Source organism: Microvirga calopogonii (assembly GCF_003347665.1).
In the GTDB taxonomy this organism is placed as follows: Bacteria; Pseudomonadota; Alphaproteobacteria; order Rhizobiales; family Beijerinckiaceae; genus Microvirga; species Microvirga calopogonii.
The window spans coordinates 56,747-112,355 of record NZ_QDGA01000012.1 but is presented as its reverse complement, the minus strand read 5'-3'; the positions used below and the strand labels follow the sequence as shown (position 1 = coordinate 112,355).

The 55,609-nt window shown below is 64.8% G+C and carries 56 protein-coding genes (1 of these 56 only partly in view); 30 read left to right on the top strand and 26 right to left on the bottom strand.

Features of this window, described 5'->3' with window-relative positions:
- Both DDF70_RS12655 and lpxK read left to right on the top strand, forming a co-directional pair.
- Positions 1-555: the final stretch of a 3-deoxy-D-manno-octulosonic acid transferase gene (locus DDF70_RS12655; protein ID WP_114945216.1), read on the top strand. It extends 735 nt beyond the left edge of the window; 555 of the gene's 1,290 nt are visible here — the last part of the coding sequence; its start codon lies beyond the left edge, outside the window; its stop codon occupies positions 553-555.
- A complete protein-coding gene (gene lpxK / locus DDF70_RS12650; protein ID WP_114945215.1) occupies positions 555-1,571 on the top strand; it encodes a tetraacyldisaccharide 4'-kinase in 1,017 nt (338 codons plus the stop codon). Before DDF70_RS12655 ends, lpxK begins: the two co-directional genes overlap by 1 nt.
- Before the next feature lie 13 nt (positions 1,572-1,584).
- Here lpxK and DDF70_RS12645 read toward each other — a convergent pair whose 3' ends face one another.
- Both DDF70_RS12645 and xseA read right to left on the bottom strand, forming a co-directional pair.
- A complete protein-coding gene (locus DDF70_RS12645; RefSeq protein WP_114945244.1) occupies positions 1,585-1,803 on the bottom strand; it encodes a DUF2093 domain-containing protein in 219 nt (72 codons plus the stop codon).
- A 70-nt stretch (positions 1,804-1,873) separates the two neighbouring features.
- Positions 1,874-3,448: an exodeoxyribonuclease VII large subunit gene (gene xseA, locus DDF70_RS12640; protein WP_114945214.1), complete on the bottom strand. Its 1,575-nt coding sequence runs from the start codon at positions 3,446-3,448 to the stop codon at positions 1,874-1,876.
- 186 nt (positions 3,449-3,634) lie between these two features.
- Between xseA and purD the strand changes: the two genes are divergently transcribed.
- The 5 genes from purD (at position 3,635) to DDF70_RS12615 (ending at position 8,665) form a co-directional block, all read left to right on the top strand.
- A complete protein-coding gene (purD, locus tag DDF70_RS12635; protein ID WP_114945213.1) occupies positions 3,635-4,912 on the top strand; it encodes a phosphoribosylamine--glycine ligase in 1,278 nt (425 codons plus the stop codon).
- A gap of 155 nt (positions 4,913-5,067) precedes the next feature.
- Positions 5,068-5,976, top strand: coding sequence for an alpha/beta fold hydrolase (locus tag DDF70_RS12630; protein WP_170316066.1), 909 nt, complete (start codon positions 5,068-5,070; stop codon positions 5,974-5,976).
- 133 nt (positions 5,977-6,109) lie between these two features.
- Positions 6,110-6,724 carry a hypothetical protein gene (locus DDF70_RS12625; protein ID WP_114945211.1) on the top strand — a complete coding sequence of 205 codons (615 nt, stop codon included), beginning with the start codon at positions 6,110-6,112 and terminating at the stop codon, positions 6,722-6,724.
- 46 nt (positions 6,725-6,770) lie between these two features.
- Entirely contained in the window at positions 6,771-7,775 is a 1,005-nt protein-coding gene (locus DDF70_RS37360) for a calcium-binding protein (RefSeq protein WP_205772421.1), read from the top strand.
- A gap of 197 nt (positions 7,776-7,972) precedes the next feature.
- On the top strand, positions 7,973-8,665 hold the full coding sequence (locus tag DDF70_RS12615; RefSeq protein WP_114945210.1) for a GH25 family lysozyme: 693 nt from the start codon (positions 7,973-7,975) through the stop codon (positions 8,663-8,665).
- Positions 8,666-8,678: 13 nt separating this feature from the next.
- Here DDF70_RS12615 and DDF70_RS12610 read toward each other — a convergent pair whose 3' ends face one another.
- Positions 8,679-9,107, bottom strand: a complete 429-nt coding sequence (locus DDF70_RS12610) for a nucleoside deaminase (RefSeq protein WP_114945242.1) — start codon at positions 9,105-9,107, stop codon at positions 8,679-8,681.
- A gap of 105 nt (positions 9,108-9,212) precedes the next feature.
- On the opposite strand from DDF70_RS12610, the gene DDF70_RS12605 reads away from it, so the two are divergent.
- The 7 genes from DDF70_RS12605 (at position 9,213) to DDF70_RS12575 (ending at position 18,426) form a co-directional block, all read left to right on the top strand.
- The gene (locus tag DDF70_RS12605; protein ID WP_114945209.1) at positions 9,213-11,285 is read left to right on the top strand and encodes a pseudouridine synthase; all 2,073 of its coding nucleotides are present in this window, start codon (positions 9,213-9,215) and stop codon (positions 11,283-11,285) included.
- Positions 11,286-11,515: 230 nt separating this feature from the next.
- The gene (gene rsmD, locus DDF70_RS12600; protein WP_114945208.1) at positions 11,516-12,073 is read left to right on the top strand and encodes a 16S rRNA (guanine(966)-N(2))-methyltransferase RsmD; all 558 of its coding nucleotides are present in this window, start codon (positions 11,516-11,518) and stop codon (positions 12,071-12,073) included.
- Positions 12,074-12,183: 110 nt separating this feature from the next.
- Positions 12,184-14,523 carry a calcium-binding protein gene (locus tag DDF70_RS12595; RefSeq protein ID WP_162820367.1) on the top strand — a complete coding sequence of 780 codons (2,340 nt, stop codon included), beginning with the start codon at positions 12,184-12,186 and terminating at the stop codon, positions 14,521-14,523.
- Positions 14,524-14,613: 90 nt separating this feature from the next.
- Positions 14,614-15,654, top strand: a complete 1,041-nt coding sequence (locus tag DDF70_RS12590; RefSeq protein WP_114945206.1) for a zinc-dependent alcohol dehydrogenase family protein — start codon at positions 14,614-14,616, stop codon at positions 15,652-15,654.
- Positions 15,655-15,757: 103 nt separating this feature from the next.
- Complete coding sequence (locus DDF70_RS12585; RefSeq protein ID WP_114945205.1) at positions 15,758-16,852, top strand: ATP phosphoribosyltransferase regulatory subunit; 1,095 nt, start codon at positions 15,758-15,760, stop codon at positions 16,850-16,852.
- Positions 16,852-17,826, top strand: a complete 975-nt coding sequence (gene hisG / locus DDF70_RS12580; protein WP_114945204.1) for an ATP phosphoribosyltransferase — start codon at positions 16,852-16,854, stop codon at positions 17,824-17,826. Before DDF70_RS12585 ends, hisG begins: the two co-directional genes overlap by 1 nt.
- Positions 17,827-17,946: 120 nt before the next feature.
- On the top strand, positions 17,947-18,426 hold the full coding sequence (locus DDF70_RS12575) for an META domain-containing protein (RefSeq protein WP_114945203.1): 480 nt from the start codon (positions 17,947-17,949) through the stop codon (positions 18,424-18,426).
- A gap of 218 nt (positions 18,427-18,644) precedes the next feature.
- Here the strand turns inward: DDF70_RS12575 and DDF70_RS12570 are convergent, their stop codons facing one another.
- Positions 18,645-20,741, bottom strand: coding sequence for an ABC transporter ATP-binding protein/permease (locus DDF70_RS12570; protein ID WP_114945202.1), 2,097 nt, complete (start codon positions 20,739-20,741; stop codon positions 18,645-18,647).
- A 263-nt stretch (positions 20,742-21,004) separates the two neighbouring features.
- Here DDF70_RS12570 and DDF70_RS12565 point away from each other — a divergent pair, with 263 nt between their 5' ends.
- The 4 genes from DDF70_RS12565 (at position 21,005) to DDF70_RS12550 (ending at position 24,795) form a co-directional block, all read left to right on the top strand.
- A complete protein-coding gene (locus tag DDF70_RS12565) occupies positions 21,005-22,099 on the top strand; it encodes a methionine ABC transporter ATP-binding protein (RefSeq protein ID WP_114945201.1) in 1,095 nt (364 codons plus the stop codon).
- A complete protein-coding gene (locus DDF70_RS12560) occupies positions 22,089-22,754 on the top strand; it encodes a methionine ABC transporter permease (protein WP_114945200.1) in 666 nt (221 codons plus the stop codon). Before DDF70_RS12565 ends, DDF70_RS12560 begins: the two co-directional genes overlap by 11 nt.
- Positions 22,755-22,787: 33 nt before the next feature.
- The gene (locus DDF70_RS12555; protein ID WP_114945199.1) at positions 22,788-23,576 is read left to right on the top strand and encodes a MetQ/NlpA family ABC transporter substrate-binding protein; all 789 of its coding nucleotides are present in this window, start codon (positions 22,788-22,790) and stop codon (positions 23,574-23,576) included.
- Positions 23,577-23,766: 190 nt separating this feature from the next.
- Entirely contained in the window at positions 23,767-24,795 is a 1,029-nt protein-coding gene (locus DDF70_RS12550; RefSeq protein WP_114945198.1) for an ABC transporter substrate-binding protein, read from the top strand.
- Positions 24,796-24,848: 53 nt separating this feature from the next.
- Here the strand turns inward: DDF70_RS12550 and DDF70_RS12545 are convergent, their stop codons facing one another.
- Positions 24,849-25,943, bottom strand: coding sequence for a flavodoxin family protein (locus tag DDF70_RS12545; protein WP_114945197.1), 1,095 nt, complete (start codon positions 25,941-25,943; stop codon positions 24,849-24,851).
- 247 nt (positions 25,944-26,190) lie between these two features.
- On the opposite strand from DDF70_RS12545, the gene DDF70_RS12540 reads away from it, so the two are divergent.
- A complete protein-coding gene (locus DDF70_RS12540; RefSeq protein ID WP_114945196.1) occupies positions 26,191-27,018 on the top strand; it encodes an aldo/keto reductase in 828 nt (275 codons plus the stop codon).
- A gap of 14 nt (positions 27,019-27,032) precedes the next feature.
- On the opposite strand, the gene DDF70_RS12535 is transcribed toward DDF70_RS12540, so the two are convergent.
- The 5 genes from DDF70_RS12535 to DDF70_RS12515 all read right to left on the bottom strand — a co-directional run bounded on the left by DDF70_RS12535 (position 27,033) and on the right by DDF70_RS12515 (position 30,060).
- Positions 27,033-27,842: an anti-sigma factor family protein gene (locus DDF70_RS12535; RefSeq protein ID WP_114945195.1), complete on the bottom strand. Its 810-nt coding sequence runs from the start codon at positions 27,840-27,842 to the stop codon at positions 27,033-27,035.
- A complete protein-coding gene (locus DDF70_RS12530) occupies positions 27,839-28,345 on the bottom strand; it encodes a sigma-70 family RNA polymerase sigma factor (RefSeq protein WP_114945241.1) in 507 nt (168 codons plus the stop codon). The genes DDF70_RS12535 and DDF70_RS12530 overlap by 4 nt, the downstream gene beginning before the upstream one ends.
- Positions 28,346-28,401: 56 nt before the next feature.
- Complete coding sequence (locus DDF70_RS12525; protein WP_114945194.1) at positions 28,402-28,788, bottom strand: COG4315 family predicted lipoprotein; 387 nt, start codon at positions 28,786-28,788, stop codon at positions 28,402-28,404.
- Positions 28,789-28,871: 83 nt separating this feature from the next.
- Entirely contained in the window at positions 28,872-29,420 is a 549-nt protein-coding gene (locus DDF70_RS12520; protein ID WP_162820366.1) for a VOC family protein, read from the bottom strand.
- 181 nt (positions 29,421-29,601) lie between these two features.
- On the bottom strand, positions 29,602-30,060 hold the full coding sequence (locus DDF70_RS12515) for a MarR family winged helix-turn-helix transcriptional regulator (protein ID WP_342633913.1): 459 nt from the start codon (positions 30,058-30,060) through the stop codon (positions 29,602-29,604).
- Positions 30,061-30,155: 95 nt separating this feature from the next.
- On the opposite strand from DDF70_RS12515, the gene DDF70_RS12510 reads away from it, so the two are divergent.
- Together DDF70_RS12510 and gstA are read left to right on the top strand one after the other, a co-directional pair.
- Positions 30,156-30,605, top strand: coding sequence for a DoxX family protein (locus tag DDF70_RS12510; RefSeq protein WP_114945240.1), 450 nt, complete (start codon positions 30,156-30,158; stop codon positions 30,603-30,605).
- 28 nt (positions 30,606-30,633) lie between these two features.
- Complete coding sequence (gene gstA / locus DDF70_RS12505) at positions 30,634-31,248, top strand: glutathione transferase GstA (RefSeq protein WP_114945191.1); 615 nt, start codon at positions 30,634-30,636, stop codon at positions 31,246-31,248.
- Positions 31,249-31,327: 79 nt separating this feature from the next.
- Here gstA and DDF70_RS12500 read toward each other — a convergent pair whose 3' ends face one another.
- From DDF70_RS12500 to DDF70_RS12485, 4 genes are all read right to left on the bottom strand, one after another.
- A complete protein-coding gene (locus DDF70_RS12500; RefSeq protein WP_114945190.1) occupies positions 31,328-31,666 on the bottom strand; it encodes a hypothetical protein in 339 nt (112 codons plus the stop codon).
- Between the two features lie 188 nt (positions 31,667-31,854).
- Positions 31,855-33,501, bottom strand: coding sequence for a chaperonin GroEL (groL, locus tag DDF70_RS12495; protein ID WP_009763840.1), 1,647 nt, complete (start codon positions 33,499-33,501; stop codon positions 31,855-31,857).
- Positions 33,502-33,555: 54 nt separating this feature from the next.
- Positions 33,556-33,843: a co-chaperone GroES gene (gene groES, locus DDF70_RS12490; RefSeq protein WP_114945189.1), complete on the bottom strand. Its 288-nt coding sequence runs from the start codon at positions 33,841-33,843 to the stop codon at positions 33,556-33,558.
- Positions 33,844-34,105: 262 nt separating this feature from the next.
- Positions 34,106-34,951: a DMT family transporter gene (locus DDF70_RS12485; RefSeq protein ID WP_114945188.1), complete on the bottom strand. Its 846-nt coding sequence runs from the start codon at positions 34,949-34,951 to the stop codon at positions 34,106-34,108.
- A gap of 207 nt (positions 34,952-35,158) precedes the next feature.
- On the opposite strand from DDF70_RS12485, the gene DDF70_RS12480 reads away from it, so the two are divergent.
- Together DDF70_RS12480 and DDF70_RS12475 are read left to right on the top strand one after the other, a co-directional pair.
- The gene (locus DDF70_RS12480) at positions 35,159-35,923 is read left to right on the top strand and encodes a L,D-transpeptidase (protein WP_245435464.1); all 765 of its coding nucleotides are present in this window, start codon (positions 35,159-35,161) and stop codon (positions 35,921-35,923) included.
- A 119-nt stretch (positions 35,924-36,042) separates the two neighbouring features.
- Positions 36,043-36,372: a DMT family transporter gene (locus tag DDF70_RS12475; RefSeq protein ID WP_114945186.1), complete on the top strand. Its 330-nt coding sequence runs from the start codon at positions 36,043-36,045 to the stop codon at positions 36,370-36,372.
- 52 nt (positions 36,373-36,424) lie between these two features.
- On the opposite strand, the gene DDF70_RS12470 is transcribed toward DDF70_RS12475, so the two are convergent.
- The 8 genes from DDF70_RS12470 to DDF70_RS12435 all read right to left on the bottom strand — a co-directional run bounded on the left by DDF70_RS12470 (position 36,425) and on the right by DDF70_RS12435 (position 45,152).
- Positions 36,425-37,132, bottom strand: a complete 708-nt coding sequence (locus tag DDF70_RS12470; protein WP_114945185.1) for a DUF2076 domain-containing protein — start codon at positions 37,130-37,132, stop codon at positions 36,425-36,427.
- Positions 37,133-37,188: 56 nt separating this feature from the next.
- On the bottom strand, positions 37,189-37,770 hold the full coding sequence (locus tag DDF70_RS12465) for an NUDIX hydrolase (RefSeq protein WP_205772420.1): 582 nt from the start codon (positions 37,768-37,770) through the stop codon (positions 37,189-37,191).
- 4 nt (positions 37,771-37,774) lie between these two features.
- Positions 37,775-38,626 (bottom strand): SDR family NAD(P)-dependent oxidoreductase, encoded by an 852-nt coding sequence (locus DDF70_RS12460; protein WP_114945184.1) that lies wholly within the window; start codon positions 38,624-38,626, stop codon positions 37,775-37,777.
- Positions 38,627-38,944: 318 nt separating this feature from the next.
- Positions 38,945-40,456 (bottom strand): chromosome partitioning protein ParA, encoded by a 1,512-nt coding sequence (locus DDF70_RS12455; protein ID WP_114945183.1) that lies wholly within the window; start codon positions 40,454-40,456, stop codon positions 38,945-38,947.
- Between the two features lie 100 nt (positions 40,457-40,556).
- Positions 40,557-41,909, bottom strand: a complete 1,353-nt coding sequence (gene glcF / locus DDF70_RS12450) for a glycolate oxidase subunit GlcF (protein ID WP_114945182.1) — start codon at positions 41,907-41,909, stop codon at positions 40,557-40,559.
- A gap of 9 nt (positions 41,910-41,918) precedes the next feature.
- Positions 41,919-42,536 (bottom strand): DUF2585 domain-containing protein, encoded by a 618-nt coding sequence (locus tag DDF70_RS12445; RefSeq protein WP_114945181.1) that lies wholly within the window; start codon positions 42,534-42,536, stop codon positions 41,919-41,921.
- A 1-nt stretch (position 42,537) separates the two neighbouring features.
- Positions 42,538-43,722, bottom strand: coding sequence for a glycolate oxidase subunit GlcE (gene glcE, locus DDF70_RS12440; protein WP_114945180.1), 1,185 nt, complete (start codon positions 43,720-43,722; stop codon positions 42,538-42,540).
- Complete coding sequence (locus DDF70_RS12435) at positions 43,719-45,152, bottom strand: FAD-linked oxidase C-terminal domain-containing protein (protein WP_114945179.1); 1,434 nt, start codon at positions 45,150-45,152, stop codon at positions 43,719-43,721. Before DDF70_RS12435 ends, glcE begins: the two co-directional genes overlap by 4 nt.
- Before the next feature lie 135 nt (positions 45,153-45,287).
- On the opposite strand from DDF70_RS12435, the gene DDF70_RS12430 reads away from it, so the two are divergent.
- The 4 genes from DDF70_RS12430 to DDF70_RS12415 are packed head-to-tail and all read left to right on the top strand — an operon-like array spanning position 45,288 to position 48,585.
- Entirely contained in the window at positions 45,288-45,677 is a 390-nt protein-coding gene (locus tag DDF70_RS12430; protein ID WP_114945178.1) for a c-type cytochrome, read from the top strand.
- Complete coding sequence (locus tag DDF70_RS12425; RefSeq protein ID WP_114945177.1) at positions 45,674-46,471, top strand: (Fe-S)-binding protein; 798 nt, start codon at positions 45,674-45,676, stop codon at positions 46,469-46,471. The genes DDF70_RS12430 and DDF70_RS12425 overlap by 4 nt, the downstream gene beginning before the upstream one ends.
- A 9-nt stretch (positions 46,472-46,480) precedes the next feature.
- The gene (locus tag DDF70_RS12420) at positions 46,481-47,917 is read left to right on the top strand and encodes a LutB/LldF family L-lactate oxidation iron-sulfur protein (protein WP_114945176.1); all 1,437 of its coding nucleotides are present in this window, start codon (positions 46,481-46,483) and stop codon (positions 47,915-47,917) included.
- Positions 47,914-48,585, top strand: coding sequence for a LutC/YkgG family protein (locus DDF70_RS12415; RefSeq protein WP_114945175.1), 672 nt, complete (start codon positions 47,914-47,916; stop codon positions 48,583-48,585). Before DDF70_RS12420 ends, DDF70_RS12415 begins: the two co-directional genes overlap by 4 nt.
- Positions 48,586-48,641: 56 nt before the next feature.
- On the opposite strand, the gene DDF70_RS12410 is transcribed toward DDF70_RS12415, so the two are convergent.
- The 3 genes from DDF70_RS12410 to DDF70_RS12400 form a co-directional block, all read right to left on the bottom strand.
- Positions 48,642-49,931, bottom strand: a complete 1,290-nt coding sequence (locus DDF70_RS12410; RefSeq protein WP_114945238.1) for an NAD(P)-binding domain-containing protein — start codon at positions 49,929-49,931, stop codon at positions 48,642-48,644.
- Positions 49,932-50,067: 136 nt separating this feature from the next.
- Positions 50,068-50,475, bottom strand: coding sequence for an ester cyclase (locus DDF70_RS12405; protein WP_114945174.1), 408 nt, complete (start codon positions 50,473-50,475; stop codon positions 50,068-50,070).
- 34 nt (positions 50,476-50,509) lie between these two features.
- Positions 50,510-50,818, bottom strand: coding sequence for a hypothetical protein (locus DDF70_RS12400; protein WP_114945173.1), 309 nt, complete (start codon positions 50,816-50,818; stop codon positions 50,510-50,512).
- A gap of 154 nt (positions 50,819-50,972) precedes the next feature.
- Between DDF70_RS12400 and DDF70_RS12395 the strand changes: the two genes are divergently transcribed.
- The 3 genes from DDF70_RS12395 (at position 50,973) to bfr (ending at position 52,599) form a co-directional block, all read left to right on the top strand.
- Positions 50,973-51,542 carry a putative glycolipid-binding domain-containing protein gene (locus DDF70_RS12395; RefSeq protein ID WP_114945172.1) on the top strand — a complete coding sequence of 190 codons (570 nt, stop codon included), beginning with the start codon at positions 50,973-50,975 and terminating at the stop codon, positions 51,540-51,542.
- A gap of 118 nt (positions 51,543-51,660) precedes the next feature.
- On the top strand, positions 51,661-51,918 hold the full coding sequence (locus tag DDF70_RS12390) for a (2Fe-2S)-binding protein (protein WP_114945171.1): 258 nt from the start codon (positions 51,661-51,663) through the stop codon (positions 51,916-51,918).
- A gap of 195 nt (positions 51,919-52,113) precedes the next feature.
- A complete protein-coding gene (bfr, locus tag DDF70_RS12385; protein ID WP_114945170.1) occupies positions 52,114-52,599 on the top strand; it encodes a bacterioferritin in 486 nt (161 codons plus the stop codon).
- A 205-nt stretch (positions 52,600-52,804) separates the two neighbouring features.
- On the opposite strand, the gene DDF70_RS12380 is transcribed toward bfr, so the two are convergent.
- Positions 52,805-55,528 (bottom strand): bifunctional acetate--CoA ligase family protein/GNAT family N-acetyltransferase, encoded by a 2,724-nt coding sequence (locus DDF70_RS12380; protein ID WP_114945169.1) that lies wholly within the window; start codon positions 55,526-55,528, stop codon positions 52,805-52,807.
- Between the last annotated feature and the right edge of the window lie 81 nt (positions 55,529-55,609).

Sequence of the window (55,609 nt, the reverse complement as noted above, 5' to 3'; positions counted from 1 at the left end):
AGCGTGATCGTCGCCGTGCATCGCGCCCTGGCGAAGCGCTATCCTCAGCTGCTCACCATCATCGCTCCACGCCATCCCCATCGCGGGCCGGAGGTCGCGGCGCTGGCGGGTCAGGTCAGCCTGCGGGCGGCCCGGCGCTCCGAGGGCATTCACCCGGACCGGGCGACGGACGTCTACGTGGTCGACACGGTGGGCGAGATGGGCCTGTTCTACCGGCTCTCCCCGATCGTCCTCATGGGCGGTACCCTGGTGCCCGTCGGCGGGCACAACCCGATCGAGCCGGCCAAGCTGGGTGCGGCCATCCTGCATGGCCCGCATGTCCATACCGCCACCGAGATCTATGAGGCCCTCGATCAGGCGCGGGGCGCCGTGATGGTGAAGGACAGCGCCACTCTGGCCCGGGCCGTCAACGAATTGCTGAACAACGCGGCGCTCACGCGCGACATGGCCCGCAAGGCCGGAGAGGCCGTGCAGGTGCTCGGCGGCGCCGTGGACCGTACCATGCAATCGGTCGAGCCCTTCATCGTCCAGGCGAAGCTGGGGGCGCGCCGCTGATGCGCGCGCCACGCTTCTGGTGGCACCCCTCCCCCTCACTGGCGGCCAACCTGCTGCGCCCTGCGAGCATCATCTACACTTCCATCGCGACGCGACGGATGAGCCGTCCGGGCGAGAGAGCGGACCTTCCCGTCATCTGCATCGGGAATTTCACCGCAGGCGGCGCCGGCAAGACGCCGACGGCCCTGGCGGTCGCAAGGATTCTGGATGCGGCGGGCGAGAGCCCGGCCTTCCTGTCGCGGGGCTATGGCGGCAGCCTTCCGGGTCCTGTCCAAGTTCGCCCCCCTCAGCATACGGCTTCCGATGTAGGCGACGAGCCCATCCTGCTCTCGAAGGCCGCCCGAGCCATCGTGTCCCGCGACCGCCCGGCCGGGGCACGGCTGGCCCATGAATCCGGCGCGACCGTCGTGATCATGGATGACGGGCTTCAGAATCCGTCACTGATCAAGGATTGCGCCATTGCGGTCGTGGATGGAGCGACCGGGATCGGCAATGGGTTACCATTGCCGGCCGGGCCGCTGCGCGCCCCGATGGACGTGCAATGGCCTGCTATCGATGCGGTGCTGATCATCGGCGATGGCGAACCGGGGAGGAAGATTGCCGAGGAGGCCGCAAGGCGCGACAAGCGCATGTTCGAGGCAAGGCTCGAACCGTCCCCGGAGGTCGCCCAGTCTCTCGAAGGCAGGAAGGTCCTGGCCTTCGCCGGCATCGGGCGGCCCGGCAAGTTCTTCGAAACCCTGCGCGCCTGCGGGGCCATCGTCGAAGCCGTTCATTCGTTCCCCGACCATCATCGCTACACGGCGGCCGACCTCGCAGCTTTGCAACAAGAGGCCGAGGCACGGGGACTTGTGGCCGTGACGACGGAAAAGGATTTCGCGCGGGTCGCGGCGGTGAGGGATACCAAGCCTTGGCCGAACCTGCTGGTCCTGCCCGTGCGGCTCCGGATCGAGAACGAGGCGGGACTGCGCAACCTGCTCCTGCGCTGCATCAACGAGAGGCGTTTGCGCGCCACGTGAACGGCGATGGGCGTTATCGAGGCGCGGGCTGACCCGTGATGCGCATCATGACCGCCTCGGGCGATGCATAGGCCTCCTGCCTTTCGACGCTCCAGTATTTCAGCTCGTCGAGCGGAATTTCGACGCCCGTGACCGCGCAGCGCACATAGGCTCCGGGCTTCACGACCCGAAGGTTGCTGTCGAGATATTGCACGACGGCCTCGCCGCCGCTGCGTTCGATCTTGTTCAACATCGATGACATCGAGAAATGCGTTGCGCCTTTCTTCACATAAGCAGGTGAGCTGAGGAATTCCAATCCTCAATCAGAACAAAGCGCCCTGCTCTTCCGCCACCACGAGCTTCGGCTTGGCCACCCTCGGCCGCGATCCGATCCGCCCGCCGGTCGCATCCGCCTTGCCGTCTGCGAATTCGAGCACAAGGGCTCGGCCGTCCAGCACCGCATCGGCCGAGTTGAGCGGCTGCCCGTCCGCGTCGCGGACCAGGGCAAAGCCGCGCTTGAGCACGGATTTGTAGTTCAGGCTGTCGAAGAGCTTGGACAGAGCCTCCAGCCGGTCGGCCTTGCGGGCGATCTGCCCCTGCAGCGCCGGCACGAGACGCTCGGCCACGCGCTGGGTGAGTTCATGCCCTTGCGCAAGGCGCGTCCGCTCGGCGCGCAGCAGCGCCTCGCGGGACACCACCAGGCGACGGCCGATCTGCTTCAGGCTTTCCTCGCGCAGAAGGACGGAGCGGCAGACCGCATTGTAGGGACGAGGACCGACCGCATCGAGCCGGGCCCGCATGCGGGCGACATTGGCCACCGGCGAGACATGGGCCAACTGGCGCGCGACCTTGAGCAGGCGCTCTTCATGTCCGCGAGCATTGCGGGCGAGCGCCGGATAGAGCTTGGCGGCCGCAAGGTCGAGCCGCTGGCGCTTGGGCGAGAACAGGGCCTCGGGCGTCGGCAGGGCACGGGCCGTGGCGCGCAGATCCGACCGTCGGCGCTCCACGAGACGCAGCGTCGCCTCCATGTGGCGGCGGGAGAGATCGTTGACGGCCGCCATGAGCTCGACCCGCACCGGCACCACCATCTCGGCGGCGCCCGTGGGCGTGGGAGCCCGCCGGTCGGACGCATAGTCGATCAGGGTCGTGTCGGTCTCGTGGCCGACCGCCGAGACGAGCGGGATGGCGCTCTCGGCGGCGGCGCGCACCACGATCTCCTCGTTGAACCCCCACAGATCCTCGATGGACCCGCCGCCGCGGGCGACGATCAGCACATCCGGCCGCGGGATCCGCCCGCCGGGCTCCAGCGCATTGAAGCCGCGAATGGCGGCGGCGACCTCCGCCGCGCAGGTCTCGCCCTGCACGCGCACGGGCCACACCAGCACCCGGCGCGGGAATCGGTCCTCCAGCCGGTGGAGGATGTCGCGGATCACCGCGCCGGTCGGCGAGGTGACGACGCCGATCACCCGCGGCAGGAACGGCAGGGGCCGCTTGCGCTCCTGGGCGAACAGCCCCTCCGCGCTGAGCTTGCGGCGGCGCTCCTCGAGCAGGGCCATGAGCGCACCGATGCCGGCGGGCTCGAGGGTCTCGACGACGATCTGGTACTTGGACGAGCCCGGAAACGTGGTGATGCGCCCGGTGGCGATGACCTCCATCCCCTCCTCGGGCCGGATCTTGAGCCGGGCGAAGGATCCTTTCCAGATCACCGCGTCGATTCGGGCATTCTGGTCCTTCAGGCAGAAATAGGCATGACCCGACGAATGCGGCCCCCGATAGCCCGATACCTCGCCCCGCAGGCGGACATGACCGAACGCATCCTCCAGGGTGCGCTTGAGGGCGCCCGCCAGATCGGAGACCGACCATTCGGGAGCATTCGAGGGAGCTTTTTCTGCGAACATGAGGTGAACCTAATCCGCCCAGCCACAGCCTGCCAAGGGCGGGAACGCAACAGCCGTTCACAATGCGGAACTATCCCCTGTGCATTTCGCCGCGCCCGCGAAACAGGCTTGGTTTCACGCTTTCGAGACTAGGCGCAAAGACCCGTAGGGGCTAAGAGCGCACGCATCTTCAGGGAGAGCTCAGGCATGAACATTCTTCTCATCGGGTCCGGCGGACGGGAGCATGCTCTGGCGCGGAGCCTCTCGGCGAGCGCCCTGTGCGACAACCTTCTCATTGCCCCGGGCAACCCCGGCACGGCGCAGCATGGCACCAACGTGGTCCTCGACGTCACGGACCACAGGGCGGTCATCGATCTTTGCCGCGTGATGAAGGTCGATTTCGTCGTGGTCGGCCCGGAGGCGCCGCTGGTCGCGGGCCTTGTGGACGATCTCCAGGCTGCGGGGATCAAGGCGTTCGGACCGAGCAGGGCCGCCGCCCAGCTCGAAGGCTCGAAGGCCTTCACCAAGGATCTCTGCGCGGAGTTCAACATTCCCACCGCCGCCTACCGGCGCTTCACCGATGCGGAATCTGCGAAAACCTATATCCGCAATTACGGCATGCCGATCGTGGTGAAGGCGGACGGCCTCGCAGCCGGCAAGGGCGTGGTGGTCGCCACCTCGTTCGAAGAGGCCGAGGCCGCCATCGACATGATGATCGGCGGCGGTCTCGGCGCCGCCGGAGCCGAGGTGGTGATCGAGGCTTTCCTCGAAGGCGAAGAGGCGAGCTTCTTCGCCCTCTGCGACGGCACACACGCGGTCGCCTTCGGTACGGCTCAGGACCACAAGCGCGTCTTCGACGGCGACCAGGGCCCGAACACCGGCGGCATGGGGGCCTATTCGCCCGCCGCCGTGATGACGCCGGAGCTTCAGGCCCGCGCCATGCGCGAGATCATCGAGCCGACGCTCGCCGGCATGAAGGCGCGGGGCACACCCTATACGGGCATCCTTTATGCGGGGCTGATGCTGACCAAGGAGGGGCCGCAGCTCATCGAATACAACGCCCGGCTCGGCGACCCCGAAACCCAGGTGCTGCTGCCGCGCCTGAAATCCGATCTCGTGACGGCGCTCCTGGCCGCCTGCGACGGCGTTTTGAACAGCATCTCCCTCCAATGGTCGGATCAGGCGGCGCTCACCGTCGTCATGGCCGCCAAGGGTTATCCGGGGGCCGTCGAGAAAGGCTCGGAGATTCGCGGCATCGACAAGGCAGAAGCGCTGGACGACGTCATTGTCTTCCATGCCGGCACGAAACAGGACGGCGACAAAATCGTTGCCAATGGCGGACGCGTGCTCAACGTCACGGCCCTGGGACGCACGATCTCCGAGGCACAGGCCAAGGCCTATGACGCGGTATCGAAGATCGACTGGCCCGAGGGCTTCTGCCGGAAAGACATCGGCTGGCGCGCCGTGGAGCGCGAGCGGAGCTGAGCTGAGCGTCGCGTACTTCTATCGAGGGATGACGCTACGGTAGAAAACTCTCGTTAGAGTTGCACCACATTTTCCTGAACGGAGACGGTCCCTACTGAGAAGAAATGCCCTACCTTCTCGCAGCGTCCTTACCCCCAACCAGCGAGCGCCCCTCCATGAGCGACGATCTCTTTCCCGATTTCGAAAGCCACTGGATCGACACGGAGGTGGGACGCATCTTTGCGCGTTCGAAGGGCAACGGAAAGCCGCTGGTCCTGCTGCACGGTTTCCCCCAGACTCATGTCATGTGGCACCACCTCGCGCCGACATTGGCCGAGACCTACAAGGTCGTCTGCCTGGACTTGCGCGGCTATGGCTGGTCCGCTGCCCCCAAGGGCGATCCGAAGCACGAGACCTATTCCAAGCGCGCCATGGGCCGGGACGTGATCCGGGTGATGGAAGCGCTGGGGCATGTGCATTTCGCCGTCGTCGGACACGATCGCGGAGCCCGCGTGGGCTACCGGCTCGCCCTCGACCATCCGGGCCGGGTGGAGCGCCTCGCCCTTCTCGACATCCTGCCGACCTATCATGTGTGGGAGGAGATGCGCTCGGGAAAAGTTCCGGAAGCGCACTGGGGCTATCTCTCGCAGGCCTACCCGAAGCCGGAAGAAGAGATCGGGCGCGATCCGATCCCCTATTTCGAGGGCCTGATGCGGCAATGGTCGGCCGCGGGCGATCTCAGCGCCTTCGATCCACGAGCGCTCCAATTCTACTGGCAGAGCTGCAACGAACCGACCCGCATCCACGCCTTCTGCGAGGATTACCGGGCCGGTGCGACTCAGGACATCGAGGCCGACGAAGCGGATCTTGCCGCGGGCAAGACCATCCAGTGCCCGACCTACCTGATCTGGAGCGACTACTATCTCGTCAGCGGCCCCGTCGGCGACAGGAAGCAGCCGCTCGAGATCTGGCACCAGAGCTTCGCCCCGAAAGCAACCGGCACCGGCATCTCCTCAGGGCACTTCGTGGCGGAGGAAAACCCGAGCGCGACGCTGGAGGCGTTGCAGACTTTTTTACAATCTTAAGCATCTATTTGTTCGCCTGACGCAAAGGAATCTGCGAGGGCACATTGCTACGCTTCTTCGTTACAAGCCGAATTGCGGTCGAGAAATAATATGTTATATCAATTCAATAATCTTTTATTGCTGGAGCCTATCGATGGCTGTTTCCTTGCCCCACAAGATCAACTTCCAAACTCCTGTTAAGAAAGGCGATTTCGTTGCCCTCGACGACGGAAACTTCATGGCTATCTGGAGCGATCAGAGTGGCCATCTTTACCGCACGGTCCTCAAGCCGGACGGGACGGTCATCAGGGGGCAGGAACTGATCGCGTCAGGCACGAATGTTTCATACACCGAATTGGACACGGCTCGCCTTTCCGACGGCAGGATTGTGGTTACTTGGAAGAAGGAGAGCGGGAGCCAAAGCGTCATCGAAGCGACCGTCCTGGACAAGGCCCAATATTCTGCAGGAGCCACCCTCCGTGTCAGCGCCGCTGATGCCGTCGACCCGGGATCCATTTCTGTCTTCGCGAACGCGAACAGCGGCGCATCCGTATTTTATACGAGTACAGTTGAATCCGGCGCGGCCGTATACAGCGCTCTGCTCACGCAGCCAAATGGTGGGGCTTGGCAGATTGCCCCGCCGGTCTTTCACCACAGGTATCCCAGCGATACAACATTTGTAATGCCGAACGGGACATATGTCCGGGGCTATGCGGAAAGAACGGACAACGGTACAACCGATTTTTTTTGCCGCTACTTATACAGCTGAAGGCCTGGTCTCAGACTGGGTCACATTTTACACTGCCAGTGGAGCATTGGATATTCATCCCGGCTTCGCACCCGTCGGGAACGACAAGTTCGTGGCCGTGTGGGACGCGCTCGGAGGCGCCAACGGAACAACTCATGTCTTCCGGGTACAGACCTTCAATGCCAATATTCAAGCTCAAGGAGCACCGATCGATTTCGTTGCTCCGGGTGCCGACCTCGTCGGCACTCCTGTCGTCACTCCGCTTGCGAACGGCGGCTTCGCCATCGCGTTCCAGGCTGCGGTCGGCGCGGACGAAAATGTGTATGTGGCGGCAGTTTCTGCAGCCGGTCAGGTCATTCAGGATCTTGTTCCTGTCGGAGGAACAACGGATGGAGATCAGCAAGCTCCATCCATCATTCCGCTCGCAAACGGTTCTTTCGTTGTCAGCTGGATGAGCGCATCCACTTTCGTCACCGAAGTTTACGGAAGTACGGGAACAACAGCCCCGGCAGATCCCAGCACGCCCTCGATGCCCAACACCCCCACTTGGTCCGCGACGCAAGACAACGATCTCTATACTGGCACGACCGGGAATGATCACGTGAACGGTCTCGGCGGCAACGACAGGCTCGATGGCGGGGCCGGGGACGATGAACTCTCGGGCGATGCCGGCGACGACTTCCTTGAAGGCGGTGTGGGCTCGGACATTCTGCACGGCGGACTAGGTCGAGATACCTTGAGCGGAGGAGCCGGCGCGGACTCGTTCTATTTCGATTCCGCCGTGGCCAAGAAGAAGAACACCAACATCGACAAGATCATCGGCTTCAACGTCAAGGACGACACGATCTACCTGGCGAAATCGATCTTCACGAAGCTCAAGGCCGGAAAGCTCAAGAAGGACGCCTTCTTTATCGGCAACAAGGCTCACGACGGCTCGGACCGGATCATCTACGACAACAAGTCCGGCAAGCTCTTCTACGATGCCGACGGCACAGGAAAGCAGCAGCAGATTCAGTTCGCGACGCTCGATAAGAAGCTGAAGATGACGGAAAAGGACCTCTTCGTGGTCTAATGCATCGAACGCAAAAGTGGGAACCGGTTTTGTGTGGAAAGATGCAGGAAAACAAAAGCTTGGAGCATCGGACGCGAGTTCGAATTTGCGTCCGATGCTCTAAAGCCATTCCCGCTTGAATTCTCACGGCTTCCGGCATCGCGCCGGAAGCCTTTTCTTATTGAGCGCGGGTCCAAACACATTACGAGCGGCGTTTCATGCGACTTTTCAACCGCAGCTTTCTCATTCCCGCAATCGTCTGCGCGAGCGCCATAGCCCTCGCCATCCTCTACATCCGGTTTTACGAGCCCGACCGTACCGCCTATCCCATGCGCGGCATCGACGTCTCGCACCACCAGAAAGAGATCGACTGGCGCAAAGTGGCCCGTGACGACGTGAGCTTCGCCTTCATCAAGGCGACCGAGGGCGGCGATCATCGCGACACGCGGTTCGCCGTGAATTGGAAAGAGGCCCAGGCTGCCGGCCTGAAAGTTGGCGCCTATCACTTCTTCACGTTCTGCCGCCCCGGCAGCGACCAAGCCAGGAATTTTCTCGATGCGCTTGGAACGGACGAAGGTTCGCTCCCGGCGGCTTTGGACCTCGAGTTCGGCGGAAACTGCAACGTCACGCCGGCCCCCTCGGCCATCAGGGCCGAGATCGATCGCTTCCTCGAACCTGTCGAGCGTCATACGGGCAAGCCCGTCGTTCTGTATGTCACGCCGGAATTCTGGGATGCCTATCAGCACATCCTGCCGGAAAGACCGCTCTGGATCCGCTCCCTCTTCTGGAAACCGCCCCAGAAGGAGTGGAGTGTCTGGCAATACCGCAATGCCGGCAGAGTTGACGGGATTTCAGGACGTGTCGATCTGAACGTCGTTCGGGATATGGACGCGCTGTCACCTGGGCACTGATTCACACCTGCTCTCAGCGCCGATCCTCGAAAAATCCCTTCAGCAACTCCCCCGCCTCGCTTTCCCGGATCCCGCCATAGACCTCCGGGGCGTGGTGGCAGGTGGGCTGGTCGAAGAAGCGCACACCGTTGTCGACCGCACCGCCCTTCGGATCGTAAGCCGCGTAATAGACGCGCCGGATCCGGGCGAAGGAGATCGCTCCCGCGCACATGGTGCAGGGCTCCAGAGTCACGTAAAGATCGCAGCCGGAGAGCCGCTCGTCGCCCAATGCCTCGCAGGCCCGGCGGATGGCGAGCATTTCCGCATGGGCCGAGGGGTCCCGCAGCTCGCGCGGACGGTTGCCCGCCGAGGCAATTACCTGGCCGTCCTTGACGACGGCGGCGCCCACGGGCACCTCCCCGCGCGCGGCGGCGGCGCGGGCCTCGTCGAAGGCCACGCTCATGGGATCCGGTCGTCCCGGATCAAGAGGTTCGTGATCGGCGTTATCCGTCAATCGGTTCGCTCCTTAACCCTCGCTTCTCTGGAACTCCTCTGCTATCAGGCTCCCATGACCGACAGCAACGACGATAATCGCAGGGGCCGTTCCTCCGGACGCTCCGACCGTGGCCGCCCCTCGGGTGACAGGCCTCCCCGCAAGCCCCGCGAGGGCGGCGAGCGCCCCTTCCGCGCCCGAGGCGACGACGACCGCCCGCGCAAGCCCCGAGAGGCCGGCGACCGGCCCTTCCGCAGCCGCGATGGTGACAAGCCGTTCCGCCCGCGCGGAGAAGGTGGCGAGCGCCCCTTCCGCAGCCGTGACAACGATGAGCGCCCCCGCCGCTTCGAAGGCGGCGAGAAGAAGTCCTTCCGGCCGCGCGGCGAAGGCGGAGACAAACCGTTCCGGAGCCGCCCTTCCGGCGACAAACCCTTCCGCGGCCGCGCCGGCGACGAGCGCCCGCGCCGCTTCGACCGCTCGGCCGAGGACCGTCCGCGCCGCGCCCGCGAGGAGAGCCCGGTCGTGCGGGCCGAGCCGCAGGAGCCCGTCGAGGACCGGATCGCCAAGGTCATCGCCCGGGCCGGCGTCGCGTCCCGCCGCGACGCGGAGGTGCTGATCGCGGAAGGCCGTGTGACCCTCAACGGCCAGGTGCTGGAATCCCCGGCCATCAACGTGACGGCGGCCGACAAGATCACCGTGGACGGCGAGCCCCTGCCCGCCAAGGAGCGCACGCGCCTGTGGCTCTTCCACAAGCCGCGCGGCCTCGTCACCACGGCGCGCGATCCGGAAGGCCGTCCGACCGTGTTCGACAACCTGCCCGAGGACCTGCCGCGCGTGGTGGCGGTGGGCCGACTCGACATCAACACGGAAGGCCTGCTGCTGCTCACCAACGACGGCGGCCTTGCCCGCGTGATCGCCCACCCGGATACCGGCTGGCTGCGCCGCTACAAGGTGCGCGCCCATGGCGAGATCAACCAGGCGGACCTCGACAAGCTCCGCGACGGCATCAGCATCGACGGCATCGATTACGGGCCCATCGAGGCGCGCCTCGACCGGATGCAGGGCGACAACGTGTGGATCACGATGGGCCTGCGCGAGGGCAAGAACCGCGAGATCAAGCGCATCCTCGAACATCTCGGCATGCAGGTGAACCGCCTGATCCGCATGTCCTTCGGCCCGTTCCAGCTCGGCGACCTCGAGGTCGGCCTCGTGGAAGAGGTGCGCACCAAGGTGCTGAGGGATCAGCTCGGAGAGGCGCTTGCCGTCGAGGCAGGCGTCGATTTCGAGAGCCCCGTGCGTGAGCCTATCGCGCCCTTCGGCTCGTCCAAGAAGCAGGACCGCGAAGACCGCGGCGAGCGCCCCTCGCGCTTCGCCCGCGACCGGGACGACGAGCGCCCGCGCCGTCGCCGCGACGACGAGGAGCGGCCGTCGCGCGGCCGTGGCGGCGACCGGTTCGAGCGCGACGAGGAGCCCAGGAAGCGTCCCTCGCGCCTCGATGTGAAGACGAGCGTGTGGCGTGCCGGCGAGACGGACGAGGATGCCCCGCGCCGGAAGTCTCCGCGCCGCGGCGCGGATCCGAAGGAAGCGCGCGCGGCGAGCGGAGAACGCCAGCGCGAGCGCGTCGGCGCAATCTCGTCGAGCGAAGGCCGCAAGGTCGTCGTGGAGCGTCTCGTGCGCCAGCCGCAGGAAGAGGAAGCGCCTGCCCCACGCCGGGGCCGCGCCGCTGCCGGCGAGGATCGCCCGCGTCGTCGCGACGACCGCGATGCGGCTCCCGCCCGCCGTGGCCGCGAGGGTGGAGAGCGCCCGTCGCGCCACGACGACGAGCGTCCACGTCGCCCGGCCGGCGACAGGCCTTTCCGCGCCCGGTCCGAGGGCGACGAGCGTCCGCGCGCCCGCCAGGGTGAGCGCCCCTTCCGCTCCCGCGAGGGAGGCGAGGACCGCCCGCGCAAGCCGCAGGGTGATCGCCCGTTCCGCGCCCGTGGCGACGATGACCGTCCCCGTCGCGGCCCTCCGCGTGGCGACGCCCCCTCCCGCGGCGGCCCGAAGGGCGGCGGCTTCAAGGGCGGCCCCAGGGGCGCGTCCAAGGGCGGGGCCTCGAAGGGAGGCTTCAAGGGCGGTTCGAAAGGCGGCCCGCGCGGTCGCCGTTGAGCCAAGAGGAAACACCAACCTTATCCTGAAACGCTGGCTTGCAAAGCGCGCGGGGCTCTCCTCCCCCTTGCGGGGAGGAGTTGGAGGTGGGGGTGTCGGCGCCCCGCCTTCATAGGCGATCGCCCCCCTTAATCCCTCCCCTCAAGGGGAGGGAAACATGCGCACCACTTTACGATCCAAACTTCCGGGACGAGAGCTTCCGATGAGTTTCTGATTGTGGGGACCAACTTATGAGAATCGTGGGCGGACGCTGGCGCGGCCGTTCGCTGAAGGGGCCGAGTTCGGACGCGATCCGGCCGACGTCGGACCGCCTGCGCGAGACGCTCTTCAACATCCTTCAGCACGGCTATGACGACCCCATCGAGGGCGCGCGCGTGCTCGATCTCTTCGCCGGCACCGGAGCCCTGGGGCTGGAGGCGCTTTCGCGCGGGGCCGCCTTCGCGCTCTTCGTCGACGACGGCGCGCAGTCCCGCGGCATCATCCGCGAGAACGTGGAATCCCTCGGTGCCGGCGGCGCCACCCGCCTCTTCCGCCGAGACGCCACCCGCATGGGAGACGCCGCCCCCAACGCCCCCTTCTCCGTGGTCTTCTGCGATCCGCCCTATGGCAAGGACCTCGCGCCCAAAGCCCTGCGCTCCTGCGCCGAGGGCGGATGGCTCGTGCCCGATGCCCTCGTGATCGTGGAAGAGGCGCAAGGCGCCGAAGTCACGCTGCCGGACGGTTTCGAGGAGATCGAGCGGCGGGACTACGGGGAGACGAAAGTGGTGTTCGGGCGCTTTACCGGGTAAGGCCCCATACCTCTCCCTACGACAAGACGGTTGTCCTATCGTCGATTCCGCATAACATTACGTCACCGCGCCGTGAGGCGCCTTTCCTTTCGACGTAATGGATGATTACCATGGCCGCGCCGTCTTTCTGGGGGGCTCCGTTCTCGCTTCCGTCAGGGATCCAGTTCCCGCATATGACGGCGCTGAGCAACGGCACTTTCCTGTTCCTCGGAAAGACGGGGACTTCCCCCGATTACAAGCTCAAGGCCTGGATCTACAACGCGGACGGCTCCCTGAAGGCTGAGCAGATCCTGGACGTTCCGGATCACGGCCTGCCAGGCATCGGCGGGAAGCTGGAGATCCCGGCGATCGATCCGATGGCAGTGGAATTGCCCGATGGACGAATCGCGATCACGTGGACGGTGAACACGCCCACGTCCGGTAACACCTACGTGGCTCCCTGGCTTTGCATCTATAGTGCCGATCTCGCATCGATCGGAGTGCCCAAACCGGTTTTCGATCCAGTCTCCGGCACCAGGGATTATGCGGAATCCGTCGCAGCACTCGGTGATGGAGCCCTGGCCATCACCGTCCGCGACGAAGCCAACGGCCACGCCTATCTGCGCGTGTTCAGCCCGGATGGTACACGGCTTGCAGCGCTGGACCTTGGTTTGGCTGGCGGTCATGAACCGGGAGGTGTTCTCACCGATGTAACAGCCCTGGACAATGGCAATGCCGTTGTCGTTGTGCGTGAAAACACGTCTTCCCTCAGAGGCTATGTGCTCACGCCATCCGGCACCGGCGTGCCGACCCTGTCGACTCCCTTCTCCATCTCGGCGAGCACATCGCCCATCAAGGATGGGATCAAGGTCACCGGCCTTGAAGGCGGCGGCTTCGTCGTGACGTGGATGGAGCAAGGCGCAGCCGGAACGCCCGACTTCAACACCTTCCTCCAGGTCTACAACGCCGAAGGCAGCCCCGTCTCCGCTGCAAAGCCCGTCTCGTCCCTCGCATTTCCGGATCTTCTCTCGGCCGGTCATTCCGATGTACTCGCACTCCCGAACGGCGGCTTCGCCGTGGCCTACGAGAGAGCGACAGGAGCGATCGGAGGGACGCCAGGGCTGGAAATCCATCTCGCCATCTTCGACAGGCACGGCACACGAATGGCCGACGATGTCCGTGTCAGCCAGGAGGCGACGACTGCGTCCATCTATTTGCGTGAACTTCAGCTCATGGCCGACGGGCGCATTCTCGTCTGGCACTCGCAGGGCATTCAAATCATTGACCCGCGCGACCACGCAGTCGTTCTGACAGGTACCGCCGCCAACGATCATTACATCGGCACCGCCTTTGACGACACCTTCGATGCCGGTGCTGGCGTGGACAGGCTCGAAGGTGGCGGCGGCAACGACACTTACGTGATCGACCATTCCGGCGGCCAGGTGGTGGAGAAAGCCGACGAGGGCATCGACACGGTTCTGACGAGCGTCAGCCATGCCCTGAGCTCCCATGTGGAGCATCTCACGGCCACCGGGACAGCTTCCATCGCCCTGACCGGCAATGAACTGGCGAACGTGATCACCGGCAATGCCGGCGCGAACCGGCTCGATGGCGGCGCGGGTAACGACATCCTGCACGGCGGTCTCGGCGACGATACGCTGGACGGCAGCATCGGCACGGATGTTCTCGATGGCGGCGAAGGTTTCGATTTCGCCTCGTTTGCATCGGCCTCATCGGGTGTGGCCGCAAACCTCTCCGGCGGCGCGGGCGATACCTTCATCGGGATCGAAGGCCTTCTGGGTTCGTCTTTCGACGATGTCTTCACCGGCAGCGGATCCGCACTTCTCAAGGGCGGCCGCGGCAACGACACCTATTTCGTCGGCAACGGGGACGTTGTCGGCGAGGCAGCTTACGAAGGCCACGATACGGCGGTCGCGAGCGGCAGCTACGCGCTGAGAGCGGATGCCGAGATCGAGATTCTCAGGCTCGAGGGCGTATCATCGAAAGCGAGCGCCAATCTCACCGGCTCGGATACGGACAATGCCATCATCGGCCATGGCGGCACGAACACCCTCAGGGGCCTGGGCGGCAACGACACGCTCTCCGGTGGGGCCGGGAACGACAGGCTCTATGGAGGCGCCGGTAAGGATGTCTTCGTGTTCGATAAATCTCTCAGCCGGACGAAGAACGTCGATCGGATCTACGATTTCGATCCGAGAGACGACTCGATTCATCTCGAGAACAAGATCTTCACCAAACTCGGCAAAGGCTCGGCCACAGGCATCAAGCTCAAGTCGGACATGTTCGTGAAGGGCAAGGCCGCCAAGGACGGGAACGACCGGATCGTCTACGACAAGGGTACCGGGGCGCTTTACTACGACCCGGACGGCACGGGTTTCAAACCGCAGGTGAAGTTCGCCACGCTGAGCAAGAACCTCAAGCTCAGCCACAGCGACTTCTTCGTGATCTGAGCGGCGCATATCGGCCGTGGCCGCATTTGCCCTGCTCCGATCCAGCCGCTATACCGCCCCTTTCCCATACGTCGCGAAGGAAAGGCCATCATGAAAGCGGTTCTCTTCGAGCAGTTCGGCCAGCCGCCGCGCGTGCAGAACGTGCCGGATCCGACACCCTCGGCGGAGGGCGTCGTGATCAAGGTGGAGGCGACGGGCCTGTGCCGGAGCGACTGGCACGGCTGGATGGGTCACGATCCCGACGTGGTGCTGCCGCATGTGCCGGGGCATGAGCTGGCGGGCACCGTTCTCGCGACGGGCAAGCAGGTGACGCGCTGGAAGACGGGCGACCGGGTGACCGTGCCGTTCGTCGGCGGCTGCGGCCATTGCCACGAATGCCATTCGGGCAATCACCAGGTCTGCGAGCAGCAGTTCCAGCCGGGCTTCACGGCCTGGGGATCCTTCGCGGAATATGTGGCGGTCGATTACGCCGACACCAATCTCGTGGCCCTGCCCGACGAGCTCGACTTCGCCACCGCCGCGAGCCTCGGCTGCCGCTTCGTCACGTCGTTCCGCGCCATCGTCGACCAGGGCCGCGTGAAGCCCGGGGAATGGGTGGCCGTGCATGGATGCGGCGGCGTGGGCCTCTCGGCCATCATGATCGCCAGCGCCATGGGAGCGAACGTGATCGCCATCGATCTCACCGACGAGAAGCTCGCCTTCGCGAGGACGATGGGCGCGGTGGCGACCGTCAATGCGCGCGAGGCCTCCGATGTGGTCGGCGCGGTCAAGGAGGTCACCGAGGGTGGCGCGCATGTGTCCATCGACGCCCTGGGCCATCCGGCGACCTGCTTCAATTCCATCGCGAACCTGCGCCGCCGCGGTCGTCACGTGCAGGTCGGCCTGATGGTGGGCGAGCATGCCCGCGCGCAGGTGCCGATGGCGCAGATCATCGCCCACGAGCTGGAGGTCTATGGCAGCCACGGCATGCAGGCCTTCCGCTACCAGGACATGATGGCCATGATCCGCACCGGCAAGCTGGCGCCGCAGAAGCTCGTGGGCCAGCATATCGGCCTCGACGAAGCCCCCGCCGCGCTCATGGCCATGGACCGGTTCGAAGGCCTGGGGATCAGCGTCATCACGCGCTTCTGAGCACCATGCGGATCTCACCTATTCACCCTTCCGGTCGAAAACAATCGCCATCCGGGCCCGGCATTGGTAGAGAGCATGCCGACATGAGGATTGGGCCAGGCCAGTGACGGAGACGGATGCCATTGTTGCGCTGATCGCGCTCTTCGAGCGCGAGGGCTATGCGCGGATCGAGCCGCCGGTGCTGCAGCCGGCGGACGTGTTCATCGACCTTTCGGGCGAGGACATCCGGCGACGCATGTTCGTGACCCAGGATGCCTCGGGCGCCGAACTGTGCCTGCGGCCCGAATATACGATCCCGGTCTGTCTGCATCATCTCCAGCGGCACGGCGCCCAGCCCTCCGGCTATTCCTACGGTGGGCCGGTCTTCCGCATGCGCCCGGGCGAGAGCGGCGAATTCCTGCAGGCGGGCCTGGAATCCATCGGCCGGAAGGACGTCTCGGCGGTCGATGCGGAGATCCTCGCCCTTGCCCTGGACGGCCTCAAGCAATTCGGCGGCCCTGCCCCCATCGTCAAGCTGGGCGACATGGGCCTGCTCCATGCCCTGATCGATGCCTTGGGCATCGCGCCGGCTGCCAAAAGGCGGGTGATCCGGGCGATCGTGTCGGGCCAGGGACTGGCGAGCCTTGCCGAGCCTGACGGGCCCGGCGCCCAGGAACATGCAGGCCTTCTCGCCGCCATCGAGGGGCAGGCACCCCATGCGGCAAAGGCCTTCGTGGAGGACATCCTGTCCATCGCGGGCATCGCCCGGGTCGGCGGGCGCAGCGCGGGCGAGATCGCCGAGCGTTTCCTGGCCCGCGCCGCGAACCGGACCGGCCTGCCCGACGAGGCCCGGCAGGTGCTGGAGCGCTACCTCACCATCGCGGGCGATCCTGACCAGGCGGCCCACGCGGTGAGGACCCTCGCCAAGGACGCGGGGCTCGATCTCAACGGGGCGCTGAGCCTCTTCGAGGCACGCACCGGCTTCATGGCCGCGCGGGGGCTCGATGTGGGCGCTTTCTCCTTCGCGGCCACCTTCGCCCGCAATCTCGACTACTACACGGGCTTCATCTTCGAGGTGCAGGACCCGCGCCGCCACGATGGCAAGCCGGTCGTGGGCGGCGGACGCTACGACCACCTGCTCGAGCATCTCGGCGCCGATGCGCCGATCCCGGCCGTCGGCTGCTCCTTCTGGCTCGACCGCATCGTGGGGAGGCCCTGATGACCGATTCCCCCCTCATTCTGGCTGTTCCCTCCAAGGGGCGCCTGCAGGAGAACGCGGCCGCGTTCTTCGCCCGGGCCGGCCTCGTCTTCACCCAGTCCCGTGGCGCACGCGACTATCGCGGCACGCTTGCCGGCGTGCCAGACGTGGAGGTCGCCTTCCTGTCGGCCTCCGAGATCGTGAGCCAGCTCGCCAGCGGCACGGCCCATCTCGGCATCACCGGGGAGGACCTGATCCGCGAGCAGATCGCCGATGCGGACGAGGCGGTCGAGCTTCTGACGCCGCTGGGCTTCGGGCATGCCAATGTGGTCGTCGCCGTGCCGCAAGCCTGGATCGACGTGCGGACAATGGCCGATCTCGACGAGGTCGCGGCCGACCTGCGTGCCCGTCACGGGACCAAGATGCGGGTTGCAACCAAATACGTGAACCTCACCCGCCGGTTCTTCGCCGAGAAGGGTGTGGCGGATTACCGGATCGTCGAGAGCCTGGGCGCCACCGAGGGCGCGCCGGGCGCGGGCTCGGCGGAACTGATCGTCGACATCACCACGACGGGCGCGACGCTTTCGGCCAATGCCCTGAAGATCCTCGACGACGGCGTGATGCTGCGCTCGGAGGCCAACCTCGTGGCCTCCGCCCGCGCTCCTTGGACGGACCGGGCCCGGGCTGCCGCCACCGCCGTGCTGACCCGCATCGCCGCCGAGGAGGAAGCCCGCACCAGCCGCGAGGTCCGTGCTGCGCTCGACCCGGCGCGGGCGTCGGCGCTCGTGGCGCTGGCGAAGGAGCACGGCGCAACCCTCCCCTACGGTAATGCCCTGGGACGCGAGGTCGTACTGCATTGCCGGGCCGCCAAGGTGTTCGAGATCGTGGCCGCCCTGCAGGGCATCGGCGCGCAGGACGTTACGGTACGGGCTTTCGACTATCTGTTCCGCCCCACCAATGCGCTCACCGAACGGCTCCTGCGGCGGATCGGGTAGCATGATCGTGAGCTCGCCTTCACCAGGACTTCAGGCTTGGTGTGCATCTTCACGTGAGAGAGTTGCCTCAATGCTCAAGGCCTCTTATGGTCCCTGCGCTTTTCTGTAGTAGAGGTTCCGATGAACGCGCTTCGACTTGCGACATGTCTGGTGGCTTTCGCCGCCGTCTCGGGAGCTCATGCCCAATCGGCCGCCACCCTCGGCCGACCGGCCGGCCCGACCCGTCAGGTGGATAACAAGGTCCCGCAGCCGGGCGAAACCGGCAAGATCTTCCCGCTGAACTCCTCCTGGGTGGCCGTCAGCCTGAACGGCAAGCCTTTCACCGGCGAGCGTCCGAGCTTCAGGCTCGACGACCAACTCCGGGCCACCGGCTTCAGCGGCTGCAACACCTATGCCACCGCGGCCTATCCCCTGCGCGAGCAGGGCTTGGCCGTCGGTCCCTTCGCCTTGACGAAGAAGAGCTGCGACAAGTCCACGATGGCCATCGAGCAGGCCTTCCTGGTGGCCCTCCGCTCCTCGGGCAAATGGGATATCAAGGGCCGCAACCTGATCATCCAGACCCAGAACGGTGGCCAGCTGATCCTGGAGCGCTCGCTCTGAGGCATTGGCTTTGGTTCACATGAAAAGGCCGGCATCACGCCGGCCTTTTTCGTTGGTGCTTGCTGTCATGCCCGGCCTTACAGCTGCCGGGGACGGCGCTCACCCCGTCATGGCCGGGCTTGTCCCGGCCATCCCGATACGGAAAACCGCGGCGGCTCAACCAATCGGGATCACCGGCACAAGGCCGGTGATGTCATGGGAGGTGCTGAAGGCACGTCCTACTCCGCAGGCTCCGCCTGCCGCAGATCCACCGGGGTCGAGAGGCCGCTTTCGGTCTTCTTCATGTCGACGCGCCGGTCGTGATAGGCGGAGAGCGTGGAGCGGTGGCCGATGGACACGACAGTCGTGTTCGGCAGCTTCTCGCGGATGATCCGGTAGATCTCCCCTTCCGTGGGCTCGTCGAGAGCGGCTGTCGCCTCGTCCAGGAACAGCCAGTCGGGCTTGGCGAGAAGCGCGCGGGCGACCGCGAGGCGTTGCTGCTCGCCGAGCGACAGGGTCTGCGCCCAGTTGCGATCCTCGTCGAGGCGCTCGGCGATCTGCGGCAGCCTGGCCCCGCGCAAGGCTTCGGCGATCTGACCGTCCTCATAGGATTCGGCCCTGCCGGGATAGGTGACGGCCTCGCGCAGCGTCCCGATTGGGATGTAGGGCCGCTGCGGCAGGAGCATCATGGTCTGTCCCTCGGGCACCAGCACCTGCCCTTTGCCGAAGGGCCAGATCCCGGCGATGGCGCGGAACAGGGTGGACTTGCCAGATCCAGACGGTCCGGTCATGAGCGTGCGTTCGCCCGGGCGGAAGGTCAGGGCATCCGTGTGCATCAGGGCACTGCCATCGGGCAGGCGTACATCGAGATCCTTCAAGCGCAGCTCCCGGCCGGACGCTTCGTTCACGACGAGCTTGCTTTCGCCGCCGACCCGCTGGGCGGACGCAATCGCGCCCTCGAACGTGGTGAGACGGTCGAGCACGGCCTTGTAGTCCGCGAGCGTCGTATAGATCGTGATGAAGTAGGTCAGAGCCGACTCGACCCGCGAGAACGCGCCGACCACCTGCTGCATCTGGCCCAGCGAGATCTTGCCGATGAAGTAATAGGGTGCCGTCAGGATATAGGGCACCACCACGTTGGCCTGGAAATAGGCCGAGGTGAAGGTGTTGAGCTTGATGAGGCGGAACACGATCTGCATGTAGTTGTCGACGATCTGCCCGAAACGCCGTCCCAGGCCCTCCCGCTCGGCCCGCTCGCCGGAGAGGAGCGCCACCTGCTCCGTGTATTCGCGCAGGCGCGCCAGGGAGAAGCGGTAGTTCGCCTCCAGGCGCTCCTGTTCGAAATTGAGGGCGATCAGCGGCCGGCCGATGAGGTGCGTCACCCAGGTGCCGAGAATGGCATAGCCCGCGCAGACCCACACCAGCAGGCCCGGGATCTCCCAGCTCGTCCCCGGGAAGGTGAAGCCCGCCGAGATCGTCCAGAGAATGGCCACGAAGGATACGAGGGTCGCGGCCTGGTTCATGAGGCCGACGGACAGGGAATAGGTGCTCTCGACGAACTTGCGCAGGTCTTCGGAGATGCGCTGGTCCGGGTTGTCCGCGCCCCGGCCCATGATCTGCATCCGGTAATGCGTTCCATCGCCGAGCCACTCGCGCACGTAATAGGTGTTGAGGAAAGCGCGCCAGCGGATGGTGAGCACGTTCTGCAGCAGCACCTCGGTCAGCGCCATGGCCACGAACACGGCTGCCAGGGGCGTGAAGATGACGAAGAGCTGATACCAGAAGGCAGCCGCATCCTTGTCCTGCAACGCATTGAACATGTCGCGCGAGAAGAAGCTGAGGCGGACATTGAGGGCCACTTGGGCCAAGTTGATCGCGATGAGGATCGCGATCATCCAGGTGCCGATGGTGCCTTCGCGGGCACGCACGAGACCGAGGAAGGGAATGCGGATGACGCTGGCGGCCTGGGACTCGAGATAGAGATCGGTGATCCGGCAGATGGTGCGAACGACCGGCACATAGGACAGGCCGTAAACGATCGCCCCGAAGCCGGTCGCGCCGAGCGCGGCGGAGGGCGGCGGGACGTACCCCGTATAGTCGCCCGTGATCAGGCCTGCGGTGGCCCCGAGGACGAGCAGGACGAGCACGATGTGCGTCACCGACACCATCGCGAGGAAGATACGAAGGAATTTCGGGATGTCCCGTCCGATGTACACGATCCCGGCCAAGGCCAGGGTCGAGAGGGGCAGGTAGAACGGAACGGCGACCGCCCCGGACAGAGAAGCCGCCAGAACGCCCAAGCCCAGGATCGCCAGCGCAATGCTCGCCTTGATCATACACATCTCCTGCCGGGATCCCGTTCCCGGCGCCATAGAAATCCGGAGTAGCCGGATCAATGGTGCTTGTGGCGAAAGAAAGGAGGAACTTCCGCCTCCTGCAAGCGATAGCAGCCTTGTGAGATGAGCAACAGGCCGTTAAATGGCCTGTCTCGTTCGGAAAAAGCAGCGTGTCCTGTTTAACGAACGAAAAGGTTGACTTAGAGAACGGGATGTTTCATGTGTCATATCGACATCCCTGACGTCACTGAAAAGGCGACATCATGAACGCCCCTCTTGGATATCTCGGCGAACAGACCGCCCAGCGCCTGATTCCGGCGGAGCCCATCGTGCGCCTGGAGAAGGTGTCGAAAACTTTCCCCGGCCGTGACGGCCAGCCCGTGACGGCCCTGCAGGAGATCAATCTTGCAGTGCCGCAGGGTTCCATCCTTGGCGTGATCGGCCGCTCAGGCGCCGGCAAGTCGACCCTGATCCGCCTCGTGAACGGGCTGGAAAAGCCGACCTCCGGCAAGGTGATCGTCGATGGCGCGGACATCGCGGCCCTTCCCGAGGCCGCCCTTCGCCATGCCCGCCGCTCCATCGGCATGATCTTCCAGCACTTCAACCTGCTCTCCTCGCGGACGGCCGCCCAGAACATCGCCCTGCCGCTCGAGGTCGCAGGTTACGACAGGGCCGAGATCAAGACCCGCGTCGAGGAGCTTCTGGCCCTGGTCGGCCTCTCGGACAAGCGCAACCGGTACCCTTCGGAGCTCTCCGGCGGCCAGAAGCAGCGCGTTGGCATCGCCCGCGCGCTCGCCACCAAGCCCAAGGTTCTCCTGTCGGACGAGGCGACCTCGGCCCTCGACCCGGAGACCACCCGGTCGATCCTCGACCTGCTCGGCCGCATCAACGAAGAGCTCGGCCTGACGATCCTGCTCATCACCCACGAGATGGCGGTCATCCGCAACATCGCCCGCGAGGTCGCGGTGATCGAAGGCGGGCGCATCGTCGAGCAGGGCGACGTGTTCGAGGTCTTCACCCGGCCGCAGCACGAGGTCACCCGCTCCTTCCTGGCGGACGAATCCGGCCGCGCGCTGCCGCCCTATGTGCAGAGCAGGCTCAAGGCCGAGGCGACGCCCGGCAGCCAGGCGGTCGTCCGCATCGGCTTCCGCGGCCCGCACGCGACGGACCCGGTTCTCGCGCGGCTCGCGCGAGATCTCAACATCGAGACCAACATCCTGTCGGGCTCGGTGGACGAGATCGCAGGCCGCCCCTTCGGCACCCTGGTGGTCGGCGTGCCGGAGCAGTCCCTCGCCACAACACTCGATTTCCTGAACAAGCACGGACTCGACACGGAGGTCCTCGGCCATGTCGCCTGAGATGATCCGCCTCATCACCAATTCCACCGGTGAAACCCTCTACATGGTCGCGGTCGCGGCCCTGATCGCCACCCTGTTCGGACTGCCGCTCGGCGTGTTCCTCGCCACATCCGGCAAGGGCGAATTGTTCTCGGCCCCTTGGGTGAACCGCGTGCTCGGCGTCGTCGTCAACGCCACGCGCTCGACGCCCTTCATCATCCTGGTCGTCGCGATCATTCCCTTCACGCGCCTGATCGCCGGCACCTCTATCGGCACCAATGCCGCCATCGTGCCGCTGACGATCGCGGCCACGCCCTTCATCGCGCGCCTCATCGAAGGTGCGATCCGCGAAGTGGACCAGGGGCTGATCGAAGCCGCGCGCGCCTTCGGGGCAACGCCGATCCAGATCGTGCGCAAGGTGCTGATCCCGGAAGCCCTCCCCGGCATCGTGCTCGGGCTTACCCTCGCGGTCGTGTCGCTCCTGGGCTTCTCGGCCATGGTGGGCGCGGTCGGCGGCGGCGGCCTCGGCGACCTCGGCATCCGCTACGGCTATCAGCGTTTCATGCCCGAGATGATGCTTGCCGTCGTGGTGGTGCTCATCGTCCTCGTCCAAGCGGTGCAGAGCATCGGCGACCGCCTCGCCCGCCACCTCAACAAGCGCATCCGCCACGCCTGATCTTTACTAAGAACATCGTTCAAGGAGTATTCGATGTCCCTCAAGAAACTGGGCCTTGCCGCCCTCTTCTCGCTCGCCGCCCTGCCCGCTCTTGCGCAGCAGACACAGACGATCCGCATCGGCGCCACGCCCGGCCCTCATGCGCAGATTCTCGAAGCCGTGAAGCCCATCGCGGCGCAGAAGGGGCTCGACATCAAGATCGTCGAGTTCTCCGACTACGTGGTGCCAAACGCGGCTCTGGCCGCAGGGGACCTCGAGGCGAACTCGTTCCAGAACCAGCCCTACCTCGACAATCAGGTGGCCGATCGCGGCTTCAAGATCGAAAGCGTCGGCCTGACGGTGAACTTCCCGATCGGAATCTATTCGAAAAAGCACAAGAGCCTCGAGGCGCTGCCGAACGGCGCGACGATCTCGATCCCGAACGACCCCACCAATGGCGGCCGCGCCCTCATCCTTCTGCAGGACAAGGGCCTGATCAAGCTGAAGGACAATGTCGGCTTCAAGCCCACGCCGATCGACGTTACCGACAACCCGAAGAAGATCAAATTCGTCGAGATCGAAGCCGCACAGGGGCCGCGTGTACTCGATGATGTCGACGCCGGCATCATCAACACCAACTACGCGACGGCCGGTGGGCTCGATCCGGTGAAGGATCCCATCGCCCGCGAGAATCCGAAGGGTCCCTACGTGAATCTCATCGCCGTTCGCAGCGAGGACAAGAACAAGCCTTGGGTGAAGGCTCTCCTCGAGTCCTATCACTCGCCCGAAGTGAAGAAGTTCATCGAAGAGAAGTTCAAGGGCTCCGTGCTGACCAGCTGGTAAGCGGCACACCTCTAAAGCATCCGAAGGCCGGGCCTCGTGCCCGGCCTTTTGTTGTTCGGCGTAGACCCAGCGGGCGCGCCCTCGACCAAAGCCGCCTTGACAAAAAGCCGGCTAAGTTTCCTCATCGCGTGGTTCCTTGAATCACAATGTCAGCCGGGCCGATGCAGCCCGGCATCCGGGAGGAAATCTCATGCGACTGTCACTGCTGGGCCTCGCCCTTACGACAACTCTCTGCGCGGCACCTTATGCCGCTCAGGCTCAGGCGCCGATCACCATCTATTGCTCCATTCTCGAAGAGCAGTGCCGCGTCGGTGTCGCGGCCTTCGAGAAGGCGACGGGCGCGAAGGCCACGATGGTGCGCAAGAGCACCGGCGAAACCCTGGCGCAGATCAGGGCCGAAGCCTCGAACCCGCGCGCCGATATATGGTGGGGCGGCCCAGGCGATTCCCATATCCAAGCGGCCGAGGAAGGTCTGACCGTCGAATACAAGTCGCCCAAGCTGCCGGAGCTGCATGACTGGGCCCAGCGCTTCGCGGAGCAGGCCGGGTACCGCGCGACGGGAACTTATCTCGGCGCCCTCGGGATCGGCTACAACACGAAGGTGCTCGAAAGCCGCGGCCTGCCGGAGCCGAAATGCTGGGCGGATCTGCTCGATCCGAAATACCGCGACGAGGTGCAGGTCTCCGATCCGAACTCGTCCGGCACGGCCTATGTCTTCCTGGCCTCGCTCGTTCAGCTAATGGGCGAGGACAAGGCCTTCGACTACATGAAAACCCTGCACAAGAACGTCAATCAATACACCAAGTCCGGGGCCGCTCCGGTCAAGGCCGTGGCGCTGGGCGAAACCGGGATCGCCATCGCGTTCATGCACGACATGGTGACGATGATAGCCGAGGGCGCCCCGGTCAAAACCCTCGCTCCCTGCGAAGGCACAGGCTACGAGACTGGATCCATCTCCGTCGTGAAGGGCGGCAAGAATACGGAGACGGCGCAGAAATTCGTGGACTGGGCGCTCTCGGCGGAGGCACAGAAGCTCGTCGGCTCGGACCTGAAGATCTATTCCATCGCGTCCAACAAGAACGCGCCGGTTTCGCCGGATGCGCCGAAGCTATCGGAGATGAAGCTGATCAACTACGACACGGCCAAATACGGTTCCGTGGCGGAGCGGACGCGCCTGCTGAAGAAGTGGGATGCCGAAGTCAAGTCGGCTCCCAAATAAGATCGACCCGAACGAACTTCTCTCATGGAGGCCGGGCGCCATGCCCGGCCGTTTCACTTCTGACGCGGCTCTTTGAGCGCCTTGCCGGCGGAGACGAGCTTTCCCTCCCGCTTCGCCTTGACGGCTTCCAGGAGCGTCCATGCGGCGTTGCGGACCTCATCCTGCACGGCCCGATCCCGGTCGAGTTCCTCGTGGCTGGTGGCATAGGGCTTCCAATAGCCGATATAGCGCTCGAATTCCGCGGCTCCGCCCGCGGACTCGAGATCCATGGCGCGTAGCCAGTCGGACAGGCTGCGGCGAACGCCGCCCGCGCCCTCCGCGTCGCCGTGGACGACGACGGAGAAGAGCCGGCCTTCCAGGTGCTTGGGATAATCCCAGCCCTTCAGCTCGAGCCTCTTCGCAAGATCCGTTTTCTTGCCCTGTGTCGATGTGGGATCCGGATTGCCGCCATCGGCGCAGACGAGCCGGTCCATCATCAGCTTCAAGGGAGACGAGACCTGGTACCAGTTGACCGGAGTGACGATCATGACGCCGTGGGCTTCCACCCATTTCGGGTAGATGTCGTTCATCCAGTCCTGGGTCTGCCCGAGCGAGTAATTGGGATAACAGGAACAGGGCCAATGGCACAAAGCGGCCGCCGTCGAGAAGCAGGCCTTGCAGGGATGGATATGGCGGCCGTACTCGGCGGTGAGACGGCTCAGTTCCAGCACTTCGACCTCGGTATTTCCGGCGCTGGCGAGAACCTGATGGGCGATCTCCACGAGACGGTAGCTCTTGGACATCTCGCCGGGACAGGTGTGCTCGCTGCGCGACGAGGCCGAGATCAGCAGGAAACGGGCCGGGCCGCCCGGATCCTCATGCCGCTTCTGCGCCTGCTCGATGGCTTCCTTCGCGGCGATCCAATCGACCGCGAGATCGTAGTCGGGATCTGCGAAGCCCGGGCCTGCCTTTCGGGTCTTGGGGCTTTTCCTGTGATGGCTGTAAGCATCCCAGGCCGCATCGGCAATCCGCTGAAGCTCGTTCTCCAGAGGCTCGTAGGCAGGGTCCTGAAACTGCTCGAGAAACCGTTTGCGGAACTCGGCCTGGTCGAGGGTCGGATCGGGCGTGCCCTTCCGCGCTTCTGGAACGGACAATGCGAGCTCCTGCATCGAGAGAAGATGTGCCAAGCTTGCAACGCGGGGTGGCTATGCCGGTTCCGGCATGGCGCAGGCCCGAGACGATCACTATTTGCTTATTCCCACGTGAAGCATCGGACCCAAAAGTGGATTTGCACTTTTGGGATCCAATCCGATGCTCCGCTCTTGAAAAGCGCATCGTTGATGCGGAAAACCGGGTCCACTTTTCCGCACGATGCGCCAGCCCTATTCTCCTGCCGCACGATCAATGGAGCAGTCTATGTCGATTATACCCACTGTCCGCCTGAACGATGGAAACGCCATGCCGCAATTCGGCTACGGCGTCTGGCGGGTCTCCAACGAGGAAGCCGCGAGCGCTGTCGGCGAGGCCATCAAGGCAGGCTACCGCTCCATCGATACGGCTGCGATCTACGGCAACGAGGAAGGTGTGGGGCAGGCCATCAAGGCAGCGCCCGTCTCGCGCGACGAACTCTTCATCACCACGAAGGTCTGGAACGACCGCCACGGCTACGACAGCACGTTGCAGGCCTTCGACGAGAGCCTGGCGCGCCTCGGACTCGATCATGTCGATCTCTATCTCATCCACTGGCCCGTGGCTGGCAGCGACGCTTATCTCGACACGTGGCGCGCGTTGATCAAGTTGAAGCAGGATGGCCGCGCGAAATCCATCGGCGTGTCGAACTTCATGGTGCCGCATCTGCGGCGGCTGATCGATGAGACCGGTGTGACGCCGTCCGTCAATCAGATCGAACTGCATCCGCGCTTCCAGCAGAACGAACTGCGCGCCTTCCACTCCAAGAACGGAATCGTCACGGAATCCTGGAGCCCGCTCGGACAGGGCACGCTCGTCGCCGACGAGACCCTTGCCGCGATCGGCCGCAAATACGGCAAGACACCCGCACAGGTCATTCTTCGTTGGCATCTCGACAACGGTCTCGTGGTCATTCCGAAATCCGTCACGCCGTCGCGCATGCGCGAGAACATCGACGTGTTCGACTTCAAGCTCGATGCGGAGGACATGCGCGTGATCGAAGGTCTCGACGATGCTTCCGGCCGCGTCGGACCTGATCCGGCCGTTTTCGGCTGACGACACGATGAGTGCTACAAGTGACCCTTCTCGGGCTCGCTTGTAGCCTCGAGCTGCTTGTAGATCGCCTCGGCAACCGGCAGAAGCTGGGCACGGCTCACCTTTGCCGTCACCACATAGGACAGCCCCTTGTCGATCCAGGAGCATGCGGAGATACCGTCCCGCTCCTCGAAGCGGAAGGATGTCTCCGTCTCGTCCCCACCTGCACGGGCATAGAGCGTGAGGCGGTTTCCACCCGCATTTTCATACATGAAGAGCGCCGCCGCCTCGCCGCCGTCGGGCAGCAGTCGCCCACCGATGAGATGGTAGCCCTGGGCATTCAGGTTCGGCGCCGTCAGCGGCTTGCCCACGCGGCGCGATAGCCATTGCACGAGATGCGCCTCCTGCTCGGCGGGAACTTCCACGGGGTGCAGCCGCTCGCTGACATAGATGCGGTGCGCCGCGATGGCGTTGTCGGCGACGCTCACGGACTCCGCCTGCTTCAGCGCGCGGGACGCCCACCAGACACCGCCCCAGGCTCCCATGGCTCCGCCGATCGCGAGCCACGCCAGGACGGCTGCGAAAGCCGCGGGACGCAACGTCGAGGAGCGGCGCCGCGCAGCCACGAGATTGGCGACTCGCAGGCGTGACGGGATGGGCTCCTGAGCCTTGAAGGCGAGGCGCGCGCGCAGGGCTTCCCGGAGCGCGGTCTCGCGCTCGACCTGCTCGGCCGTTGCCGGGTGATCGGCGAGATAGGCCTTCACCGCCTCGCGCTGCGAAGCCGAAAGCCTGCCGTCGACGAAAGCCTGCAGATCGTCTTCTCCGATGGGTCGCTCGCCCGTCACTTCACTCTCCTCAAGGTGGCGCTGCGCCCGTTCTCCATGAATTCCCTCAGGTGCGCCCGCGCGCGGCTCAGGCGGGACATCACCGTGCCGAGCGGGATGTCCAACGCCTGCGCGGCCTGCTCGTAGGACAGGTCCTCGACGCCGACCAGCAGCAGAATGGAACGCTGCTCCTCCGGCAGGGCATCGAGCCCTCTCAGGACGTCGTGCAACCCGGCATGGCCTTCCGGGCTCGTGCCGGGCGCCTGGACATCGTTCAGGACATCCTCCGCCACGCGCGTGCCCTGCGCCTTGCGTCGGCGCAGGCTGTTGATGAACAGGTTGCGCTGGATCGCGAAGAGCCAAGCCCGCAAATCGCCGTCGCGCCGCTGGTGCCAGCGGCTGATCGCGCGCTCCAGCGTGTCCTGAACGAGATCGTCTGCCGCCTCGCCGTCGCGCAGCAGGGCCCAGGCGTAGCGGCGCAGGCCTGGGATCTGCGGCTCGAGAAGGGAAGCGATCTCGTCCAAGGTCAAGTCTCTGTTGGCGGCATCATTGAACGATGAATTGGCATGTCCGGCAACCGTTACGGCGCCGCGATATGCCAGACATTGTTGACGCCGTCGCCCGTGACCTCGCCCGGCTTGGTGTCCTTGACCCAGAGATAAAGCGGCTTGCCCTTATAGGCCCATTGCTTGGAGCCGTCGTCGCGGGTCACCACGCTCCAGTCGCCCGATGCGGCGGCACCGCCGGCTGCCATGAGGGGCGGCCAGTTCTGGGCGCACTGGCCGTTGCAGGCGGATTTGCCGGCCGTGTCGCGGTCGAAGGTATAGAGGGTCATGCCTTTGGCATCGACGAGGGCCTTGCCCTTGCTCGTATCCGCCACCTTCGCAGGGGCTGCGCCCTGGGCGAGCGCGACGGATGCGGCGACGAGGGCTCCGGCCAGGACGGCCGGACGCAGAAACAGCTTCATGGGTGTCCTCCTGAGGTCGACGATGACCACGATTCAGAGACACGCCGTGCTTGGCCTTATTCCCGCCCCTGGGATGGATTTTTTTATCGCCCCATCGCGTGGAAGCTGTTCTCGTCGATGGGTTCGCGCAGCTCGATCCGATGGCGGCCGTTGTCACGGATCTGCGCCGTTCGAAAGCGCCCGTCGAGCTCATCCTCGGGATTTTGCAGGATCTCGACCCCGGCTTTCCGCAGGCGCTCGACCTCCTTGTCCACATCGGGAACCAGGAGACTGATGACCGGCAGCCGCGTGACCGCGACGCCGCCCGTGGCATGGGGTTCCTGTTCCGGCTGCAGCAGGTGATCGACCTCGGTGATTTCCAGGAGGAAGCCGCTGCGCTCCAGAACGGCCGTGCGCCCCTGAACGAAGTTCTCGGAGCCGATCAGCCGAAACCCGAGCTTCTCCTGGTACCAGCCCACGGTCTCGTCGAAATCCGGCGTTCGGATGGAGGTGGAGCTGGGGCGCGAGGTCGGTGCCGACTGCGCCTGTGCCGAAGACATGTCCGGGATGACGGCAGCCGCGAGGAGACTAAGGGCCAGCCCGGCCACGACACCGCGCAGCAATCGGGTGAAGAGTGAGGAAATTCGCTTCACGGGGGAGCCCTCGTCAGCCGGAACTGAGCGCATCGTGCGGACCCGGAGGGCCGCGCCCAACGATGCGCTCTTCAAAGAGTGAAGCATCGGATGGGTCCCGAAAGTGCAAATCCACTTTCGGGTCCGATGCTTTGCCGTCTTCTCTCATGAACGCCCCGCCGTCCAGATCGTTCGTGAAGGCTCAGGCATTCTCCGGATGCATCAGCTTCAGCAGCAGGGCCGCGAGCTGCTCCGCCTCCCCGTCCGAGAGCCTCCCGCCGACGAAGCGGCTGATGGCCGGGCCGTAGACCCCCCACATGCGCCGCTGGAGCAGGCGCCCCTCGTCCGTGATCTCCACGAGCTGACGCCGCCTGTCCCCGGGATAAGGGATGCGGCGCACAAGCCCCTCCGTCTCCATCCGGTCGAGAAGGCGGGAGAGGTTGTACTGCTCGAAGAGCACCTCCTCCTCGATCTCCCGAGGCGTAGCACGGCCGTCTGACCGGCGCTTCAGATGCAGGAGCACGTCGTACCAGGACAGGGACGGGAAGCCGGCCCCCTTCAGCTCCGCCTCGATCTGACCGACCACTTCCTTTCCCGCCCGAATAAGACGGACCCAGGCATCGGTCACGGCATCCGACGGTTCCTGCACATCTTGCACCACGGCAAAGCCTCTCCTGCTTTTATGCACTTGCATCATGTTTGACATTTCGATGCAAGTGCATATGAATCTTCATGCATCTGCATGGAGTTCTTCCGATGTCCAACACCACTTCTTCCAGCATTGCCCATGGCACCGCTCTCCTCCGCGTTTCCCTCGGCGTCATGTACATCGCGCACAGCCTTATCCTTAAGCTCATGACCTTCACGCTGGCTGGCACGGCGCAGTATTTCGAGTCGCTCGGCCTGCCGGCTTTCCTGGCCTATGCCACGTTCTTCGCCGAGCTGATCGGCGGCATCCTGCTGGTTCTTGGCGTTCAAAGCCGCTGGGTGGCACTGGGTCTCCTCCCGGTTCTCGCCGGAGCCGCCTGGGTGCATGCGGGCAACGGATGGGTCTTCTCCGCTTCTGGAGGTGGATGGGAATATCCGCTTTACCTGATCGTACTCTCGGTGGCACAGGCTCTCCTGGGTGATGGCGCCTATGCGCTCAAGCCCTCCACTTCCCTGCCTCTTTTCGGCGGTTCGGCTTCGCTCAAGCCCGCCGCTTAACTCCGGGCTCCCAACAAGGACCAAACCCATGAAGCTCTACTACAGCCCCGGTGCCTGCTCGCTCGCCACCCATATCGTGGCACGCGAAGCCGGCCTTCCGGTCACGCTCGTGAAGGTGGATCTCTCGAAGCATCTCACCGAGACCGGCGAGAACTTCCGCGCCATCAACCCCAAGGGCTATGTGCCGGCCATCGCCCTGCAGGACGGCTCTCTGCTCACGGAAGCGGCCGCGATCATCCAGTACCTCGCCGACCAGCAGCCCGGCGCCGGCCTCGCGCCTGCCCACGGCACCGTCGAGCGCTACCGCCTGATCGAGTGGCTCACCTTCATCAGCTCCGAGATCCACAAGGGCTTCGGCCCGCTCTGGAACCCCGCCACCCCGGACGCCATGAAGGCGGCCACGAAGGACCGTCTCGCCACGCGCTTCGCCTATCTCGACGAAGTTCTGGGCAAGCAGCCCTTCCTCATGGGCAAGACCTTCACGATCGCCGACGCCTATCTCTTCACGGTCGTGAACTGGACCAACTTCCACGCCATCGACATCTCGTCGTTCAAGAACCTGAGCGCCTTCATGGCCCGCGTGGCCGAGCGCCCGAAGGTGCAGGAAGCACTTGTGGCCGAAGGCCTGAAGCAGGCGGCGTAAGCTTTTCACTGCGGCAGAAACGAAAAGGCCCCGGATCGCTCCGGGGCCTTTTTGATGGCGAACACGATCTGTTCAGGCATCATACGATGAAAATATTATCCGCCAGCAGCAGCGATCCCGCCTTCAGCTGCGCGAACTTGATCGCCGCGTATTTCGTGCCCGTGCCGTCCGCGTCGTAGGACAGAGCACCGGTCTTGTCGTTGTAGATGATGCGGTCGCTTTTATCGTGCGCCTGCGCGCCGATCCAGAATGCGCCCTTCGACAGCATGCCCTTCTGGATCTTCCCGAATACCGCTTTCGCCAAGCTGATCGTGTCGTCGGCGTGCCTGAAGTCTAGGATCCGATCCACATTGGTCTCGCCGAACTTCGTGGTGAAGGCGAATACGTCCGCTCCGGCTTGTCCCGTGAGCTTGTCCATCCCGAGCCCACCGTTGAGCCGATTAATCTCGTCCTGTCACGCCAAGGAACCGCTAGACCTCTTTCCGACAACAAAAAAAGCCCCGGAGTTTCCTCCGGGGCTTCTTCATTTCTATACGTCGGCTTGGATCCCGGAACGTGCCGCGGCGCTGGGCGCCGCGATCCGTCCGGGACGACCCTTTGGGTCGCTTAGAAGTCCATGCCGCCCATGCCGCCCATGCCGCCGCCCGGCATGGCCGGAGCGGATTCGCGCTTGGGGGCCTCGGCGACCATCGCCTCGGTCGTGACCAGCAGGCCGGCCACGGAGGCGGCGTCCTGCAGAGCCGTGCGGACGACCTTCGCCGGGTCGACGATGCCGGCCTGGAGCATGTCCACGAACTCTTCCGTCTGGGCGTTGAAGCCGAAGGTGTCGGACTTCGCGTTGTCGCCGATCTTGCCGACGACGATGGAGCCTTCGACGCCGGCGTTCTCGGCGATCTGACGGATGGGAGCCTCAAGGGCACGCAGCACGATCTTGATGCCGGCATTCACGTCGGCATTGTCGCTCTGGAGCTTGGCAACCGCAGCCTTGGCGCGCAGCAGAGCCGTGCCGCCGCCGGGGACGATGCCTTCTTCCACCGCAGCGCGGGTGGCGTTCAGGGCGTCGTCGACGCGGTCCTTCTTCTCCTTCACCTCGACCTCGGTCGCGCCGCCGACGCGGATCACCGCGACGCCGCCGGCGAGCTTGGCCAGACGCTCCTGGAGCTTCTCACGGTCGTAGTCCGAGGTGGTCTCCTCGATCTGCGCCTTGATCTGGGCCACACGAGCCTCGATGTCGGCCTTCTGGCCGGCGCCGTCGATGATCGTGGTGTTCTCCTTCTCGATGCGAACGCGCTTGGCGCGGCCGAGCATCGGGAGCTGCACGGTCTCGAGCTTGATGCCGAGGTCTTCGGAGATCGTCTGGCCGGCGGTCAGGACGGCGATGTCCTCGAGCATGGCCTTGCGGCGGTCGCCGAAGCCCGGAGCCTTGACGGCGGCGATCTTCAGGCCGCCGCGCAGCTTGTTGACCACGAGGGTGGCGAGAGCCTCGCCTTCCACGTCCTCGGCGATGATGAGGAGCGGCTTGCCGGTCTGAACGACGGCTTCGAGGATCGGCAGCATGGGCTGGAGCGAAGAGAGCTTCTTCTCGTGGATGAGGATGTAGGGATCCTCAAGCTCGGCCACCATCTTCTCGGCGTTGGTGATGAAGTACGGCGAGAGATAGCCGCGGTCGAACTGCATGCCTTCCACGACATCGAGCTCGGTCTCGGCGGTCTTGGCTTCCTCGACCGTGATCACGCCCTCGTTGCCGACCTTCTGCATGGCATGGGCGATCATCTCGCCGATGTCCTTGTCGCCGTTGGCGGAAATCGTGCCGACCTGGGCAACCTCGTCGGACGAGGCAACCTTCTTGGCGCGGGCCTGGATGTCCTTGATGGCCTCGGACACGGCGAGATCGATGCCGCGCTTGAGGTCCATCGGGTTCATGCCGGCAGCCACCGACTTGGCGCCCTCGCGCACGATGGCCTGGGCCAGAACCGTCGCCGTGGTGGTGCCGTCACCGGCGATGTCGTTGGTCTTCGAGGCCACTTCGCGCACCATCTGGGCGCCCATGTTCTCGAACTTGTCGGAGAGCTCGATCTCCTTGGCGACGGTGACGCCGTCCTTGGTGATGCGCGGCGCGCCGAAGGACTTCTCGATCACCACGTTGCGGCCCTTGGGACCCAGCGTGACCTTCACGGCGTCGGCGAGGATGTCCACGCCACGGAGCATCTTTTCGCGGGCGTCCGAGGAAAACTTAACGTCTTTGGCAGCCATGGGCTTTGCCTCCAGTTAAATTGGGAAACTTGGAAAGAAGGGCTTGCGGCTCGCTTAGCCGACGATGCCCATGATGTCGGATTCCTTCATGATCAGGAGGTCCTGACCATCGATCCGCACCTCGGTGCCGGACCACTTGCCGAACAGGACGCGGTCGCCGGCCTTCACGTCGAGAGCGGCAACCTTGCCATTCTCGTCACGGGCGCCGGGGCCGACGGCGACGACTTCGCCCTCTTGCGGCTTTTCCTTGGCGGTGTCCGGGATGATGATGCCACCGGCCGTCTTCTCTTCGGCTTCGATGCGGCGGACGACCACGCGGTCGTGCAGCGGACGGAACTTCATGGAACTTCCCCTTTGACGATGGGCGCGACCCCTCTGGCCGCACCGGTCTCCTGGCTGTTAGCACTGTTCGTTGACGAGTGCTAACGCTGGCGGCGAGATAGGCATATGCATGGGGGGAGTCAAGAGACCTGCCCCTAAGGCAGCGTCAGAAAATAGACCTTACCCCTTCTAAGGACCGCATATGATCGTTTCATGACCGCCCTGGAACCCTAGCCGACGATCCATTTCAGGCGAATCCGCCCCTGGGACCGGGGGGCCAAGCTCACCGCCGCGACGTGAGCATCGCGGCGGCCACGATGAGGATGCCGCCGCCGAGGGTCGCCCAGGTCGGGATTTCACTGAAGACCCCGTAGCCGATCAGCACGGCCCAGATCAGGGCGGTGTATTCGAGCGGGGCGAGCCGCGCCGCCTCGGCCTTGGCATAGGCGGTCGCCATCAGAACGTGGCCGATCACGCCCAGAACCCCCATCAGCATGAACCAGGCCAGGTGCTCGTAATGCAGGGGCTGCCACGCCCAGAGGCCGAAGGGCGCCACCAGGATGAACGGCCCGATGTTCTGGAAGATGACGATGTGCAAGAACTTGTCCCGCTGGGCGCGCTGGCGCAGCAGCACGAGGCTCAGCGCATAAGTGATCGCCGACACGAGGGCCGCCGCGACGCCCGTCCACGAGCGGGCCGCGTTCGCCTCCCCCGTCTGGCCGAGGACGACCACGAGGGTCCCGAGAAACCCGATGCCGATGGCGCCGACGATCCGGCTGTCGACCTTCTCCCGCAGCATCAGCATCCCGAACAGGGCGATGAACATCGGCGACAGGAACGACAGGACGAGAGTCTCGGCGAGGGGCAGTTGTCCCAGGGCATAGAAGAAGCTCAGGGCCGTGACGACCGCGATCACGGAGCGGATCGCATTGGCCGCGACGGTCTCGCGGTTGGGCCAGCCGGGCTTGAGGACGGCCACGACGCCCGCGACGACGATGCTTCCGCACATGAAGCGCAGGAAGGCGACCTGGAAGGTCGGGTAATGGGCGGACATCCCCTTGATGACCGCATCCATGATGGAGAGAACCGCAATGCCTGCAGCCGCCCTTAAGGCGGGACCGAATTTCATGATGTCACGACGATGTGAAAGCCGGCGTCCGGGATGAGCGCCGTCGAAGGAAGAGGCTCTTACCGCACTTTCCCCGGCGCTTCACTCCTCTTTTCGGAGCACCGGCAGGAAAGCTCTCCTGCCCGTCCTGTTTAAATTCATCCAGCTTGGCGGAAACAAAAGCCGCGCTTGTCGTTTATTCTGCAAATCACCGATAAGGATATGTCAATGCGCGCTTGGATCCCTTGCTCTGCAATGCTTCTGGCCGTCCTTCTTCCGGCCGCCGCCTCGGCGCAGCCGGTCACCAGGAGCGGCAATTTCTACGGCAATACTTACATCTCGCCGGGCTACGACTACCCTTATGCTCGCACCGAGGACGGTTACCGTGAAAGCTATCCTCTCGTGACCCGTCCTGCCGCTCGCGCCTATCAGGCGGAGCGCATGAGCGGCTATCCCTATGACGTGAGCACCACCGGCAGCACCGTCGCCTCCCTGCCGCAGGATTACGGGAACGGCACGGGCTACGACAACAGCATTGACTATGCGATCGCGCCTCAGTTCCAGCGCCAGCTCGTGTCCTATCGCGGCACCGAGCGTCCGGGCACGATCGTCGTCGATACCAGCAACAAGTTCCTCTATCTCGTGCAGGACAGCGGCCGTGCCATCCGCTACGGCATCGGGGTCGGCCGCGAAGGCTTCGAGTGGCGCGGTCGCCAGACCGTTTCCATGAAGCGCGAATGGCCGTCCTGGCGCCCGCCGGCCGACATGCTGCGCCGCCGCCCGGACCTTCCCCGCTTCATGGAAGGCGGGCCGGACAACCCGCTCGGCGCCCGGGCCCTCTATCTCGGCTCCTCGCTCTACCGCATCCACGGCACCAACGAGCCGCACACCATCGGCCAGGCCGTCTCCTCGGGCTGCATCCGCATGCTCAACGACGACGTGGTCGATCTCTACAGCCGCGTGAAGGTCGGAACGAGCGTGGTCGTTCTCTGATCGGGCCGCAACCGATATCCATCGCCGTTCAGGATGGCCGGGTTCGCCCGGCCATCTGCTTTTGGAGAATCGTGCGCCGTCCGATGTAAGACAGCATCGCCTGCCGCACGGGGAACGCCATGAACTATGCCTATCTCTTCGCCGCCATCATCAGCGAGGTCATCGCGACGTCCGCCTTGAAGGCGGCCGAGGGCTTCACGCGCTTCTGGCCTTCCGTGATCGTGATCGTCGGCTATGGGCTCGCCTTCTACTGCCTCTCCCTGACCATGCGCACGATCCCCATCGGCATCGCCTACGCGATCTGGTCGGGCGTCGGGATCGTGCTGATCGCGCTCGCCGGCCTTCTGCTCTACCGCCAGACGCTGGACTTCCCTGCCCTCGCCGGCATGGCGCTCATCCTCACGGGCGTGCTGGTGATCAATCTCTTTTCGAAGACCGCAGGTCATTGAAACGAAAACGCCCGCCACAAGGCGGGCGCTTCCGAAGACACGCGGCCGCCACTCAAGTCCAGTCGCCCTCGTCCCCGCCGTCGCCGCCGAAGTCGGAGAAGTCCTGGTCGTCCTCCTGCGGATCCTGGTTCGGGTACAGCGCATCCGTGATGCCGGCAATGCCGGCATCGGCCGCCTGGTCGACACCTTCAAGCCCGGCTGCCGATGCCACATTGCTCAAGGGATTGTTGTCGCCGCTGAAGGCGTGGCTCAGGGCATTGGCGATCATCATGCCGCCCGCGACGCCTGCCGCCGTCGTCAGCGCGGAGCCGAGGAACCCGCCTCCGCCCCCCCGCTGCATCCCGCCCCAGGGGCCGGGCGCACCGCCCATCATCGGGCCGCCTTGCGGGCCGCCGTAGGGCGGCTGAGGATAGGGCTGGGGCTGGCCCCAGGGTGAGGCCTGACGGGGTGGGGGCGCATTGTAGGCGGGCTCCGGCGGCCGCGACGCGCCGCCGCCGAAGATGCTGGAGAGGAAGCCACCCTGTTGCGGCTGGCGGCTGACCCGGTCGACCTCGGCGCGAAGCCGCTCGTTCTCGGCCTGGAGATTGCCCAGGGCCTGCTCCTGAACGAAGACCGCCTGGGCCAGGGCATAGGGCGCATAGGGCTGCCGGCGCAGCTTCTCGGCGATGTAGCGCTCGGCTTCCGGGTCCCGCGGCTGGTTCGCCACCTGTTCGAGACGCTGGAATATATCGTCGATGACCTGACGTTCCTGATCGTTCATCGCATGCCTCCTTCAAGGAATGTTGGAGAAGGATGTAAGCATGCCCCTGGGTTTTGTTAGGGGCCGACAAGGCCGAGGCTGCGTATATTCCGCAAGCCCTGCGGGGCGATGGTTTCCAGATCCTGGAGGCCGCGCCACTCGGCGCCATGCACCTCTCGCAGATCGGGCCGGAGAGGATCATGTTCCGATGCCCTCACCACATAGCGAATGTCGTGGTGCCAGTGCTCGGGCTCGCCCCGCTCCGGTCGCGCCGGGATGCGGTGGCTGTCGATATCGACGGGCAGCCCCGTTTCCCTGTGCCACGGGTCGATCACGAGGTCGTGCATCCCGGTCTCCTCGATGGCCTCGCGCAGGGCGGAGCCCATCAGGCTGTCCGGCGGCTCGTAATGGCCGCCGGGCTGCAGCCAGCGCTCGAGGGAGCGATGGTGGATCAGGAGGATGCGGCGGCCCGTCGGGTCGAGGATGAAGGCCGACGTGGTAACATGGCCCGGGAACGTCCGGCGCGAATGAATGTCGTCCCCGGCCATGATCTGGCGCCGCAGGATCGCGTGCCGTTCATCGGGCAGGCCGAAGGCCCTGGCGTGATCGTCCAGGATTTGGCCGACCTGTTGGCGGAAGGCTGCCGGATCGAAGTTCACCCCTCTAGCCTGCCATCACCTTGGCGAAGGCATCCTTGTAGTCGGGATGCCAGCGCGACAGCGGCGGACGGTTCTCGATGAGATCCTCGGCGGCCCAGCGGATGCGCTTCTCGTCCATTTCCCGCGTCGTCTCGTTGTCGGGGCAGAGCACGTAGAAGTCGCCTCGCTCCAGGGCCGGCAGCAGGAAATCGATGACCTGCTCCGGCTCCCAGGCACCGGCCGGCTTCTCGGTGACGCCTCTCGCCCTGGTGAAGCCCGTATAGACGAAGCCCGGAATGAGGAGATGCGCACTCACCTGGCAATCGGGCCGGTTGCGCAACTCGTGGGCCAGGCCTTCCGTGAAGACCTTCACGCCCGCCTTGGAGATGTTGTAGGCCGTGTTGCCGGGCGGCGTGGTGATGCCCTGCTTCGATCCGGTATTGATGATCGCGCCCGGGGATTTCCCGTCGATCATGGACGGGGCGAAGACCTGCACGCCGTTGATCACGCCCCAGAGGTTGGTCGCCAGGATCGCGTGCCAGCGCTGCAGGTCGCCGAACATCTCCCCCCCGCCCTCGGTACCGGCGTTGTTCATCAGCAGGGCCACCTCGCCGAAGGCGGCATGAACCTTCTCCTTGAGCGCCTCGACGTCGCCCAAGCGGCTGACATCGGTGGCGACGGCCAGCACGTTGTCCGGCTTGCCGGCCACGCCCTTCACCTCCTCCTCGGCCCGCCGGAGAGCCTCGCCTTCCAGGTCGGCCAAACAGACTTTCATGCCGAGCTCCGCGAACCGCCTGGCGGCCGCGAGCCCGATGCCGCTCGCGGCTCCGGTGATGACGGCGACGCGGCCGGGGGCGATTGCTGGATGATGGGCCATCGTGGAGATCCTTCATGCCTGTCGTGGAAGCGTTTGCGATTCGATGATGCGCCCAAAGTGGCGCGCAGCGGCCCGTTCGCCAAGGTCGGCAAAGGGATTGGCGAATTGCGCCGGGCGCATCGTTCTTCATTCGTCGTTTTCGGCTGGATATGACACCCGCCATGTCATGGCCGGCCCTGTGCCGGCCATCTCGATTGGAAGAGTGCGGCGCTTCAGCTTATCGGGATCACCGGCACAAGGCCGGTGATGACGTGGTAGAGAGGCTTTCCAGTTGCAAAAGAAAAAGCCCCGCATCTCTGCGGGGCCTGGAGGTGAACGCTACTCCGCGTCCGGCGATTTCAAGGGCCGGACATTCGTCTCGAACTCCTCCTCATCGAAGAGGTTCGGATCCTCGTCCTGCGTGTCGAGGCGGGTCTTCTTGCGCAGGGCCACATACTTCTTCTGGATCTTGGTACGGCTCTCGCGAGCGATCTCGAGAGCGCCCTGCATGAGGGAGCGCTCGGCCTTCTCGTTCTGCAGCTCTTCGGTGAGGCGGCGGTTGGCGGCCTCCAGGGTGTTGCGCTCCTGCTCGAAGCGCTTGGTGAGCTGGTCGATGCGCTCGGAGAGGCTCGCCACCTTGTTGTCGGAGCTTTCGATCTGGAAATCCTTGGCCGCGATGGCCTTGCCCAGCATTTCGACGCGCTCCTGCAGCTCGATCCGCGAGCGCTGGAGCTCGTTGACCATGGCCACCTGACGCTCGACCTCCTGCTGGGTCGCCTCCAGGCGACGGTCGAGGGTGTTCTTCTCGATGCTGGTCTCTTTCAGGTTGCGCTCGACGCCGCGCAGAGCCTCGTTCTTGTCGCGCAGCTGATCGCGGGTATGGGCCAGGATCTTGTCGGTCGCGGCCAGACGGGAGTTGAGGCCTTCGATCTTCATGTCGAGCGCCGAAAGGTCAGTCTGATGGGCCGAGCGCTCGGAATCGATCTGGGTTTCCAGGCGCTGGCGCAGAACCTGCTCGGCCATGAGCTTGGTCTCGAGCTCGGAGGCGCGCTGGCGCGTGGCCTCGAGCTGTGTTTCCAGCTCGCCATAACGGTTGGTCAGGCTGGAGAGGCGGTAATTCTGCTCCTCGGCCACCTTCTGCAGGCGCTTGACCTCGTGATCGAGCAGACCGTTGCGCTCACGGGTCTCGATGAGCTCCCGCTCGGCGCGGGCCACCGTCTGGTCGGCCTCCTGGGCTTCGAGACGAAGCGCCTGGTTCTCTTCGGTGATGTTGCGGGCGCGCTCGGTCTCGATGGAAAGCTGGTTTTCGAGATCGGCGACGATCGCCTCCTTGTCCTTCACGTTGAGGCGCAGGTCCTCGATGAAGGATTCCTGCTCGCGAACCCTGGTTTCCGCCTTGCGCAGCTGGGATACGGCGGAATTCAGGTCGTCCACCGTCCGGGCGTGCAGGCCGCTGAGGTCCGCGAGTTCGCGGCGCAGGGCCACGGTCGTTTCCGTCTCCTGCTTGAGCACAGCCTCGGTTTCGAGAAGGCGCGACTGGAGCTGCGGATAGCTGCGGATGAGGTCGGTCACCGGCTCGCTGAGGAGGGCGAAATCCTCCTTGAGGCTGCGGATTTCCTCCAGCCGGTCGATCATGTTGGCGAAACGGACGCGGATCAGCTCGTTCTTCTGGCCGACGGAGTCGAGCGCCACGTTGGGGCGAACGACGATCGTATCGCCCTTCTCCGGAGCGATCGCGACGGGCGCGGCGACGGCCTCGGCAGTCTCGCCTACCTCGGGAAGGGAGCCAATGACGGCCTCTTCCTGCTTCTTGCCAAAACGGCTCCTGAACGATGTCCAACCCGAAGACATGTGCCGGTCCTTACGCCCCTGAGATTCATACTTTCCTAACATTTAGCCCAGATGGCCGCGTTTTGGAAATAGAATTTCGTTGCGTAAGAATGTAGCAGCCTTACTCTGCCGCGATGGTTAACGGCTGGGAAGCCCGCCTGCCGAACCCTGCCGCCTCCAGGGTTTCCGGCATGGGGCCACCGGTTGCCCAGTCGAGAAGCTCCACCGTGTGGACAATGGGGATTTCGGTCCCCTTCCCGATCTGGGTCATGCAGCCGATATTGCCGGTGGCGATGAGGTCGGGCTTGGTGCGCTCGATATTGGCGACCTTGCGGGCCCGGAGCTGGGCGGCAATCTCCGGCTGGAGCAGGTTGTAGGTGCCGGCCGAGCCGCAGCAGATATGCCCTTCCGGCACGTCCTTCACCGTAAAGCCAGCCTGCTTCAGCAGGGTCTTCGGCTCCGTGCGGATCGCCTGCCCGTGCTGCATGGAGCAGGCGGAATGGTAGGCCACCACCAGGTCCGTCTCGCGCGGCTCCATGAGCGTCAGCGACGTGACGTATTCGGTGATGTCCTTGGCAATGGCGGAGACGCGCGCCGCCTTCTCGGCGTAATCCGGGTCCTCCCGGAACATGAAGCCGTAATCCTTGATCGTGGTGCCGCAGCCCGACGCCGTGATGATGATCGCGTCCAGCCCCTCCCCGTCCATCTCGGCGATCCAGGCGTCGATGTTGCGCTTGGCGAAGCCGTGGGCCTCCTCGTCGCGGCCCATATGGTGGACGAGCGCGCCGCAGCACCCCTCCCCCTTGGGCTGGACCACGTCGATGCCATGGCGGTTGAGCAGGCGGATCGCCGCTTCGTTGAAGCCGGGCTTGAGCACCGGCTGGGCACAGCCGGACAGGATGGCGACCCGGCCCCGGCCTTCCCCGTGCGCCTTGAAGGTGCCGGGCTGCTCGAAGGGCGAGCGGGCCGGGACCTTTGCCGGTGCCAGCTCGATCATCGCCTGCAGGCGGTTGCCGAGGAGCGGCAGCGCGCCGATCACACCCTTCAGGGGTTTGGCCAGCATCGCAGCGCCGAGCGCGAAGCGGAAGCGGCCCGGATAGGGCAGCACGCTGGCCAAGACCCAGCGCAGGAGCCGGTCGTGCCAGGGCCGGGTATAGGTCGCCTCGATATAGGCGCGGGCGTGGTCGACGAGGTGCATGTAATGCACGCCGGACGGACAGGTGGTCATGCAGGACAGGCACGAGAGGCAGCGGTCGATATGCTTCACCACTTCCGGCGAAGCGGGCTTCCCGCTCTCCAGCATGTCCTTCATCAGGTAGATGCGCCCGCGCGGGGAATCGAGTTCGTCGCCGAGCAACAGGTAGGTCGGACAGGTGGCGGTGCAGAAGCCGCAATGGACGCAGGTGCGGAGGATCTTCTCCGAACTGGCCATGGCGGGATCCCTGAGCTGGTCGGGCGTGAAATTGGTTTGCATCGTTTTATCTCACAGCGCCCCTTGCCATTGATTGATGGCGTCAATGGGATGGATCAGCATGATGATGTTCAGAATGAGATTGTCGCGGATCCAGAAGCCGACGAAAACCTCCATGACCACCGCCACGAGCACCGTCAGCCAGACCGGCCAGAACCGGGCCAGCACGAAGCCGATCATCATGGCCGCAATGTCCGACATCGAGTTGACGACGCTGTCGCCATAATAGTCGAGCGCGATGTTCGTCGCACGATAGCGGTCGATGACGGTGTTCGTGTTCTCGGCGATTTCCCAGGCGCATTCGATCCCGAGAGCGACGAGTAGAGCAATGCCGAACGGCAGCGGCTTTCCGGTCAGGCGCCCGAAGGCCCAGATGCCTGCATAGAACAGAAAACCATGGATGACGTGGGAGGGCGTGTACCAGTCGGTCAGGTGCTGGGAATTGCCGGAATCCTTCACGACCCCATGCCACAGCTCGATGGTGCCGCATGTGCAGATCGGTGTGCGCCCCATGGCCAGCAGGATCGCGGCGGTCAGCGCAATAAGTCCGAGCGCGATCCCGGCGACGAGCGCCTTCCGCGCACCGCTCGGTGTGCTCGCCTCCGGCGAGAGAGAAGCCGTGCCTGCCATGTCAGATCCCCGCATACATCCGGCCCGGATTGAGGATTCCGGCGGGATCGAACGAGGCCTTGATGCCGCGCGAGAGCGTCATCAGGGCCTCGGGCTGCGGCTCGAACACATCGAGGGTGGAGCGGATCTCGGCAGGTGCGCGCACCAGGGTGGCGTGGCCGCCGAAGGCACGGGTCGCCTCGCGCAGGACGGAGGTGCCCGCATCGCCGTCGATCGGCGTCGAGATCCAGATGAGCCCGCCGCCCCAATCGTAGAACCATTGCGCATCGAGCGACTGCGCCACCTGGGCGACCAGGTCGGGGCCCCTCATCGGAGACGTGGACACGCGCCAGACCGCCCGCTCGCCCTGATCCGTCAGCAATGTCGCATCGCGCACCGATTGCCAGAGCGCCTCCGCCCCGACGCCTTCGAGCAGGTCCATGAACCGGAAGCGCTTCAGGAGGCGCTTGAGTTCGTTCATGCGGTAATCGACCGAGACCCTGAAGCCTTCGAGCCGGATCAGCGTAGTCCCGCCGCGCCGGTCGCGGTCGGGAACATGCGCGGCGCCGGTCACGTCGAAGGGCGATCCGAGGGCCATTGACAGGGCCTCGATCGCCTGCCGGTCGTCGAGGCCGCGGATGGCCAGCGTCGCCATCCGCTCCTGTTTCGGCAGCACCTTGAAGGTGACCTCGGTGAGGAAGCCGAGCGTGCCCCAGGAGCCCGCCATGAGCTTCACGAGATCGAGTCCGGTGACGTTCTTCATCACGCGGCCGCCGGACTTCACCACCTCGCCGCGCCCGTTGACGAAGCGCACGCCGATCAGGCTGTCGCGGGCGGCGCCCGCCATGATCCGGCGTGGGCCGGACAGGTTCAGGGCCGCCACCGCCCCGATGGTCGGATCGCCCTTCGTGCCCAAAAGCGCGCGGTAATCCATGGGCTCGAAGGGCAGTTCCTGGCCTTTCGCCGCAAGCACGCGCATGACCTCGAGGACCGGCGTGCCGCTGCGGGCGGAGATCACGAGTTCCGCCGGCTCGTAGAGGGTGATGCCGGTCATGGCCGACGAGGAGATCGAGGCGTCGGTCTGGTTCGGCCGGCCCATCGGTGCCTTGGTGCCGTTGCCGGCAACGTTCAGAAGCGTGCCCTTGTCGGCGGCCTCGCGGATGATGATCGCCGCATCCTGCTCGTCGCGGGGAGTATGAGTCGTCACGCGGCAAGCCTTCCTTCGAGCGGGAACACCTTGGCGGGGTTGAGCAGCCAGCGCGGGTCGAACACGCCGCGCACGCGCATCTGCTGCTCCAGGTCCACGGCGTTGAACTGATAGGTCATGAGATCCCGCTTCTCGATGCCGACGCCATGCTCGCCGGTCAGGCACCCGCCGACCTCGACGCAGAGCTTGAGGATGTCCTCGCCGGCCTTCTCGGCCTTCTCCATCTCGCCCGGCACGTTGGTGTTGAACATGACGAGCGGATGCAGGTTGCCGTCGCCCGCGTGGAACACGTTGGCGACGCCGAGCCCGTAGGATTTCACGATCTCGTCGATGCGGTTGAGCACATAAGGAAGCTGTCCGGTCGGGATCGTGCCGTCCATGCAGATATAGTCGGCCACGCGCCCCGTGGCGCCGAAGGCCGACTTGCGGCCCTTCCAGATCGCCGCGCTTTCGGCCTCCGATTGCGAGACCTTCATGGTCTTGGGCCTGAACGGCTCGGCGATGGCGACGATGCGGCGGAGCATGTCGTCGATCTCCGCGTCGGAACCCTCGACCTCCACGATCAGCATGGCCTCCACGTCGAGCGGATAGCCCGCATGGGCGAAGGCCTCGCAGATCTGGATGGCCGGCTTGTCCATGTATTCGAGCGCCACCGGAATGATGCCCGCCCCGATGATCGCCGCCACGCAGGCGCCGGCATCCTCCACCGACGAGAAGCCGAAAAGCGCGGGCCGCGCCCCTTCCGCCGCGCGCAGGATGCGCACCACCGCTTCCGTCACCACGCCGAGCTGACCTTCCGAGCCGCAGACGAGGCCGAGGAGATCGTAACCGGGGGAATCCAGATGCTCGCCGCCGATCTCCACCACCGTGCCGTCGAGGAGCACCATCGTGACGCCCAGGAGGTTGTTGGTCGTGACCCCGTATTTCAGGCAATGGGCCCCGCCCGAATTCATCGCGATGTTGCCCGCGATCGTGCAGGCGAGCTGGCTCGACGGATCGGGCGCGTAGAAGAAGCCCTCGTATGCCACCGCCTGGCTGATGCCGAGATTGGTGATGCCGGACTGGACCCGTGCCGTCCGCCCCTCGAAATTGACGTCGATCACCCGGTTCATCTTGGCGACGCCGAGCACGATGGCGTCCTCCTGCGGGATGGCCCCGCCGCAGAGCGAGGTCCCCGCCCCGCGCGGCACCACCTTCACCCCGTGCTGGTGGCAGAAGCGCAGGATGGCCGAGACCTCCTCCGTCGTGGAGGGCAGCACGACGGCGAGCGGCATCTGGCGGTAGGAGGTCAGGCCGTCGGTCTCGAAGGCCCGGCGCTCGTCCTCGGAGACGATCAGCGCCTCGGACGCGACAAGGCGTCCCAAACCCTCGACGATCTCCTTCCGGCGCGCCAGAACCGTTTCGTCCGGTTTCGGAAATGCAATGGTCATGGCACCCTCCCTCAAGGGTCATCGCTGCATTCAAGGTATGGCTACCTTAACAATAAGGCGGCTTTTCCTGATGGCGTTTTCCAATAATGTAGAACCTCTCTAAGATGGGACAGGGGTCCAGCAAAGGAGTTTTTGATGCGTTCCTTCGTTCTTTCCGCCGCCGTGCTCCTCGCGGGGCTCGGTTCCGCCCAGGCCCAGGACGCGGCCGCCGGCGAGAAGGTCTTTACGCAATGCCGGGCCTGCCACCAGATCGGGGAAAACGCGAAGAATGCCGTGGGTCCGGTTCTGAACGGCCTGATCGGCCGCCACTCGGGCTCGGTCGAAGGCTATAACTACTCTCCGGCCAACAAGAATTCCGGCATCACCTGGGACGAGGCCACGTTCCGGGAATACATCAAGGATCCGCGTGCCAAGATCCCCGGCACCAAGATGATCTTCGCCGGAGTCAAGGACGAGCAGAAGGTCAACGACCTCGTCGCCTATCTCAAGCAGTTCGACGCTTCGGGCAAGAAGGTCGCCCAATGAGCGTTCTGCCTTCGCAAGGCCGCCCGACGAAACCCCGGGTCGGCCTCTTCGTCACATGCCTCGTCGACCTGATGCGCCCCTCCGTGGGCTTTGCCGCCGTCAAGCTCCTGGAGGATGCCGGCTGCATCGTCGATGCCCCCGTCCAGACCTGCTGCGGCCAGCCGGCCTACAACTCGGGCGACCGCGGCACGACGCGGGACCTCGCCATGCAGGTGATCGAGGCCTTTCACGGCTACGATTACGTGGTCGCTCCCTCGGGTTCCTGCGCCGGCATGATCAAGGCCCATTACCCGGAACTGTTCGAGGAGGACCCAAACTGGCGGACCAAGGCCGATGCGCTGGCCGCCAGGACCTATGAGCTGACGAGCTTCCTGGTCGACGTGCTCGGCATCACGAAGGTCGATGCCTCCTTCGACGGAACCGTGACCTATCACGATTCCTGCTCGGGCCTGCGGGAGCTCGGCGTGAAGAGCCAGCCGCGCCGGCTTCTCGCCAGCGTCGAGGGCCTGTCTCTCGTCGAGATGCGGGACAGCGACGTCTGCTGCGGCTTCGGCGGAACCTTCGCGGTCAAGTACAGCGACATCTCGGGCGCCATCGTTGATGCCAAAGCGAAGAACGTCGAGGAGGCCCATGCCCCGACCCTGCTCGCGGGCGATCTCGGCTGCCTGATGAACATGGCCGGCAAGCTCACCCGCGACGGCAAGCCGATCCAGGTCCGCCACGTGGCGGAGGTTCTGGCCGGCATGACGGACGAACCGCCGATCGGTGTCGCCAAAACCAAGGCCGTCAAGTAAAAGTCGATCATGACCGTTCATTCCACGTCTCCCCAGTTCAAGCAGAACGCCGCGCGGGCGCTGAGCGACGATCAGCTCCAGAAGGCGCTCGGCAACGTGAAGCAGGGCTTCATCGACAAGCGAAAAGCGGCGGCCGACAAGCTGCCGGAATTCGAGGCGCTGCGGGATGCGGCGCGGGACATCAAGAACCACACGCTGGAGCATCTCGATCTCTACCTCGAGGCTTACGAGGAGAAGGTGAAGGCCTCCGGCGGTCACGTGCATTTCGCCCGCAATGCCGACGAGGCCCGCGACATCATCTTGAGCATCTGCCGCGAGGCCGGTGCCAGGACGGTGACGAAGGGCAAGTCCATGATCTCAGAGGAGATCGGGATCAACCATCACCTGGAGGCGAACGGCATCAGGCCCGTCGAGACGGATCTCGGCGAATACATCATCCAGCTCCGCAACGAGCTGCCGAGCCACATCATCGCGCCCGCCGTCCACCTCAACGCCACGCAGGTGGAGGAGGATTTCCGCCGCGTCCACACCCATCTCGACGCCAAGCGCGATCTCTCGGAGCCCGTGCAGCTTCTCACCGAGGCGCGCGCCGTTCTGCGCGAGCGCTTCCTCGCGGCCGATGTGGGCATCACCGGGGCCAACTTCCTCGTGGCGGAAACGGGCACGTCGATCATCGTGACGAACGAGGGCAACGGCGATCTCACGCAGATCCTTCCGAAGACCCACATCGTGCTCGCGTCCCTGGAAAAGCTCGTTCCGACGCTTGAGGACGTGAGCCAGCTCCTGCGCGTGCTCGCCCGCTCGGCGACTGGCCAGGAGATGTCGGTCTACACCACCTTCTCCACTGGTCCCCGCCGCAGCGCCGATGCGGACGGACCGGAGAACTACCACGTGGTTCTCATCGACAACGGCCGCTCCTCCATGCTCGGCACGAGCTTCGAGGAGATGCTGCGCTGCATCCGCTGCGGCGCCTGCATGAACCATTGCCCGGTCTATCACGCGGTCGGCGGGCACGCCTATGGCTGGGTCTATCCCGGCCCCATGGGCGCGGTGCTCACGCCGTCGCTGATCGGCGTCGACAAGGCCGGTCACCTGCCCAACGCATCCACCTTCTGCGGGCGCTGCGAGAGCGTGTGCCCCGTGCGCATTCCGCTGCCCAAGCTCATGCGCCACTGGCGCGAACGGGAATTCGAGCGGCACCTGACGCCGGCCACCGTCCGGTCAGGCCTTCAGTTCTGGGGCTTCTTCGCCAAGCGCCCTGCCCTCTACAGGCTGGCGACCCGCGTCGCCATGGGGGCGCTTTCGCTCGCAGGCCGCCAGCGTGGGCGCTTCTCCTGGCTGCCCATGGCCAAGGGCTGGACGAAGTATCGTGATTTCCCCGCCCCACAGGGCGAGACCTTCCAGCAGCGCTGGAAGCGCGAGCGCAGCAAGGGAGCCGCCGCATGAGCGCCCGCGACGACATCTTCGCCAATATCCGCCGCTCCCTCGGCGTCAACGGCAGCGAGAAGATCCGCCACCAGATCGTGGCGGACCGCCTGGAGCGCTCGCCCAAGGGCGTGATCCCACAGCGCGGACAGGTTCCGGGCGATGAGCGGATCGCTCTCTTCAAGACCATGGTCGAGACGTCGCTCGCCACGGTCACGGAGGTCGCGTCCCCGGCCGAGGTGCCGCAATCCATCGCGCTGTTCCTGCGCAACCACAACCTGCCCGCCACCCTGCGCATGGGCGACGATCCGCGCCTCGAGGCGATGCCGTGGTCGGACACCGCGCTCGAAATCGCCCATGGACCGAGCGAGGGCCGCGACCTCAACGCGGTCAGCCACGCCTTCGGGGGCATCGCCGAATCCGGCACCCTCGCCATGGTGTCGGGACACGAGAACCCCTCCACTCTCAATTTCCTGCCCGACAACCACATTATCGTGGTCTCGGCCAAGGATATCGCGGGCGATTACGAATCCGTCTGGAACCGGGTGCGCTTCGCCTATGGCAAGGGCACCATGCCCCGCACGGTGAACTTCATCACCGGCCCGTCCCGCTCCGGCGACATCGAGCAGACGCTCCTGCTCGGCGCCCACGGCCCAAGGCGGCTTCATGTGGTGGTGGTGAGGGATTAGAGCATCGGGTGGTCTCGGATGTGGTTCCGATACTCTAACGACACCTCAACACCCTCTCACCTTCGCAGGATGTCAGAAGAGTCTCGATCGCCTCGAGGAGCCGGCGCACGCCGTGTAAGGAGATGGCTGACCAATTGTTGCCCCTCCTTGGCGAGTGACAGGAGGGTACCGGAGTTGCGGGTGGAGCCGAAATCCAGGCCCGCGAAGTAGAGGCCGGGCTGCGCCGTGACACCCTCCTCGTGCACCGGCTGGCCGCGTGAGTCGAGTACACCGGGCACCTGCACCCATCCGAACTCCCCCTCGAACCCGGTGCACCAGATCAGCGACGCAATGCCGGCCTCCGCCGGATCGAGCGAGAGGATGGGCGGATCGGGGAGGTGCGCGGCGATTGTCTCAGCGGGATCGTCGTCCGACGCCGGCGCATCGATGTCCTCGCTTGTGATATAGGCGTCGATGGAGCGCTTGATCCTCTTCGACACCTCGTCCCCGAAGCGGAGGTTCTCCTCGAGGTCGCCCGCGAAGGTCAGGGACCCATCTTCGATCCCAACCAGGCGACCGAGAAGAACGACCCCTTGGGCACTGAGCGATTGCAGGCTGAGGGTGCGGCCGGCGCCGAGCAGCGGCCGTCCCATGATGTAGCCCGACGCGTCGACGAACTCCTTGCGCGGAAGATCGAAGAGGCCGCTGCGCGTAAACCAGAAGACGATATCGTGACCCCGGTAGCGGCGCGCCCCGCGCCCGACCCTGCCCGTGGCAAGGAAGACCCTGCGCCCGGCCTGCACCAGGTCCTCGGCGATCTGGCCGCCGCATTGCGCGCTGCCGACGACCAGGACGGCGCCTGCCGGAAGCGATGCGGGGTTTCGATAGTCCGACGCGTCGAGTTGCAGGAGGCCAGCGGGCAGGCCGGTGGCAACCTTCGGGCGGCGCGGGCGGTTCAGGCTGCCGCTCGCGATCACCACATTGCGCGCCCATCGCACGCCGCTTCTGGTTTCGAGACGAAACCTGTCCTGCTCGCCATCGAAGGTGAGAGCTGATACCGGGGTCTGCGTTTCCACCGGCAGGTGGTTTCGCGCGGCAAAGTCCTCGAGGAGCGCAACGAACGCGTCGCGGGTCATGAAGCCGTCAGGATCGGGGCCGTCGTATCGGTCGCCGGGCATCATCGAGGCCCAGTTGGGAGTATTCAGGCGAAAGGTGTCCCAGCGTTGCGTGCGCCAGGTCTCGCCGATCCGGCTACACTCCAGCACGCAATGACGCAGTCCGGCTTGAGCCAGGTAGTAGCTCACCCCGAGTCCGGCCCATCCGGCACCAATGACGGCAACGTCGAAGCACTCGATATCGGAGGTCATCGACACGTCCTCCCGCATTTGTCGCGTCGAAGGCGCCCCTCCAGCGACGCCGACGCATGATAGCGTCCAAGCCCTTCAGCTGCAAAGCTCGGCATGGGATGCCGGCACGGAGCCGGACAGCATCGGGAGATCCAGATCAAAGCTGGTGGCTTTTGATGCCTAACGCCGCTTCGATCGCCGCCTTGTCGATGATCGACCAGACTCTCCCGATCCTGTCTCCCCGAAATTCATAGAAAACATTCTCCGTGAAGGAGACCCTCCTTCCATTCACCGGAAGACCGAGGAACATCCCCTTCGGCGTACAATCGAAGGCCAATCGGCTCGCGATGCAGGGCGGATCGGAAACGAGCCTCTGAATGTGGAAGTGGAGATTGGGAATGTCAGAGAAGTCTCTCTCCAGCATCTCGCGATAGCCCGAAATTCCGATCAGACGATCGTTGTAATGGACGTCGTCGTGAACGAACCGTTCCAGCTTCGGCCAGTCCTGCGCATTCAGGCAGGCGATATAGGCCCGATAGACGTCGGAGAGTTCGGCGCTGTTCACGGCGATGATCCTCGTGATGGTATCATGCGGAGCACTAGTAACCTGGCAGCCAAGGCTCGCTTTCCAGCGCGTCGAGGTCCCCATCTGCCAGGAGCTGCCACAGTGAGATGATTTTCTCGGGTGGCACGCCGTTCATGTGGCGAGGCTCACCTTCTTCGAGGTTTTCGAACGCAATATAGCCGCCTCTATATACCGACAGACACCAATCACTCTCATGCGTCACGCTGACGGACGCTTGTTCGATGTCCTCAGGGTCGGCATCAAGCTCCTTGAGCAATTCGGGAAGGGCCGAGCACGATACCTTCTCCATATTCCCCATTCTATGCGTGACGCGAAAGCTCATGCGCTGCTTATCCCCTGAAGCACACTACGTTTCTAACCTCGGCAGCCTGCTAACGCTATGAGGGAATTCGTGACTTCTCCACCCAAGGGTCGACAACTCCTCCAGCTGAGCCATAATCGGCCGGCACGAATGCCGTGAAGCCTGGAGGTTCGGCATGGCCATCCCGACACTGATATTCCGCACCATCCGCTGGTCGGCCTGGGAGGGCTGCGCGGCGGGCATGGAGCATGTAGACGTGCGGCCGGCCGATGGCGGTCTCGCCGTCTCGGGCGTCGTGATCGCTCAGGACGAGGGGACCGAGTTCGGACTGTCCTACCGTCTCAGGCTCGATGCCCTGTGGCGCACGAAGGAGGTTGTCCTCAGAACGACGGCCGGGCATGTGCTGCGTCTTGAAAGCGATGGCCAAGGGCATTGGCAGGAGAACGGCAAGTCTCGACCGGACCTCCAGGGCTGCATCGATGTCGATATCCAGGCGACGCCGCTCACCAACACTCTTCCCATCCGGCGCCTCGACCTGGAGACGGGCGAGAGCATGGACATCCGCCTCTGCTACATCGCCGTCCCGGACCTGGTCGTCACGCCGGCAAGCCAGCGCTATACGGCGCTCAATGCGGGCTCGCTCTATCGCTTCGAGAGCCTGGAGAGCGGGTTCAGCGCAGACCTCCCCGTGGACGAGGACGGCTTCGTTGTCGACTATCCCGGATTGTTCAAGCGATTGGGATGATTGTTACACCTTAACCGTGACATCCGGGCACAGGCGATCACGCTGGCGCTCCGCCGCATTTTCAGTTAAGTCTTTGATATCACATGTAGTTTTTAGTCATTCTAAACTAGAACAACAAATGATCGTCTGTTCCTGCAACATCCTCTCCGACGGCGATGTCAAAGCGTGCCTCAAGCCCGGGCCGGAATGCCCCCGCACTCCGGCGCAGGTCTATCGCTGTCTTGGCTGCAGCCCCAATTGCGGGCGCTGCGCAAGGACCATCCGCGCCATCATGGATCAGGCCCTGATCGATGCGGGCGTCGAGCCCATCGCGGCCTGCAGCCGCGGCTGCTGCCCGACCGTGCTCGAAAAGGCTGCCGCCGAACCCACCCTTTGAACAAAAGGACTTTCACCCTAGTTCATAAATCCTCCAGAGCATCGGACCCAAAAGTGGATTTGCACTTTTGGGATTGATCCGATGTTCCTTTTTTGAACGGCGCATCGTTCAGAGCGAAAAACCGGATCCACTTTTTCGCACGATGCGCTAAAGACAGGTCCGGCGCATCCGGCGCCGAGTGGACGAGAGGGTAGGATGAAGGGTGATCCCAAGGTAATCGAGTATCTCAATCGCGGCCTGCGCAGCGAGCTGACGGCGGTCAACCAGTATTGGCTGCATTACCGGCTCCTGGACGATTGGGGTTACAAGGAGCTTGCGAAAACCTGGCGCAAGGAATCCATCGAAGAGATGCACCATGCGGACCGCTTCATCGAGCGGATCATCTTCCTCGAGGGCTTTGCCAACCTGCAGGTGCTCGATCCCCTGCGCATCGGCCAGAACATCCAGGAAATCCTCGAATCCGACCTCGCGGCGGAATACGACGCCCGCAACCTCTACGGCGAGGCCGCTTCCTATTGCGACAGCATCGGAGACCGCGTGTCGAAGAACCTGTTCGAGGAGCTGATGGCTGACGAGGAGGGCCATATCGACTTCCTGGAGACCCAGCTCAACCTCGTCGAACAGGTCGGCATCGAGCTCTACGCCCAGAAGCATATCGGCGGGCTCAAGGACGACGAGTAGGCGTTCGCTCCGAAAGATAAACTGGCACCCTCTTAAGCCCTCATCCTGAGGGCCGCCGCAGGCGGCGTCTCGAAGGATCAGGGCGTCTCCAGAGAACACTGGATCCTCCTTCGAGACGCAGCTGCGCTGCTCCTCAGGATGAGGACGTAAACTGAGAAGCCACCCTTTCCGAACAAAGCCCGCCGTGACGGCGGGCTTTTTCTTTTCATGCCGGTTGAGCGAGTTTTTCCGGCTCCTCGATCGCGGCGATCGGGAGAGTGACGAGGCGCAGCTCCGGATCGTCGGGATCGATCCGGATGGTGAACCCGAGATTGCGGCACATGTCGAGCATGGTGGAGTTCTCGCGCAGCACCTGCCCCTCGATCTCGTGCAGGCCTTCCACCTTCGCCCATTCGATCATCAGCCGCATCAGCTCCCAGCCTAAACCGAGGCCTTTGAGGTCGGAGCGCAGGAGGATGCCGTATTCCCCTGTCTCATGGTTCGCATCCGCGTGGAGACGGACCGCGCCCATCATCTCCCCGGTGCCCTCGTCGAAAGCGACGAATGCGATGGCGCGCGCGTAATCGAGCTGCGTCAGACGGGCGAGGAAGGTGTGGCTGAAATCGCGGACCGGGGCGAAGAAACGAAGGCGCAGGTCCTCCGGCGTGATCTGCTCGAAGAAGCGCCGGAACTCCGCCTCGTCTTCCGGCCGGACGGGCCGGACGAAAGCGCTCCGCCCATTCCGCAGCGTGATCTTGCGCTCCCATTCCTTAGGGTACGGCCGCACGGCGAAGCGCGGATGGCCGCTGCCCTTCCGGGTTTCGGGCGCAACCGCCACCCGGGCATCGACCGCGATCACGCCCGTGTGGTCGGCGAGCAGCGGGTTGATGTCGAGTTCGCGGATCTCAGGGATATCGGCCGCCATCTGGGCGAGCTTCACCAGCGTGAGGGCAATGGCCCCCTCGTCGGCCGCCGGAACGTCCCGATAGGCCTTCAGGCGCCGCGACACTCGGGTGCGGGCGATCAGGTCGTGGGCGAGCATCAGGTCGAGGGGCGGCAGCGCCAGTGCCTTGTCGTTGATGACCTCCACGGCCGTGCCGCCACGCCCGAACAGCACGACCGGCCCGAAGGAGGGATCGTCCGCGAGGCCCACGATGAGTTCGCGGGCCTTCGCCCGCCGCACCATGGGCTGGACGGTGACCCCGGTCACGTGAGCCTGCGGCTTCAGGCGGGCGGCGCGCTCGAAGATCTCGGCGGCCGCCTTGCGCACCGCCTCCCCGGTCGTCAGGTCGAGCTTCACGCCGCCGATGTCGGATTTGTGGACGATGTCGGGCGAGAGAACCTTCACGGCCACGGTACCGCCCTCGGCCAGGATGGGCCGGGCCGCCTCGGCGGCCTCGTCCGGCGTCGTCGCGAGGGTCACGGGCGCGGTCGGAATGTCGTAGGCCCGCAGGAGCGCGTTGACCTCCAGCGGATCGAGCCAGCGGCGGTTCTGCGCCAGCACATGATCGACGATGGCGCGGGCCGCCTCCGGGTCCGGGTCGAAGTCATGGGGCAGGTTGTCCGGCGTCTCCATGAGCTGTTCCTGCGCCTCGCGGTAGCGCACGAGCTGGATGAAGCCGCGGATCGCATCGGCCTCCGTGGTGAAATTCGGGATCCGCGCTTCCTCGAACAACCGGGCTGAGTCCGGGTCCTCACCGATCCAGGCGGCGAAGACCGGCTTCTGCCGGTATCCTCGGGCGCGATCGCGCTTGACCACGTCCACCACGGCAGCGGCCACGTCGGAAGCCCCGGCAATGGCGGTCGGCACGTTGAGAACGAGAACGGCATCGTTGTCCGGATCGGCGAGCAGCGCCTCGAGCGCGCCCGCATAGCGGCCGGGCTCCGCGTCCCCGACGATGTCGATGGGATTCCCCCGAGACCAGGTCGGCGGCAGGATCGCGTTGAGCGTCTCCCGGGTCTTGTCCGACAATGTCGCCAGTGTGCCGCCCAGATCGATCAATCGGTCGACGGCGAGAACCCCGATACCACCACCATTGGTAAGAAGTGCCAGTCGGTTGCCAGGAAACGGCTTCTGCCGCCCGAGCGTCTCCGCCGCCGCGAAGAGCTGGTCGAGATCGAGCACCCGCAGCAATCCGGCGCGGCGGAAGGCGGCGTCGTAGACCGCATCGGATCCGGCAAGCGCCCCGGTATGGGTCGCAGCCGCTCTCGCCCCCTGGGCATGGCGCCCGGACTTGATGACCACCACCGGCTTCACGCGCGCGGCCGCCCGGGCGGCGGACATGAATTTCTGGGCGTTTCCAATGGACTCGATGTAGAGCAGGATCGCCCGGGTCCCGCTGTCGGCCGAGAAGAAGTCCAGACAATCGCTGAAATCCACATCGACCTTGTCGCCCAGGGAGACGATGGCGGAAAACCCCACCTGCCGCTGCGCCGCCCACTCGACGAGACCCGCCGCCACAGCTCCCGATTGAGACACCAGCGCCAGATCGCCGGGCTTGGCGCTGTGGGCCGCGAAGCTCGCATTCATCCTGGCGCGCGGGGCCAGCACGCCGATGCAATTGGGCCCTACGATGCGAAGGCCATGGGCGCGTGCCGCGAGCCTGACCTGATCGCCCAGGGAGCCCTCGCCATAGCCCATGCCCGCCGTCGCCACGATGGCGGCGCTCACGCCGCCCTTCCCGGCCTCCTCGATCACGCCGAGCACCCGCTCGGGCGGCACGGCGACGACGATGAGGTCGGGCGTTACAGGAAGATCCGACAGGGAGGGCAAGCAAGGTCTGCCCTCGATCTCGACGTGATGCGGATTGACGGCAAAAAGCTCACCCTCGAAGCCGCCCGCGATGAGATTGCGCAGGAAGGTAAGACCGAGATACCCCGGACGCGGGCTTGCGCCCACCACCGCGATGGAGCGGGGATTGAAGAGCTTGTCGAGGCGATAGGTGGACATGGCGATCCTTCGTCCCGGGGCATATCACGTCACAACCTATTGCGGCCTCTGATAACCGCAATAGGGACGGCTCCCATTGAT

What these genes read in the sequence shown, in the direction of transcription:
- DDF70_RS12390 (WP_114945171.1), top strand. Translation starts at nt 51,661, where the DNA reads ATGATCGTCTGTTCCTGCAACATCCTCTCCGACGGCGATGTCAAAGCG.
- DDF70_RS12565 (WP_114945201.1), top strand. Translation starts at nt 21,005, where the DNA reads ATGAACGCCCCTCTTGGATATCTCGGCGAACAGACCGCCCAGCGCCTG.
- DDF70_RS12590 (WP_114945206.1), top strand. Translation starts at nt 14,614, where the DNA reads ATGAAAGCGGTTCTCTTCGAGCAGTTCGGCCAGCCGCCGCGCGTGCAG.
- DDF70_RS12475 (WP_114945186.1), top strand. Translation starts at nt 36,043, where the DNA reads ATGAACTATGCCTATCTCTTCGCCGCCATCATCAGCGAGGTCATCGCG.
- lpxK (WP_114945215.1), top strand. Translation starts at nt 555, where the DNA reads ATGCGCGCGCCACGCTTCTGGTGGCACCCCTCCCCCTCACTGGCGGCC.
- DDF70_RS12430 (WP_114945178.1), top strand. Translation starts at nt 45,288, where the DNA reads ATGCGTTCCTTCGTTCTTTCCGCCGCCGTGCTCCTCGCGGGGCTCGGT.
- DDF70_RS12380 (WP_114945169.1), bottom strand. Translation starts at nt 55,528, where the DNA reads ATGTCCACCTATCGCCTCGACAAGCTCTTCAATCCCCGCTCCATCGCG.
- DDF70_RS12455 (WP_114945183.1), bottom strand. Translation starts at nt 40,456, where the DNA reads ATGTCTTCGGGTTGGACATCGTTCAGGAGCCGTTTTGGCAAGAAGCAG.
- DDF70_RS12630 (WP_170316066.1), top strand. Translation starts at nt 5,068, where the DNA reads ATGAGCGACGATCTCTTTCCCGATTTCGAAAGCCACTGGATCGACACG.
- glcF (WP_114945182.1), bottom strand. Translation starts at nt 41,909, where the DNA reads ATGCAAACCAATTTCACGCCCGACCAGCTCAGGGATCCCGCCATGGCC.
- DDF70_RS12485 (WP_114945188.1), bottom strand. Translation starts at nt 34,951, where the DNA reads ATGAAATTCGGTCCCGCCTTAAGGGCGGCTGCAGGCATTGCGGTTCTC.
- gstA (WP_114945191.1), top strand. Translation starts at nt 30,634, where the DNA reads ATGAAGCTCTACTACAGCCCCGGTGCCTGCTCGCTCGCCACCCATATC.
- DDF70_RS12445 (WP_114945181.1), bottom strand. Translation starts at nt 42,536, where the DNA reads ATGGCAGGCACGGCTTCTCTCTCGCCGGAGGCGAGCACACCGAGCGGT.
- DDF70_RS12460 (WP_114945184.1), bottom strand. Translation starts at nt 38,626, where the DNA reads ATGGCCCATCATCCAGCAATCGCCCCCGGCCGCGTCGCCGTCATCACC.
- DDF70_RS12400 (WP_114945173.1), bottom strand. Translation starts at nt 50,818, where the DNA reads ATGAGCTTTCGCGTCACGCATAGAATGGGGAATATGGAGAAGGTATCG.
- purD (WP_114945213.1), top strand. Translation starts at nt 3,635, where the DNA reads ATGAACATTCTTCTCATCGGGTCCGGCGGACGGGAGCATGCTCTGGCG.
- DDF70_RS12540 (WP_114945196.1), top strand. Translation starts at nt 26,191, where the DNA reads ATGTCGATTATACCCACTGTCCGCCTGAACGATGGAAACGCCATGCCG.
- DDF70_RS12645 (WP_114945244.1), bottom strand. Translation starts at nt 1,803, where the DNA reads ATGTTGAACAAGATCGAACGCAGCGGCGGCGAGGCCGTCGTGCAATAT.
- groES (WP_114945189.1), bottom strand. Translation starts at nt 33,843, where the DNA reads ATGAAGTTCCGTCCGCTGCACGACCGCGTGGTCGTCCGCCGCATCGAA.
- groL (WP_009763840.1), bottom strand. Translation starts at nt 33,501, where the DNA reads ATGGCTGCCAAAGACGTTAAGTTTTCCTCGGACGCCCGCGAAAAGATG.
- DDF70_RS12415 (WP_114945175.1), top strand. Translation starts at nt 47,914, where the DNA reads ATGAGCGCCCGCGACGACATCTTCGCCAATATCCGCCGCTCCCTCGGC.
- DDF70_RS12435 (WP_114945179.1), bottom strand. Translation starts at nt 45,152, where the DNA reads ATGACCATTGCATTTCCGAAACCGGACGAAACGGTTCTGGCGCGCCGG.
- DDF70_RS12480 (WP_245435464.1), top strand. Translation starts at nt 35,159, where the DNA reads ATGCGCGCTTGGATCCCTTGCTCTGCAATGCTTCTGGCCGTCCTTCTT.
- DDF70_RS12570 (WP_114945202.1), bottom strand. Translation starts at nt 20,741, where the DNA reads ATGATCAAGGCGAGCATTGCGCTGGCGATCCTGGGCTTGGGCGTTCTG.
- DDF70_RS12550 (WP_114945198.1), top strand. Translation starts at nt 23,767, where the DNA reads ATGCGACTGTCACTGCTGGGCCTCGCCCTTACGACAACTCTCTGCGCG.
- DDF70_RS12595 (WP_162820367.1), top strand. Translation starts at nt 12,184, where the DNA reads ATGGCCGCGCCGTCTTTCTGGGGGGCTCCGTTCTCGCTTCCGTCAGGG.
- DDF70_RS12420 (WP_114945176.1), top strand. Translation starts at nt 46,481, where the DNA reads ATGACCGTTCATTCCACGTCTCCCCAGTTCAAGCAGAACGCCGCGCGG.
- DDF70_RS12470 (WP_114945185.1), bottom strand. Translation starts at nt 37,132, where the DNA reads ATGAACGATCAGGAACGTCAGGTCATCGACGATATATTCCAGCGTCTC.
- DDF70_RS12560 (WP_114945200.1), top strand. Translation starts at nt 22,089, where the DNA reads ATGTCGCCTGAGATGATCCGCCTCATCACCAATTCCACCGGTGAAACC.
- rsmD (WP_114945208.1), top strand. Translation starts at nt 11,516, where the DNA reads ATGAGAATCGTGGGCGGACGCTGGCGCGGCCGTTCGCTGAAGGGGCCG.
- DDF70_RS12605 (WP_114945209.1), top strand. Translation starts at nt 9,213, where the DNA reads ATGACCGACAGCAACGACGATAATCGCAGGGGCCGTTCCTCCGGACGC.
- DDF70_RS12610 (WP_114945242.1), bottom strand. Translation starts at nt 9,107, where the DNA reads ATGAGCGTGGCCTTCGACGAGGCCCGCGCCGCCGCCGCGCGCGGGGAG.
- DDF70_RS12510 (WP_114945240.1), top strand. Translation starts at nt 30,156, where the DNA reads ATGTCCAACACCACTTCTTCCAGCATTGCCCATGGCACCGCTCTCCTC.
- DDF70_RS12395 (WP_114945172.1), top strand. Translation starts at nt 50,973, where the DNA reads ATGGCCATCCCGACACTGATATTCCGCACCATCCGCTGGTCGGCCTGG.
- DDF70_RS12555 (WP_114945199.1), top strand. Translation starts at nt 22,788, where the DNA reads ATGTCCCTCAAGAAACTGGGCCTTGCCGCCCTCTTCTCGCTCGCCGCC.
- DDF70_RS12410 (WP_114945238.1), bottom strand. Translation starts at nt 49,931, where the DNA reads ATGACCTCCGATATCGAGTGCTTCGACGTTGCCGTCATTGGTGCCGGA.
- DDF70_RS12625 (WP_114945211.1), top strand. Translation starts at nt 6,110, where the DNA reads ATGGCTGTTTCCTTGCCCCACAAGATCAACTTCCAAACTCCTGTTAAG.
- DDF70_RS12425 (WP_114945177.1), top strand. Translation starts at nt 45,674, where the DNA reads ATGAGCGTTCTGCCTTCGCAAGGCCGCCCGACGAAACCCCGGGTCGGC.
- hisG (WP_114945204.1), top strand. Translation starts at nt 16,852, where the DNA reads ATGACCGATTCCCCCCTCATTCTGGCTGTTCCCTCCAAGGGGCGCCTG.
- DDF70_RS12615 (WP_114945210.1), top strand. Translation starts at nt 7,973, where the DNA reads ATGCGACTTTTCAACCGCAGCTTTCTCATTCCCGCAATCGTCTGCGCG.
- bfr (WP_114945170.1), top strand. Translation starts at nt 52,114, where the DNA reads ATGAAGGGTGATCCCAAGGTAATCGAGTATCTCAATCGCGGCCTGCGC.
- DDF70_RS12575 (WP_114945203.1), top strand. Translation starts at nt 17,947, where the DNA reads ATGAACGCGCTTCGACTTGCGACATGTCTGGTGGCTTTCGCCGCCGTC.
- DDF70_RS12525 (WP_114945194.1), bottom strand. Translation starts at nt 28,788, where the DNA reads ATGAAGCTGTTTCTGCGTCCGGCCGTCCTGGCCGGAGCCCTCGTCGCC.
- DDF70_RS12545 (WP_114945197.1), bottom strand. Translation starts at nt 25,943, where the DNA reads ATGCAGGAGCTCGCATTGTCCGTTCCAGAAGCGCGGAAGGGCACGCCC.
- xseA (WP_114945214.1), bottom strand. Translation starts at nt 3,448, where the DNA reads ATGTTCGCAGAAAAAGCTCCCTCGAATGCTCCCGAATGGTCGGTCTCC.
- DDF70_RS12500 (WP_114945190.1), bottom strand. Translation starts at nt 31,666, where the DNA reads ATGGACAAGCTCACGGGACAAGCCGGAGCGGACGTATTCGCCTTCACC.